Source organism: Nonomuraea sp. NPDC050733, assembly GCF_040654215.1.
Classification (GTDB): Bacteria; Actinomycetota; Actinomycetes; order Streptosporangiales; family Streptosporangiaceae; genus Nonomuraea.
The window spans coordinates 1-57,671 of record NZ_JBFAHO010000042.1 but is presented as its reverse complement, the minus strand read 5'-3'; the positions used below and the strand labels follow the sequence as shown (position 1 = coordinate 57,671).

The window sequence follows — 57,671 nt, the reverse complement described above, 5'->3', positions numbered from 1 at the left end:
GGTTTCCCGTCGCGGGTGGACTACAGCCTCACGCCGCTCGGTGAACGCGCCGCCGCGCGGCTGCTCGCCCTCATCGAGCAACTGGAGGCGGACATGCCCGAGGTGCTGGAGGCGCAGGCCGCCTATGACAGCCGGCGTTCCGGGTGACGGACAATGGGCTCGTCACCCGGCCTGCCGGAAAATGCGGGGGGATAATGGCTAACTGTGGACGGCGGAAAATCTTCGGAATGTAAGCGGCCTGAACAAGGCCGTTGTCGACGAGCGGCGCGGCCCTTTGTTTTCCGAACTCCGAGGTATCATGAGCTGCATCGGAGTCGTCCCGTACGGGCGCGTCGTCGGCGTGTGCGCCGGCGCATCAGGCCGCTCACCGCGAGGGCGGGCGGCCTTGCGCCGCCGGTCACAGGAAGAGCTGGACCGTCGCGTTGTCACCGGCCACCAGGACGATGGCCACGACGACGGCGATCAGGCTGACGACGAGAAACGTGCGGCGCGGCGGTCGTACGCGAAACTCTCCGTCGATCCTGATCCTGAGGTGGCGAGAGGACTTCGGCATGACGCCCTCCTTCGGGTGGGTAATGGTCCGGCGGGGTCCGCTGGTTGTGGTCCGATGGACCCCGCCGGGCTGTGATAACGAGCGTATCCCCACTAATGCACGCCGCCAACGATTTCCAGCTCCAACACGTCAATAAGGATTAGTGGCGGGTGTTTCGCCTTCCTCGGTAAAGGCGCGGCGACGCAAAAATCATCAGGATGATGCCGCCCGGTGGATTGAAATGGCGAGCGGCTGAGCACCGGCGTCCGTGACCCGGATCTCGCGGCGAAGCGGCCGCGGCGGAGGACGGGCCGGTCGGTGCGCGTCCCCGTTCGGGCCGAGGCACCCCGGCGACCAGGGCCCGGGTGTTCGCCCGGTCATCGTCAGGCAGTGGTGGCCGAGGGGCGTCCAGGTCGGCCGACGGGAAGCCGACGGGAAGCCGACGGGCTTCCGGGCGAATATGCCTGACGGTCAGCGCCGCATTTCTCGCCGTACAGACGCATTTGCCGGGATTTGTCTAAGGATAAAAGCGGAATTATTCGGAAATGTCGGTGTCGGCGGTGAGGGCGCGCGCCACCGCGAGGCTGTCCTCGTAGATGTGGTACCGCGTGATCAGCCCGTCCTCGACCGTGAGGTGGAGCGCGAAGGCCGAGGTGTAGGCCCGCCCGTTCGCCCGCACGGTCTGCCTGATGTGCCCCAGCACGACCGCGTCGGGCCCGTCCACCAGGATGCGCGTGACCGAGGTGCCGTTCAGCTCGGGCACGTGGTACTCCGCCAACATCCGGAAATGTCCGGCCACGTCACTCCGGCCGGTGCGCCGCCGGATCCACGGCACGGCGGGGTGCCCCTCCTCCGGCCAGTCGAGCTGCCAGTCGATCTCCTCGGCGAACAGCTCGGCGGCCCCGTCGTGGTCCCCCTTGGCCATGCGGCCGAGCAGCTCTTCGACGATCTTCCTGGTCATGGCATGTCCCTTGTCCCTAGAACGTGGTGCCAGGCCAGTCTCACCGAGACCGTGAGGCGCGTCGATTACCTCTCAGGTAAGTGCCGCCCCTGCCGGCGCAGGTGATCAGAATTGGACGTTGGTCATCGTGTACCACGTCGGAGCGAATGCCAGGAGGGTCAGTACGCCGAGGACGGCGAGCGACTTGAGTACGCGTGAAGTGGTCATGATCGCGGGCGCGATGGGCCTCAGCTTCCATCGCCCGACCGCGATGAACGCCACGACGCCGCCCAGCAGGAGATTCGCGGGCACCAGCTCGTATTCGCTGCGCGTGACATGAAAACCAGCCGCGAGGATCATCGTCACCGCCAGTCCAACGGCGGCGAGCGGCGTCAGCTTCGCTTTGACCCCTGTCATCGCCGGCAGGATCAGGCCGATGCCGCCGAGCACCTCACAGACCCCGATGAAGACGATCAGGGGCTGCGACACCGCGGCGTACCAGGCCACGGCCCGGGGCGCTGCCGCATACAGAGCTCCGTCGTACAGCAGCACCTTGCCGAAACCGCTGCCGGCGAAGAAGAAGCCGAACAGAGCTTGAAGCGACCAAAGTGCGCCGTTGAGCGTGAACCATGTTCCGCGCCCCCTGGGCCGCTGCTCGATGTCCTTGACGCTGAGCAGGCTCTCACTGGCGGTCCGGTTCATGTCCTGTCACTGCCTTTCATATCGGGTTGGTCGGGGAACTCGCTGTCGTGCCACCTGCGCGACCCATCGATGCGCGAGGCGGGAGATTCGAATACATCGGCGGTTCGATCGGGTTGCCCGCCGAACCGCGGGCGCTGCCGGCTGCCCTGCCGGTTCACCTGGGTGACCCCGGCCATCGGCTCGCGCCTGCTTGATCACGGCGCGAGGGCGGCCCCTCGCCTGCCTCAGATGGAGGTGCTCTCCCACACGAATCCGTCGGGGTCGGTGAAGGACGTGGCATCGCCGCAGATGACGATCCGGTGCGAGCCGGTGCCCTCCTGGGGGACGCCGGCGTCCTTGGCGAGGGCGCGGCGCGGGTAGAGCGCCAGCGTGACGGCCGACGACGGGGTGTCGAACTGTACGTACTTGCCGCCGAAGCTCTTGGCCACGGCGAGGCCGCGCTCCACGTAGAAGCGCTTGCTGGCCTTGACGTCGGCCACACCGAGGAGGAGTGCGGCCTGGTCGATGTGCCGGGTGGCGGGGCCGGTGTCCTTCTTGGCCGAGGTCGCGATCTTGCAGATCGTCCCGTCCGGGGTGCGTACGACGGCGCCGTAGCCCCAGAAGCTCTTCGTGGCCGGCTTCAGCGTGGTGGCGCCGGCGTCGAGGCAGGCGGCGACGAGGGCGTCGACGTTGCCGGGCTGGGAGGCCACGAGGGACAGCGCGAACCCGCGGAAGCCGGACGTCGGCGCGTCCGAGGCGCGCACGTCCACGTACGGGCTCAGCCCGGCGGCGTCGTAGAAGCCGGCCGCGGCGGCCGCGTCGGGGACTTCCAGGGTGACGGAGGCGAGGGAGGTCATGGGAGGGCTCCTTTGGATGCGATGGGCTGGTCGTCTTGAGGGCGCCCGCCGGGCGGCGGACCTGACAGGGGGCAGGTGCTCAGTTGTCCTGCAGGAGGCCGAGGACGTTGCCGTCGGGGTCGGTGACGGTGGCCACCTGGCGGCCGCCGCCGACCTCGTGCGCGGCCTCGGTCACGGTGGCGCCGGCGGCCACCAACTCGGACAGCCGCGCCTCGATGTCCGGCACGTGCCAGTAGGTCACCGGCGCGGTCATGCCCTGCGGCCCGCCGCCCGGTACCAGCCCGATGTGCTGGCCCCCGACCTCGAACCCGACGTAGTAGACCGAGTCGGTCTGCGGTGGGACGCCGAGCAGCGCCTCGTACACGGCCTTGGCCTTGGCCAGGTCGGACACGGGGTGCAGGACGGTCTTGATCCCGTGGGCGGGGGAGCCGGTCATGGTCACTCCTGTGGTTGTGGGTCACATCGACCCGCTGTGTTCGTATGCACAGCTTTCCTCCCGGCCTGGCCGGTCCACATCCGTGGCGACCACGGAACCCGACCACGGACCCCGACCACGGATCAACGGCACGGATCGCGCACGGTGGCCATTGCGGATGGGAGGGAGGGGATGCGGCACACTGGGGCAGTGGTGACAGGAGCGGAGATCTCACCTCGGGAAGCCGAGGTGCTGGAACTGGTAGGGGCCCATCTCAGCAACGCCGAGATCGCGGCACGGCTGTGCCTCTCGGTGCGTACCGTGGAGAGTCACGTCTCCTCGCTGCTGCGCAAGCTGGAGGTGCCGGATCGGCGGGCGCTCGCCCAGCGCGCGCCCGAGCCGGCCGGCGCCGGCCCGTCGCATCCGGCACCGGTGCTGCCGGCCCCGCTGACCTCGTTCGTCGGCCGGGGGAGCGAGCGGGCCGAGCTGACCGAGAAGATCAAGGCACACCGTCAGGTGACCGCGGTCGGTCCCGGCGGAGTGGGCAAGACCCGGCTGGCGTTGGCGGTGGCCGCGGAGGCCGCCGACGAGTACGTCGACGGGGTGTGGTTCGTCGTCCTGGTTCCAGTCACCGATCCGGACCTGGTCGCCACCGCGGTCGCCGGGGCGCTCGGCCTCGGTGAGCAGCCCGGCCGTGGCATGACCGAGTCCGTGGTCGCGGCGCTGGCCGACCGTCATGCGCTGCTGGTGCTGGACAACTGCGAGCACGTGGTGGACGGGGTGGCGCTGTTTCTCGAGCGGCTGCTGGCGACGTGCCCTCGGGTGACGGTGCTGGCGACCAGCCGGGCACGGCTGATGGTGCCCTTCGAACGGGTGTATCCGGTACCGCCGCTGTCGCTGCCCGTCGATGGTGATTCGGACGCGGTGGCGCTCTTCATGGAGCGGGCGGCGGCGGTGGGCCGGTCGCTGGATCCCGCACTGCGCGACCAGATCGCCGCGATCTGTGAGCGGCTGGATGGGATGGCGCTGGCGATCGAGCTGGCCGCCGTCCGGTGCTCCACGCTCGGGGTGGACGGTATCACCGCTGCCCTGTCCCACCCGCTGCGGATGCTGACCGGTGGCTCTCGTGCGGATGAGCGGCACCGTTCGGTGCGAGGGGCGCTGGACTGGAGCCACGCCTTGCTGGAGCCGACCGACCAGGAGCTGCTGCGCCGGGTGTCGGTGTTCGTGGCGCCGTTCACCGCCATGGCGGCGGCGGAGGTGGCCGGGGGCGAGGAAGGCATTGCCGCCGAGGGACTGGCCCGGCTGGCCGAACAGAGCCTGCTGGTGGTGACGGCGTCCCCGGGCGGGACGGAGTACCGGGCGTTGGAGACCATCCGCCAGTACGGGGTGGAGCGGCTGACCGAGGCCGGTGAGCTGGTCGACACTCGATCCCGCCACATTCGCTGGTGCCTGGCCAGGGCCGCGGAGCTGGCGGTGGCCCGGGAGGACTGGCGGGCCGGGTTCGACGCGGTGGCGGACGATCTGCGTGCGGCCCTGGCGTGGGCCGCCGACCGGCCGGAGCACCGCACGGACGCGCACGATCTTGCCCGCCACCTGGCGGAGCTGACCTTCACCCGTCACCTGATCGGCGAGTCCCAGGGGCGCTATGAGCAGGCCGCCGCGCTCGCCGACGACGACGACGCCTGCGCGTCGATGCTCCGACATGCCGCGGCCGTGGCCGGCTGCCGGATGCACGGTGATGACATGTACCGCCTGCTCCGCGCGGCCGCGGACGCCGCCCGCCGGTCCGGCGACACCGCCGGCGCCGCCTGTGACCTGGCGACCGCCGCCGCCAACGCCTACCGGTTCTCCGGCAAGTTCGCAGGGAAGCTTCCGCAGGAAGAGGCGATCGGGCTCATCACCCAGGCGCGGGAGCTGGCCGGCGACGACCCGGCTGCCCAGGCAGCGGTGGCCCTGGCTGAGGCTGGGCGGGCGCTCACCGAGATCGGCGCCGCGCAGGGCCTGGACGGCGACGCGGTGCGGGTGACGATCGCACGCGCCGAACGAGCGGTCGAACTCGCTCACCGCACGGGTGACCCGCTCGCCGAGTCCGCCGCGCTCGATACGCTCACCTGCGCCCAGAGCTGGGCTGGTGACACGTTCGCCGCCGCCGGCACGGCCCGGCGCCGGGTCACGCTCCTCTCCTCCACACCCGATACCCCGGCCGGTACCCACGAGCTGATCGAGGCGCTCGGCGAGGCCACCGAGGCCAGCCTCGGCACGGGCGACCTGCCGGGTGCCCGCCGGGGGGCACGACAACTCGCGGATCATCCATTGCTGGCGGAGGTCGGCCATCGTGCCACGTGCTGGCTACTGGTGGCCGACGCGTTGGCGGGCAACGTCGAGGAGACACTCACCGGCAGTGTCCGGTTCCTCGACGCGTGGCAGCGGTCCGGCAGCCCTGCCAGATCTGTCCTCGGTCCGCCGGCGGCTGCGGTGGCGGCGATCCACGGTCTCCGCGGCGACCAGGATGCCTGGCGCGAATGGAGCACCGTCCTGAATCAGCTCGACCCCTCACCGGGAAATGCCAACGGCTACGGGGCGATCTTCGACGCGATGCTTCTGCTCCATCGTGGGCGGGCATCGGAGGCGTTGGAGCGGCTGGCGCCTGAGCCCGGCGAGGTGTGGCAATGGGTCACGTGGATCTGGCTGCACTGGTATGTGGCGCTGCGCGCCGAAGCTACCGTGCTCGCCGGGAGCCCCGATGCCGGCGACCGTGTGGCCAAGGCTCGGACCGTCGTGGCCGGCAACCCGGTCGCCGGTGCCTTGGTGGAGCGGGCCCAAGCGCTGCTCGACAATGATCAGGAGCGGTTGCTCGCCACGGCAGCCGCGTTCGACACCGCCGGCTGCCGCTATCAGTCGGCGCGGACCCTGGTGCTCGCCGGCGGTGAGCACGCCGCCCGCGGCGCGGCCGCGCTGGCCGATCTCGGCTTCGCCCCGATGACCCTGCCCCGACACCCCTGACGACCGTTCCCCCGCCTACTTCCGGGGCGTCTTCAGCCCCGACGACCGCACTCTCACCGGGGCCTGGGTCTGCCCGGGCGGGGGCGGCTACGACTCCAACGCCGAGCGCGTCGAATAGCGCGCCGGCTCCGCGACCGCCGCGCGTGCCCCGGCCAGGCGAGACCGGTGGTTGTGCCGGCGCGGTGCTGTCAGCGGAGCTGGATGCCGATGACGCAGGTGTCGTCGTCCGTGTCGGACCTGCTGTACGTGAGCAGGTGGTCGAGCCGCTGCTCCAGCGACGACACCTCCGCCTTGGCGACCGTGAGGAGCTGCCGCTGGGAGTGCTCCAGGCTGCGGTCCTTCCGCTCGATGAGCCCGTCGGTGTACATGAGCAGCACGTCGTCCTTGAGGAGCTGGACGCTGCCCTCGTCGTACCTGGCCTCGGACAGCGCCCCCAGCAGGACGCCGTCGATCATCGGCAGCTCCGACGACTCGCCGTCGCGCAGCATGATCGGCGGGAAGTGCCCGGCCCTGGCCCAGCGCAGCACCCGCGTCTCCGGGTCGAACAGCGCGCAGACGGCCGTCGCCGTCACCTGCTCGGTCAGGTGGTGGGCGACGAGGTTGAGCCAGGTGAGGAGCTGCGCCGGCCCGGCGCCGGTGGTGGCCAGGCCGCGCAGCGCGTTGCGCAGGACGACCATGCCGGTGGCCGCCTCGATGCCGTGGCCGGCCACGTCGCCGAGCGACAGCAGCACCTGCTTGGACGGCAGCACCACGCAGTCGTACCAGTCGCCGCCGACCAGCGCCTCCTCCTCGGCGGGCCGGTAACGGACGGCGATCCGGAGGTCGAACGCTTCGATCGGGCCGTGCGTGGGCGGCATGATCGCCTGCTGGAGCTGGAGAGCCAGGCGGTTGTGCTCGGCCGCCTGCTGCTCGCTGTGCGCGAGCTGGTCACGCGTCGCGGCGAGCGCCACCTCCGTCCAGTGCTGTGCGGAGATGTCCTGGTACGCGCCCCGCACGCAGAGCAGCCGCCCGTGGGCGTCCAGCACCGGCTCGGCGACCACCCGGATGTGCCGTGACACCCCGTCGGAGCGCTGGAGCCGGAAGGCGGTGGAAGCGGGCCGCTGGTGGTGCAGCAACCCGCGCAGGAAGCGGCCGAGGGCGACCCCGTCGTCCGGGTGGGCGTGCCGCGGGAGCTGCTGGAGCGGGATGGGCGTCGCGTTGGCCGGCAGGCCGAGCAGGGAGAAGAGCTGGCCGTTCCAGGTGATCTCGCCGGTGACGACGTTCTCCTCGAAGCCGCCCATGCGGCCGAGCCGCTGCGCGTGCTGGAGCAGCCCCGCCACCCGCGCCGCCTCGTCCAGCACGCGCCACACCAGCAGCACGCAGTCGCCGTGGCGGCTGACGCTGACGTTGGCGACGGCGGTCAGCGGCACCTGGTCGATGATGGCGGTCAACGGCATCCGCTCGGCCCGGAACGCCTCGCCGGTGGCGTGGACGCGCTCGACCTTCTCGAACAGGCCGCCCTCGCCCGCCGCCATCGGGTACGCCTCCAGCAACAGCGCGCCGTTGACCGCGGCCCGGGGGCGGCCCGCGAAGTCGACGAAGTTCGAGTTGGTGTGCTGGATGAGGAAGTCGACGAGTCGTCCGTCGGCGTCGAGGTGGGGCCGCAGGACGAGGGCGGGGTCGTGCAGGCCGTCGGCCAGGTCGATCAGCTCCGACTGGGGCGGGCGCGGGGCCGCCTGCAGGGCCGGGTGCCCCTCCAGGGTGTGGGCGATCAGCTCGGCCAGCGCCTCCACCTGCCGCCGGACCGCCTGCGGCTGCGGCTGGAGGCGATGCGTCCAGGCGATCTCCAGCACGCCGAGGATGCGTCCTCCGGTGCCCGCGGGGACGGCGACCCGGCCGCCGCTCTCCGAGGGCTGGTGGCCGATCGACGGCAGCCCGAACTCCGACAGGTCGGCGAACCACACGGTGCCCCGCTCCACCAGCGCCTGCCTGGCGGGCGTCGCGACGCCGGGCGGCACGTACCGCCACCGCTGCGCCTCACCGGCCGCGAACCCCGCCGCGCCGGCCAGGGTGAGCGAGCCGTCCGTGCCGGCCGCCCACACCGCGACGGCCGTGGCGCCGAGCGGCGACAGCGCGTGCTGGAGCAGCGACTCGCTGACCGACTGGGTGTCGTCCGCGGCGAGCACCCCGCTCTCCGCGGTGCGCAGCCGTACGGCGATCGACGCCTGGTCGCCGGGGTCGCCGCCACCCGGGCCGGGCGCCGTGCCCTCGCGGCCGGTGGCCGCGCTGACGAACTGGCTGGCCGCCTCGGTCAGCCGGTCCTGCGCGGCCTGGTTGACGATGTCGGCGGCCAGTTCGAGCTGCGTGAGCCGGGCCCGCTCGGCGAGGGCGGTGAGCTGCCTGGCGGCCTCGGCCGGGTTGCAGCCCAGCCGCTCCACCAGGATGCCCTTGGCCAGCTCGATCAGGGCCCGGCCGTCCGCCGCAGCGTGCGCCTCGCGCACCTCACGGCGCAGCCGCTCGACGGTGGCGGCCAGCCGCCCGAGGCGGGTGCCTTCATCGGCGGGCTGCTGGGGGTCGTGCACGTCCTGCTCCTCGACGCTGGTCATGGCTGCTGTGGGCCCGGGCGGGCGGGATGGAGCCGCGAGCGGCTACCCCTCCAGCCGGCGCTGGATCCGGGCCAGCAGGTCGTCGGCGTCGACCGGCTTGGTGACGTAGTCGCTCGCCCCCGCGGCCAGGCTCTTCTCCTGGTCGCCGGGCATCGCCTTGGCCGTCACCGCGATGATGGGCAGGTCGGCGTACTGCGGCATCTTCCGGATGGCGGCCGTGGCCGCGTAGCCGTCCATCTCCGGCATCATCACGTCCATCAGCACGATGTCGATCTCCGGGTGGGCGGTGAGGGTCTCGATGCCCTTGCGGCCGTTCTCGGCGTGCAGCACCTGGAGGCCGTGGACCTCCAGGATGCCGGTCAGCGCGTACAGGTTGCGGGCGTCGTCGTCCACGACCAGCACGGTACGGCCGGCGAGCGTCCCGTCGACCGCCTGCGTCACCGGCCGCTGCACCTCCTCGGGCCTGACCAGCGGCAGCACGTCGTGCGGCCCCTCGGCAGAGAGGTGCAGCGCGATGCGCTCACGCAGCTCGTCCAGGCTGGAGAGCAGTTCGAGCGGCTGGGTGCCGGTGCGGGCCTGCAGGTTGGACTCCTGCCCGGGGTCCAGCCGCCAGTTGTTGTACGCCAGGACGGGCACGCCGCGCAGCGCCGAGTCGCCGTCCATGTCCTCCAGGAAGCGCAGCGCCGCGCCGTCGGCCATGTCCAGCTCCAGCACGATGCAGTGGTACGCCTGGGCCGCGAGGGCGGTGGCGGCCTCCTGCACCCCGACGGCGCTGATGACCTCGACGGGCCCACGCTGGTCGCCCCGGTCGCGGTTGTTGGCCAGGTCGGCCACCGCGCTCTCGGCCACCAGCGACAGCAGCCCGCGGTCGCGCCCCTCGATCACCAGCAGCCGGCGCTGCTGCTGCGGCTGGGGCGGCGACACCGCCGGCGTGACGGTCACCGAGCCGGACTCCAGCGCCTCGCGGGCGTCGCGCTCCCGGGCGGAGGAGCCCGCGGCCGGCTCGTCGAAGTCGGGGCGCGCCACCGGCAGGTAGAGGGTGAACACGCTGCCCTTGCCCGGGGCGCTCCGGGCGGTGATCGCGCCGCCGAGCAGGTAGGCGATCTCGCGGCTGATCGACAGGCCGAGCCCGGTGCCGCCGTACTTGCGGCTGGTGGTGCCGTCGGCCTGCTGGAACGCCCCGAAGATGGCCTCCAGGTGCTGCTCGGCGATGCCGATGCCGGTGTCCTTGATCCGGAAGGCGATGGCCGAGCCGTGCATGCGGACCGAGGCCGGGACCTCGGTGGTCGAGGCCGGCTCGATGTGCAGCTCGACGCTGCCCGCCTCGGTGAACTTCACCGCGTTGGACAGCAGGTTGCGCAGGACCTGGCGGAGCCTGGAGTCGTCGGTCAGCACGTCGACCGGGACGCCGGCGGCCGTGGTGACGACGAAGTCGAGGCTCTTCTGCGTGGTCATCGGGCGGAACGTGGCCTCGATGTCGTCGAGGAGCTGCCGCAGCGGCACCCGCTCGGGCGCGATGTCCATCTTGCCCGCCTCGACCTTGGACAGGTCGAGGATGTCGTTGATGAGCTGCAGCAGGTCGGAGCCGGCCGAGTGGATGATGCTCGCGTACTCGACCTGCTTCGGGGTGAGGTTGCGCGTGTGGTTCTGCGCCAGGAGCTGGGCCAGGATGAGCAGGCTGTTGAGCGGGGTGCGCAGCTCGTGGCTCATGTTGGCCAGGAACTCGCTCTTGTACTTCGAGGCCAGCGCGAGCTGCTGGGCACGGGTCTCCAGCTCCTGCCGGGCCTGCTCGATCTCCAGGTTCTTGGTCTCGATGTCGCGGTTCTGGGTGGCCAGCAGGGCCGCCTTCTCCTCCAGCTCGGCGTTGGAGCGCTGGAGCTCCTCCTGCTGGTTCTGCAGCTCCTCCGAGCGGGCCTGGAGCTCCGCGGTGAGCCGCTGCGACTCGACGAGCAGCTCGTCGGTGCGGGCGTTGGCGATGATGGTGTTGACGTTGACGCCGATGGCCTCCATCAGCTGGTCCAGGAACGCCCGGTGGACCGCCGTGAACGCGTAGACCGAGCCCAGCTCGATGACGCCGAGCACCTGCTCCTCGACCACGATCGGCAGCACGACGACCGAGGTGGGCGTGGTCTCGCCGAGCGCGGAGGAGACCTTGACGTAGTCGGCCGGCACGCCGTCCATCGCGATCGTGCGCCGGGTGCGGGCGGCCTGCCCGATCAGCGACTCGCCCAGCCTGAAGCGGGTGGGCCGGTCGGTCCGGGCCGGGTAGCCGTAGGCGTTGATGAGCTTCAGCTCGGTGCCGGCCGGCGACTCCTCGGCCAGGAAGAAGGCGCCGTACTGGGCGGACACGAGCGGGGCCAGCTCGCTCATGACCAGCTCGGCCACGGCGCCGAGGTCGCGGTGGCCCTGCATGAGGCTGGAGATGCGGGCCAGGTTGGACTTGAGCCAGTCCTGCTCCTGGTTGGCCCGGGTGGTCTCGCGCAGCGAGCCCACCATCGAGTTGATGTTGTCCTTCAGGTCGGCCAGCTCGCCCTCGGCGTCCACCGTGATGGAGCGGGTCAGGTCGCCGGAGGTGACGGCGCTGGTGACCTCGGCGATGGCGCGCACCTGGCGGGTGAGGTTGCCGGCCAGCTCGTTGACGTTCTCGGTGAGCCGCTTCCACGTACCGGAGACGCCCTCGACCTCGGCCTGGCCGCCCAGCCGGCCCTCGCTGCCCACCTCGCGGGCGACGCGGGTGACCTCGGCGGCGAACGAGGAGAGCTGGTCGACCATCGTGTTGATGGTGGTCTTGAGCTCCAGGATCTCGCCGCGGGCGTCGACGTCGATCTTCCTGGTCAGGTCGCCCCTGGCGACGGCCGTGGTGACCTGGGCGATGGAGCGCACCTGGTTGGTCAGGTTGTCGGCCATCGAGTTGACGTTGTCGGTGAGGTCCTTCCACGTGCCGGCCACGTTGGGGACTCGGGCCTGGCCGCCGAGCTGGCCCTCGGTGCCGACCTCGCGGGCGACGCGGGTGACCTCGTCGGCGAACGCGGACAGCGTGTCGACCATCGTGTTGATCGTCTGGGCGAGCGCGGCGACCTCGCCGCGGGCGTCGACCGTGATCTTCTGCGAGAGGTCGCCCTTGGCGACCGCGGTGGCCACCTGGGCGATGGACCGCACCTGACCGGTCAGGTTGGAGGCCATGAAGTTGACGTTGTCGGTGAGGTCCTTCCAGGTGCCCGACACGCCGCGCACGGTGGCCTGGCCGCCGAGCTGGCCCTCGGTGCCGACCTCGCGGGCGACGCGGGTGACCTCGTCGGCGAAGGCGGAGAGCTGGTCGACCATCGTGTTGATGGTCTCCTTCAGCTCCAGGATCTCGCCCCGGGCGTCCACCCGGATCTTCTGCGACAGGTCGCCCTTGGCGACCGCGGTGGTGACCTCGGCGATGGAGCGCACCTGGGCGGTGAGGTTGTCGGCCATGACGTTGACGGACTCCGTCAGCGCCTTCCATGTGCCGGACACGCCCTTGACGTCGGCCTGGCCGCCCAGCCGTCCGTCGGTGCCGACCTCGCGGGCGACGCGGGTGACCTCGTCGGCGAACGAGGAGAGCTGGTCCACCATGGTGTTCAGCGTGTTCTTCAGCTCCAGGATCTCGCCCCGGGCCGACACGGTGATCTTCTGGGACAGGTCGCCGCGGGCGACGGCGGTGGCCACCTGCGAGATGTTGCGGACCTGGGCGGTGAGGTTGCCGGCCATGTAGTTCACCGAGTCGGTGAGGTCGCGCCACGTGCCCGCGACGCCCTTCACGTCGGCCTGGCCGCCGAGCTGGCCCTCGGTGCCGACCTCGCGGGCGACGCGGGTGACCTCGTCGGCGAACGAGGAGAGCTGGTCGACCATCGTGTTGACGGTGTTCTTCAGCTCCAGGATCTCGCCCCGGGCGTCCACGGTGATCTTCTGCGACAGGTCGCCCTTGGCGACCGCGGTGGTGACCTCGGCGATGGAGCGCACCTGGCTGGTGAGGTTGCCGGCCATGGCGTTGACCGACTCCGTCAGGTCCTTCCAGGTGCCCGACACTCCGGGCACCTCGGCCTGGCCGCCGAGCCGTCCGTCGGTGCCCACCTCGCGGGCCACCCGGGTCACCTCGGAGGTGAACAGCGAGAGCTGGTCGACCATGCCGTTGAAGACCAGGGCGATCTCGCCCAGCAGCCCGCCGGCGTCGTCGGGCAGCCTGGTGCCGAAGTCGCCGTCACGGACGGCGGTCAGCCCGGCGAGGAGCTGCCGGAGCTCAGGCTCCTGCGCCCTGCTCACACCTCGGCCGGGGCGCGCCTGCTGGCGGGAGCCGCTGGCCGTCGTCTCGCCCATGTTCACCCTCGTTCCGCTGTCCGGCATGCGAGTGCACGTCCGATCATCATTATCGCTATATGGGGCATAACGGGCGGCCGATCCGGGCCGCGCAGAGAATGTACCGGCAAGTAAGCCGTCTCTGTCACGCGGGAGAGGACCGTACGGGTGCGCAGCTCAGCCGTCATGCCGGGCACCGCCCGTGCGGGCGCCCGGTGGCGGTCCCGCTTCTCACGGGCCGGGCCCCGCGCGGCCACTCCCGGAAAGGTCCGGAAAGCAGGCATGGTGCGGCAGGCCCCGCATTTTCTGCGTGAATTGGGGAGGAATCGACTCGCCGGAATCACCTCTCCGGTCGTACCGCTGCCCGCCAGGACGCCGGTGCCGTGAAGCACCACAGAAATGATGCCCCATCGGCCCGCCGCGGATGGCCCTGTTACGGGGCCTTGCCGTTCTCCTGCGTTCCACTGACCGTCCGGCCGGGCGTCCGGGGACCGGAGGGCGTCACCAGCTCGCGGGCAGGCCCGGGACCGTGGCGGGCAGGGCGTGGCCCGGCGGGTGGATGACGTACACGATGCCGCCGCTGCTGGAGCTGCGCTGCCAGACGTTCTCGAAGTCCGCCCGCGGGTACACCCGGCGCACCGCGTCGTTGCCGGACGACGCCGGGTCGTTGGCGATCACGTCACCGGTGGAGGTGAAGCCGACGACCACCATGATGTGCCCGTTGGTCCCGTACCCCGCGCCCGGCAGCTCGCCCTTCTTGAACGACTGCGACGTGATCACCGGGACGCCCGCGGAGATGAACCGTTCCAGCTCCGTGAGCGACCGCAGCCGCGTCACGAACCCGTCCATGCCGTACCGCCCCGCGTGGGCGGTGTTGAACGGCCAGTTGCCCGCCCCCTGGTAGGCGTGGTCGTAGCTGTGGCGCGCGGCGTAGTCCACCTCGGGGGCGGGGTCCGAGGGGTCCACCCAGGCGGTGTCCGCGGCGCTCGGCCACCGGCCCCAGTAGCCGAGGACCATCGTGGTCGAGGTGGGGCTGCACCACGCCTGGCCGCCGCCGTCCCACTCGGGGTAGTGGCCCTCGTGGACGTTCTGCGAGCGGCGCGGCACCGGCAGCTCGACACCCCACGCGCCGCCGGCCGGGCTGGCGGGCACGGTCTTGCGCTCGGGAACGTACGAGGCCATCGCGCCGAGCGTGCGCACCCGCGGCGTGATGCCGGAGCCGGGCGTCCGGTAGAGGGTGAGGCGGAGCTGGTAGGCGCTGATCTGGCGGCCGGCCGCGGCGACCAGCGTGTCGACGGAGACGGTGGCGTCGGCGTCACCCTGGCCGGGCACCGAGGTGCGGCGGATGGCGTCCTCTCCGTACGCCCAGCGGCCGAGCACGTACCACTTGGTCAGCCCCGCAGCGTTGCGGGCGCGCGCCTCGACCTGCATCCAGCTCCCGGCCGGGATGTCGGCGGTCCAGGAGGCGATCAGCTCGGTGGCGGGGAAGCCGATCTGCTCCTCGGGGCCGGTCCAGCGGGCGTACTCCCACGTCCTGGTGCCGAGCGCGTCGGTGTAGGAGGTGGTGCCGGCGGCGGAGGCGAAGGACAGGCCGTCGCCGTCGCCGGCGGTCCCCTCGGGGGAGCCGGTGGAGAAGTCGGACCGCCGGTAGACGACGTCCGAGGAGCCGGTCGCCGGTTTGGCCCGGACCGCTCCAGCGGCGGGACCGGTCAGGGTCGTGACCACTAAGACGGTGGAGACGAACATGGATAAACCGCGCATGTAGCCACCTTGCTCGGACGCCGCTCGACGTGGCAGACAGTAGACAGATCAGGCCTGCGACCGCATCGGGAGATCTACGTATGGCCAGCAAGAGGACCGTGTTTCTCCCGCTTCGTGAACGCGCTGTGAGCGGTCGGTGACCGTCCTCGGGGAGCGTGAAGGGATCTGCCGGGATCGGTGGAGTAAGCGGTGTAAGCGACAGAAAGGGACCACCGCATGACCGCTCCACCCGAGGTGGGCGATCACCTGACGCAGGCGGACGACGACGCCGCCGCCATCGCCGCGTCGGTGCGAGAGCCGGAACGGTTCGCGAACCTCTACGACCGGTACTTCGAGGAGATCTACCGCTACCTCTCGGTACGGCTCGGACCCGAGACCGCCGACGACGTGGCCGCCGAGACGTTCCTGATCGCCTTCCGCAAGCGGCACACCTTCGACCCGGCGCGCGGCGCCGTGCGGCCCTGGTTGTACGGCATCGCGACCAACCTCGTCGCGCTGCACCGCCGCGGGCTGTCCCGCATGCTCGCGGCCTTCCGCCGCGCGCCGCTCGCCGACGAGGTCGAGTCCGGGTTGGAGGAGCGGGTGACCACCCGTGTGGACGCTGCGGGCGCGCGGGGGCCGCTCGCGGCGGCGTTGGTGGGTCTCTCCCGGGGCGACCGCGACGTGCTGCTGCTCGTCGCGCTGGCGGGCCTGACCTACGAGGAGGTGGCCGAGTCGCTGCGCATTCCGTACGGCACGGTCGCCTCCCGGCTCAACCGGGCGCGCAGGAAAGTGCGGGCCGTCCTCGGCGACGTCAACCCCATGAACGGAGACTCAGATGGATGACCTGTCCGCGGTACGGGAGCGGTGCGCCGTGCCGGGACCCTCGGCGGAGACGAAGGCACGCGGCCGGGCCCGGCTGTGGGCCCTGATCGAGGGGGAGCACGCCGGATCCGTCCTGACGGAGCACGTCGAGCGCTCCAGGCGGTCACGGCCGACGCGCGCCGCCCTGTGGCCCGCGCTCGGGACGGGCCTGGCCGGCGCGGCGGCGGCCGTCACGCTGGTGCTCTCCTCGGCCGCCCCGCCGCCGGCCGCACCGCCGACGAGGCCGAGTGCCCAGCAGATCCTGCTGGCCGCCGCCACCTCGGCCGCCCGGCAGCCCGCCGACGGCGACTGGTGGGGCAACAAGATCGTCCGTGGTGTCCGGATACGTGAGCCGGGCGGCCGCTACGACCTCCAGGTCACCGGGGCCGAGGAGACCTGGATCCCCCTGGCGAAGCAGGACACGCACTGGCTCGTGCAGCGCTACCTGGGGGCCCGGCCGGCCACGCCGCGGGACGAGGAGGCGTGGCGGGCCGGTGGCTCGCCCACGGCCTGGACGTACGAGAAGACGACGACCGGCGCCGCGACCATGGTGGGCGCGGACCCCGACCGGCTGGAGGCGGCGCCCGGCCCGGCCGAATCCACCGAGTCGGCGGACATCGACTGGCGGATCATGTTCGCCGGCAAGCCGCTGACCAGGATGGGCGACTTCCCGACGGATCCGTCACGGCTGCGCGCGGCACTCGAGCCCAAGCCCCGTCCCACCGCCGCGCTGCTGGGGGACCTCGTCAGCCTCATCCTCCACGTGCCCGTCTCCCCGGAGACCCGGGCCGCCGCCTACGAGCTGATGGCCTCCCTGCCCGGCGTCACCGCGCAGGGAGAGGTCGCCGACCAGCTCGGCCGTACCGGACAGGCGGTCGCCTACACCGGGCCGGACTCCCCGTTCTCGAACCATGAGGTGCGGAAGCGGCTGATCGTGGACTCCACGACCGGCGCCCCCCTGGCGGTGGAGACGATCTCCCCCGAGACGGGGGAGATCGTCAGGTTCACCGCGGTCGAGTCGAGCGTCTGGACCGACCAGAGACCCGACCTGCCCAACCCCCACCCCCTCGACGACGAGAACTGAGGACCGATATGCGTAAGCCTTTCGTGATCACCGTCGCCGCGCTGGCCCTGGCGGCCACGGCGAGCCCCGCCCTCGCCGCCACGGCCACCTCGGCCACCTCGGCCACCTCGGCCTCCGTCCATGTCTCCGTCCAGGGCCAGCCGCAGGGCAGGTACTGGTATGTCAAGAGCGTCTACACCGCGACGCATGCCCGCCAGGTGGGCGTCAAGGAGAAGTACTGGGTCGTGCAGGAGCGGGTCACCGAGCATTGGGCGGACCACAGCGGCGCTATGTGGTCGTCCTCCAGTGATCAGGCGCGGCCGAAGAGCGCCGCCGACCTGGCCGCGTGGAAGCGGGACGGCTCGCCCCAGAAGTGGACATACCGGACCGAGGGCATGCTGGTGAAGCTCACCGCGACCCCGCACAGGACCCCGGTCAAGCCGATGAGGGGCAGTGACTGGCTGATCGGCGAGCGGAAGCTGTCGTTCCAGGAGATCCAGAGCCTGCCGACTACGCCCGAGGGGCTGAGGGACTGGCTCGTCAAGGCGTCCGCCGTGGGAGAGGATCCCGTGCTGCCCGAGAACTTCGACAGCTGGGTGAAGAGGGCGTACGAGAGCCTCCTCTACCGGCTGCCGGCGCCCAAGCCGGTCCGCACCGCCGCGTACCAGGCGCTGTCGGGCTTGCCGGGCGTCCGGTCCGCCAAGCTGAGTGGGGACACGGTGAAGCTGACGTACGGCTACACGAGCGAGGAAACCGAGGCGAGGTTCGGGGTCGTGGTGGACACCGGCTCCATGGCGGTGGTCGAGACGTCGGTCGACACCCTCCGTGACGGCAAGCCGTTCAAGGCCAAGACGTCCGTCACGAAGTACGAGTCGAGCTGGACCGACACGCTCGGGGTGGCCACCTCCTGATTCGGGTGGTGGCGGGCGCGGTCCTCTTCCCCGTGCTCGCCACGCCCTTCCCGGTATCACGGGGAATGTGTTGGATCACTACGCTTCCGCTGGTGACCTCTGACAGCCCGCAGGCTCCTCCTGGCGCCGCCGAACGGGCGCGCGGAATCGCCTGGGGGGCGCTCGCGCTGTTCCTGGCCGCCTTCGCGATCTTCGAGAGCCAGAAGTACGGCCTGCCGACCACCCTGGCCATGCTGGTGTTCCTGGCGCTGCCCGACCTGGCCCGCCTCGTCGGGGTTCGTCCGCCGGGTCTGCTGTACGGCGCCGTCCACAGGGTGTGGATCCCGCTGGCGATCGTCGTCGGCTACAGCGTGGGACCGCTCGTCTGGCCGCCGCTCTTCACGGCCGGGCTCGGCTGGCTCACCCGGCTCGCCGTCGAGCGCGCTCTCGGCCGCCGCCCTGGAGGCTAGACCGGGGGCTCGGCCGGCGTCCCGTCGAGGAGCTCGGCGAGGAGGGCCGCGTCGATCGCGCCCGAGGGCGTGCGGGCGCCCTCCAGCAGCCGTACCAGGAGAAAAGGGATGGCACGCGGGCCCGGCGGGCGGCCATCATGGCCCGCATGGCGATCCGCACCGCCGGCCCCGGCGACCTGCCCGACCTGCTCTGCCTGGCCGTCGCCTTCTACGCGGAGGACGGCTTCACCACCTCACGCGACGACCTGCGCGCCAACCTCGCCCACCTGGTCGCCTCGCCCGCCGCACGCGTCGCGGTGAGCGAGGCGGAGGGCCGCGTCGTCGCGTTCGCGATCACCACGACCTCCTTCGGGCTGGAGTCGGGACTGATCGCCGAGCTGGAGGACCTGTACGTCGTCCCCGAGGCGCGCCGGCGGGGCGAGGCGGAGCGGCTCATCGACGACAGCCTGCGCTGGGCGGCCGGACAAGGATGCGCGGCGGTCGAGATCGTCGTCGCGCCCAACGGCATGGACGTGAGCCACCTGTTCGCCTACTACGGCAAGCGCGGCTTCCGCGACGAGGGCCGACGCCTCCTCACGCACCCCGTGTGAACGCCGGTCAGGGGACCTTGCTGAGGAAGGCGCGGGTGCGGGGCTTGCGAACCCGACCTCGTACGTGACGAAGAGCGCGGCTCAGGACCGGGCGGTGAGCGCGGTGAGCGCGGCGGCGGCGAAGAAGGCGGCGCCCCCCACGACGACATGGGTGTGCAGGCCGGTCACGAGATCGCCGCGCGCCACCAGCGTCCCGGCCAGGGCCACCCCGATCGCGCTCCCGGTCTGGCGGGCGACGTTGAGCACCCCGGACGCCGCCCCTCCGAGCTCGGCCGGCGCCGCCTCCATGATCGCCGTGGTCGCCGCCGGCATGGTGAGTCCGGTCCCGAAGCCGGTCAGCACCATCGGCGCCACCAGCGCCGGGTAATCCGTGCCCCGGCCGGCGAGCAGCCAGCCGAGCAGGCCGATCCCGCCGATGACCAGCCCGCATGCCATCGGCGGGTACGGACCGGTGCGGGCGGCGATCCGGCCGCTCAGTGGCGAGGAGATCATCGGCGCGGCCGCCATCGGGAGCATGACCAGGCCGGTCATCAGGGGGTCGAGGTCCCGTACCCGCTGGAAGTACAGCGGCACGAGGAACAGCAGCCCGTAGAAGCCGAGGTTGAGCAGCACGCCGATGACCGCCGGCCCGGAGAACCGCCGGTCGCCGAACAGGCGCAGCGGGAGCATCGGGGCGCGGGCCCGGCGTTCGAGCAGGAGGAAGGCCGGCAGCGCGAGTGCGAACAGGGCGAAGCCGCCCAGCACCGCCGGTGCGCCCCAGCCGCGCGCCCCGGCCTCGATCAGTGCCCAGGTCAGCCCGCCGAGCCCCAGCGCGCCCGCCACCTGGGCGGGTATGTCCAGCCCGGTCCGGCTGCCGGACGGCGCGGGCGCCGGGACGTACCTCAGGGTCAGCAGGAAGCCCAGCAGGCCGAAGGGCACGTTGGCGTAGAAAACCCACCGCCAGCCGACGGTGAAGACCAGCACGCCGCCGATCACCGGACCGGCGGCGGCGGCGATCCCGGCGACCATGCCCCACACGCCGAACGCGCGCGCCCGTGACTCGCGGTCCGGGTAGGCGTTGCGCAGCAGCGCGAGCGAGGCGGGCACCATCAGGGCGGCACCGGCTCCCTGCACCAGCCTGGCCCCGACCAGCGCACCGGCGGAGGGCGCCAGCCCGCAGCCGATCGAGGCGGCGGTGAACACCACCAGCCCGGTCAGGAACACCGGCTTCCCGCCGAACCGGTCGCCGAGCCCGCCGCAGAACAGCAGCAGCCCGGCGAACGCGAGCGTGTAGCCGTCGACCACCCACTGCAGGGCGGTCAGCCCGCCGCGCAGGCCGGCGCCGATGGCCGGGAGTGCGACGGTGACCACGGTGACGTCCAGGATGACCAGGAAGTATCCGAGGCAGATCGCGACCAGCGGCAGCCGGCCGGCTCTCGTGGTGGACACGATCTCGTTCCGGGTGGGGACCGTCATGACCCCAGTCTTGCGCCGAATTACTACGGCGATCGCCGAAATGTCGTCGTTCTAGACTGGGACACGTGTGGAACGCCGCAACGGAGACCGACATCGCCCACGTGGCGGCGGCCATCGGCGATCCGTCGAGGACCAGGGTGCTGCTCGCGCTCGCCGACGGTGGGGTGCTGCCGGCCAGCGCCCTGGCGGCCGAGGCCGGGGTGAGCATGTCCACGATCAGCGGCCACCTGACCAGGCTGCGTGAGGCGAAGCTGCTCACGGTCGAGCACGACGGCCGGCACCGCTACTACCGGCTCGCCAGCACGGACGTGGCCCGGGCGCTGGAGGAGCTGGCCAGGATCGCGCGGCCGCTGCCGGTCCGGTCGCTGCGCGAGGGCGTGCGGGCGCAGGCCCTGCTGCAGGCCCGGCTGTGTTACGACCACCTCGCCGGACGGCTCGGCGTCGCCCTGCTCGCGGCGCTGGTGGACGACGGTGTCGTGGCCCATGCCGGCGGCGGGTACCGGATCACCCAGGCGGGCCTCGGCAAGCTGGAAGCCTTCGGGGTCGACGTCGCGGAGTTCTCCCGGCGGCGGCCGGCCATCCGGTACTGCGTCGACTGGGGCGAGAACCGCCACCACCTCGCCGGTGCGCTCGGCGCGGCCATGGCCGACCGGCTGTTCGCGCTGGAGTGGCTGTGCCGGGGACGGGACCGGCGGGTCGTCCAGGTCACCGACGCGGGTCGCGCCGGCCTGCACGAGGCCTTCGGCGTCCCGCTCGACTGGGACTGCCCGCCCGCGGAGGCGGCTCAACCGGGCGGCTGACCGCTGGAGGTCCTCAGCGCCGCGCCCATGTCGAGCAGGCCGGCGTCGACGACGGCGCGGCCGAAGGGGCGGGCCAGCTCGGCCAGCCGCTCGCAGCCGTCCTCGCCGAGGACGCCGTAGGCGGGCAGGGCGAGGGCGTCGGTGCGGTCCTCGATGTGCTGACGCAGAGCCTGGCCCTCGGCGCTGAGCCCGTCCTCGGTGAGGAGGCCGCGCTCGCGCAGGCGTCGCTCCGCGGCGGCCCACTCGTCCTCCGGCCAGGCGCGGCTGACCCGGAGGACGGCGGAGGGCACCTCGCCGCTCGCGCCGTGCAGCACCAGGGCCTCCAGCCCGCTCACGCCCTCGCTGAGCAGCAGCGCGACGTGGCCGTCGCCACGGAACTCGCGCAGCAGCGTCTGGGCGTGCCACAGCGTACGGATCGGCTCGTCCGGCCAGGGCAGGGCGGCGTGGGCGGCGAACAGCGGGCGGCCCTCCAGGTGGTCGCAGGCCGCGACGGCCGCCCGCCGCGCGAGGCCGGCCGCCTCGTCCAGGCCGGGCAGCTCGTGGATGCCGGCCCGGCGCAGGGCCTCGGCGGCGGCGTCGGCCCGGGCGGTCAGCATGTCCTCGGGGGTGACCACGTCCCAGGCGGCCGGCAGCGCCTGCCGGACGATGGCGGGGCGGAAGTTGTAGAAGGTCGCGATGACCTGCTCGGCCGGGGCGCGCCCGAGTGCCGCGCTCCGGGAGGCGAAGTACCCGGCCCTGCCCTTGAGCCCGAGCTCGGCGTAGCGGCGCGCCGCCTCGGGGATGAAGTAGACCATGCCGTGGACCGGCTCCAGCCGCCGCCACGCCTGCCGTGCAGCCTTCATGCGTTCCGTCCTTATAGAATGAGATTCGCAAACCGACCAGTCGGTGCACCGAACCTAGTTCGGCGGTCGGCCCGGGTCAATGGCCGGTGGCTCTTGCGGCAATTTGGGCACAAAGCCTCAAAACGGTTCATAACTCACAAATACGGAGTCATGTCATGTCGATACCCAGCCGTGAAGTCCACCTGGTCGCCCGCCCCTCCGGCGAGCCCAAGCCGGCCGACTTCGCCCTCGTCGAGGCGACGCTCCCTGATCCGGGCGAGGGGCAGATCCTCGTGCGCAACGACTGGATGTCCGTCGACCCCTACATGCGCGGCCGGATGAACGACGTCAAGTCGTACGTCCCGCCGTTCCGGCTCGGCGAGGCCATGGACGGCGGCGCGGTCGGCACCGTCATCGTTTCCAACGCCGAGAGCGTGCCGGTCGGCGCGACCGTGCTGCACTCCGGCGGCTGGCGGGAGCACGCGGTCCTCGACGCCACCCAGGCGCGGGTCGTGGACACCGAGATCGCGCCGCCGCAGACCTACCTCGGCGTGCTCGGCATGGTGGGGCTGACCGCCTACGCCGGGCTCAAGGAGGTCGCGCCGGTCAAGGAGGGCGACGTCGTGTTCGTCTCGGGCGCGGCCGGAGCCGTCGGGCTCATCGCCGGCCGGGTGGCCCGGCACCTGGGCGCGGCCAGGGTGATCGGCTCCGCCGGCGGCCCGACCAAGACCAGGCGCCTGGTGGAGGAGTTCGGCTACGACGCCGCGATCGACTACCGGGCCGGGGACCTGCCCGGCCAGCTCGCGGACGCCGCGCCCGACGGCATCGACGTCTACTTCGACAACGTCGGCGGCGACCATCTCCAGGCCGCCCTCGGCGCGCTCAACACCTTCGGCAGGGTCGCGCTCTGCGGCGCCATCTCCCAGTACAACGCCACCGAGCCCGTCCCCGGCCCCAGCAACCTCTCCCTGGCCGTCGGCAAGCGGCTGACCCTGCGCGGCTTCCTCGTCCGCGACCACCAGCACCTGGCCGCCGAGTACGTCCCGCTCGCCGCCGCCTGGCTCCGCGACGGAACCCTGCGCAGCGAGGAGACGGTCGTCGACGGCCTCGACAACGCCGTCGACGCCTTCCTCGGCCTCCTCCGCGGAGCCAACACCGGCAAGATGCTCATCCGTCTCGGCTCCTGAAGGCGTCGTCAGGACGTGTGGCAGACCGTGCCGTTCAGGGTGAAGACCGGCGGCAGGAGGTTGGGGCCGGTGTACCCGGCGACGAAGCCCACGCTCACGCTGCCCCCGCCCGCCGCCAGCTTGCCGTTGGTGTCCAGGCTGGTGGCCTTGACGGTGCGGCCGTTCTGCTCCCAGTTCGCGTTCCAGCCGCCGTTCATCCGCTGCCACCCGGTCGGCCAGTCGAACGTGAGCGTCCAGCCGTCGATCGCGGCCGGCCCGGTGTTGGTGATGTCCACGGCCGCGACGTAGCCGCTGCCCCAGTCGCCGTTGGCGCCGAACTTCACCGTGCACGTGCTCGTGGCCGGGCTGCCGGTGGTGAACGTGAGCGGCGGCGAGGCCCAGCTCACGTTGCCGGCCGTGTCCCGGGCCAGCACGTTGACCGTGTACCGGGTGCCGGGGGTGAGGTTCGTGACGGTGAACGACGTGCCGGTGCTCTCGCCGAGCTGCTCGTCGGTCGCGCCGTTCTGCTGGTGGACCTCGTACTTGGCGACGGGGTGCGCGCCCGCCGCCGACGCGGTCCACGAGAGGGTGGCGGCGCGGTCGGTGACGCCGGAGGCGGCGGGCCGGCCGGGAGCTCCGGGCGCCCCGGTGACCTGGCCCGCCGGGTGCAGCACGAGCGTGGTCAGCGAGTACGGCGGCAGTGTCCGGCTCTTCGCGCTGCCCGTCCGGTCCGTGGTGACGGCGGTGCCGCCGTTGACGTACGAGTACACGGTCGGCGCGTCGGCGGCCGGGGTGTAGCCGGTGTAGTCGACGGTGACCGTGCGGGCGTTGTCGGGGTCCTTGTTGACCAGCAGCACCGCGAGGTCGCCGTCGGCGCGGCGCGCGGCGTGCGCGGTCACCAGCGGCTCGTCGGTGCCCGCCCGGACGAACTGGTCGCCGGGCCGGACGAAGGCGTTCATCATGGCCAGGCCGTGGTACGGCGCGAAGGGCGTGTTCAGCGGCGGCTCGCAGGTCGTGCCGTCGGCCAGGCATGTGCCGCTGGACAGCAGGCCGAAGTCGCCGTAGTCGGTCTGGCCCGCCACCGTCGAGACCGTGCCGATGCCGTTGTGGACGTTCCACCACTGGACCGTGAAGACGCCGCTCTCCAGCAGCCCGCTGTAGGCGTCGGCGAGGAACAGCGCGCCCGGCTGGGTGTTCTGGCCCACCCCCACGTTCATCTCGGTCAGGCTGATGCCGATGCGCCCGGCGCCGGCCGGGGCGTACCGGGTGATCTGCTCGCGCGTCGCGTGCACCAGGTCGGCGATCTGCTCCGGCCTGGCCAGCGCCTCGGCGGCCGTGCTCCCGCCCGGGTACCAGTGCACGTCCACGAAGTCGATCTTCGACCCGGCGACGGACAGCACGGTCTGGTTCCACGTGGCCGGATCGCCGCCGGCGACGATGCCGTCCGGCCAGTTCCCCGGCGCGGTGAGCACCGCGCCGACCTTGATGCCGGGGTCGACGGCCTTCATCGCGTCGGCGAAGGCGACGACGCCGTTCGCGTACGCCGTGGGGCTCTTGTCCGCGTGGTTGTCCGCCTCCCAGTCGGCGCCGTAGTGGCCGTTGCCGTAGTTCTCGTTGCCGACGGTCCAGTACGTGGCCCCGTACTTCTTGGTCACGTTGGCGTACCGGACCCAGTCGGCCGCCTCCTCGGGGGTCCCGGTGCCGTAGTTGGCGATGATCATCGGCTGTGCGCCCATCCGCCGTACGGACGCCATGAAGGTGTCGAAGTCGGTCCCCGGGGCGACGTAGCCGCCGGGCGCGGTGTGGTCCTTCCAGTGGTAGATGTCGCCGTAGGAGCCGCCGGGGTAGCGGACCATCCGCACCCCCGCGCCCTTGAGCAGGTCCGACACCGCCGTGGTGCCCAGTTCCTTGTCCCAGATGGCGTCGTTCACCCCGAGCCCGGTGCCGGGCATGGCCGCGAGCCCCGCGCGGGCGTTCACGGTGACGCTCACCGGCGCGGCTGACGCGCTCGTGGCCGCGCTCGCCCCGGCCGCGTCCGGCCCGGCGAGGGCGAGGGCGCCCAGGAGCACCGTCGAGGCGGCGGCGGCGCAGAGACGGCGAGTCCTCATGGGGGGTCCAATCGACGCACGATGATCGAAGTCGCCTCATGCTGGGTTCGCCCGGCCCGCCTGTAAAGGACCGCCCCCGGCAGGGCGTGGGCCCCGTACCGCATGACGCCGGTAGAGGCGCGGAAGCCCGCACCGCGGCCGTGAAAGTTTCAGCGGCGCGCCGAGGTGGCGGACGCGCGCCCGGCCGCCGCGTTGACGCCCCCGCCGCACCTCCCTAGCGTGCGGGCCACCCGAAGCCTGAGGAGGCCGCGCGGCGATGAGGACGACGACGAAGGTCATGGCGATGCTCGTCACCCTCGCGGTGGCGGTCTGCGGCTGGCTCGCCTCCGCGCTCCCCACGTCGGCGGCGGCGCTGACCGAGGTGACCGGCTTCGGGGCGAATCCGACGAACCTCCGCATGTACGAGTACGTCCCGGCGAGCGTCACCGCGCGCCCGGCCGTCCTCGTGGTCGCCCACTACTGCGGCGGCTCGGGCCCGGCGATGCACTCCGGCACCGAGTTCGCGTCGCTGGCCGACCGGTACGGCTTCATCGTGGTGTACCCGTCGGTGACGCGCAGCAGCCTGTGCTTCGACGTCTCGACACCGGGCGCCCTGACCCACAACGGCAACAGCGACCCGGCGGGCATCGTCTCCATGGTCCAGTGGGAGATCCAGCACCGGAACGCCGACGCGGGCCGCGTGTACGCCACGGGCCTGTCGTCGGGCGCGATGATGACGAACGTCCTGCTCGGCGACTACCCGGACGTGTTCAAGGCCGGGGCGGCGTTCGCCGGCGTGCCGTTCGGCTGCTTCGCCACCACCGACGGCTCGATGTGGAACAGCACCTGTTCGAGCGGCAACCTCATCAAGACCCCGCAGCAGTGGGGCGACCTGGTCCGCGCCGCCTATCCCGGCTACACCGGGCCGCGCCCGCGCATGCAGGTCTGGTACGGCACGAACGACACCACGCTGAGCTACGCCAACTTCGGCGAGCAGCTCAAGCAGTGGACGAACGTGCTCGGCGCCGGCCAGACCCCCGCGCTCACCGACCACCCGCGGCCCGCCTGGACCCGCACCCGCTACGGCGGCACCGGCGTCACGGCCCCGGTCGAGGGGATCAGCGTCGAGGGCGGCACCCACAACATCCTGGTCTCGGGGATGGCCGCGATGGCCCTCGACTTCATGGGCCTCACCACGGGCGGGCCGACCCCCACGCCGACCCCCACGCCCACAGTCACTCCCGCGCCGGGCGCGTGCCGCGTGACCGTCACCACCAACGCCTGGAACACCGGCCTGACCGAGACGCTCACCGTCACCAACACCGGCACCGCGCCCGTCAACGGCTGGTCCCTGACCTTCACCCTCCCGGCCGGCCAGGCCATCACCAGCGGCTGGAACGCCACCTACAACCCCACCACCGGCCAGGTGAAAGCCGCCAACCTGTCCTACAACGCGACCCTGGCGCCCGGCGCCTCGACCAGCATCGGCTTCCAGGCCACCCACACGGGCGACACCGCGAAGCCCACGGCGTTCACCCTCAACGCCGCTCCTTGCACGGTCACCTGACGGGCGCGCATGTCCGGCGTCCGTCAGCTCGCAAGCCGCATGAAAGCGGTATGGCGGACATTGCGGTCAGCTACGAGAGAGAGGAACTCTCCATGAAGATCGCACGCCCCCTGGTGGCCCTGTCCGGTCTCGCCGCAGCACTCATCGCGTTCACCCCCGCCGCCCAGGCCGCCACGGCCACCCCCTGGGGCCCCTCCTACGCGCCGGGCCACGCGGCCAAGGCCCTCGGCGCCCTGACCGCCTCCGGAGAGGACCACGCCGACATCCCGGCGGCCGACACCGTCAAGATCACCGGAAAGCTCACCGACTCCACCCGCGCCACCTCCACCTGCGGCTGGGCCGTCTTCCGCATCACGCACCGGGACTCCTCGAACAACCTGCCGTTCAAGCACCACAGCGTCCGCGACTGCTCGTACGGCACCCCGAAGCGGTTCTCCTTCAGCCACCACGACGTCTACCAGGTCGAGCTGAAGGTCTGCGCGCAGCCCAGCAGTGCCACCCGGCCCTCGGACACCTGCCTGTACGCGGGCACCTGGAAGGTCCTGTACCTGTCGAAGTAGGACCGGGTCAGGCCGTCAGGGAGTGGACGGCGCGGACCTCCGTCACGGTGAACTCGTCCACGATGTGCCGGTTCTGCACCAGGAACCCGACCAGGCCCGCCACCGCCTCCACGCCCCGCTCGGCCCGGGCCTGGCCCGTCAGCAGGAAGATCAGCGGAGTGGACGGCTGGTCGATCGCGAAGTGGCGGTCGTGGCGGTGCACGTCGTGCAGGGCCCTGATCGGGATCGGCCGGGGGGAGGTGAACCACACCGCGACCTCCCACACCGGCAGCGCCGGATCGGCCTCGACCGCCTCCTGATAACACGTCACACAGCCCTGCCCCGCGTGCCGACCGTGGAGGCAGGTCCAGTGCTCGACGTCCGCCGGAGGCTGGGGGCGGGCGCCGAGGATGGCCGTCTCGGTCACGCGGCGCCGTGCCCGGGGCGTTGGGGATGAGGTGAAGTATTCGCTGATGATGCATCCTCGCGCGTCGTTGGCCGTACGGCCACCATACGCCCGGACGGGAGATTCGAGCGGATCTCGGCAGGATGATGACAGGTGTCCGGCCGGAGCCGTCACCCGCCGTGGGGCCGTTCTCTGTTCCCGCCGGCGCGGCGGGCCGTCAGGCGGCCCGGGTCCGGCCAGTGCACGCCGTACGCCCAGCCCGCGGCCTCGAACCAGCGGATCAGCCGCGCGCTCGGGTCGAGCTGCCCCTTGAGCACCCCATGACGCGCGCAGGTGGGCTCCACGTGGTGCCAGTTGTGCCAGCCCTCGCCGAGTGTCAGCAACGCCACCCACCACACGTTCGAGGAGCGGTCCCGGGTCCGGAACGGCCGGTCGCCGAAGGTGTGCGCGACCGAGTTCACCGACCACGTGACGTGGTGCACCACGGCGTAGCGGACCAGCCCGCCCCAGAAGAACGCGGTCCACGCGCCCGCCCACGACATCGACCACAGCCCGCCCGCCACGGCCGGCAGCGCGAACGACAACGCCACGACCGCCGGGTAGGCGGCGTCGAAGCGCCGCACGTCCGGATCGGCCAGCAGGTCCGGCACCCAGTGCCGGGGGCTGGAGCGCCGGCGCGCGGTCCAGAACCAGCCGACGTGGGCGTGCGCCATGCCGCGCAGCAGGGCCAGGCCGTCGTCGCCGTAGCGCCACGGCGAGTGCGGGTCGCCCTCGCGGTCGGCGTACTTGTGGTGACGCCGGTGCTCGGCCGTCCACAGGGTGACCGGGCCCTCGACCGCCATGCCGCCGGCCAGCATGAGCGCGACACGCAGCGGCCGGCGGCACCTGAACGCCCGGTGGGTGAAGAGCCGGTGGTAGCCGACGGCGATCCCGAAGATGCTGACCAGGTACATCACGACCGCGATGACCACGTCCTGCGGGCCGATGCCCCATCCCCAGACGGCGGGCACGGCGAGGCCCAGCAGCAGCACGGGAAGCACCACGAGGACGACCAGGTAGACGGTCCGGCGGCCGGTGGTGACCGTCACCGTCTCCGCCGTGCCCGAGCCCGGCTGCGGGATGGCCGACGAGGTCACGCTACCTCCCATGATCGCGAAGACGGATGCGGCTCCTCATTGAACGGCCGCCTCCCCGGCTCCCGGCAATGGCCTCGGAGTGACGTTCTCATCACTTAGAGGAGTCAAAACACTGCACACCGTAGCCATGAGCCGGTGGGCCGTCCCTGTCTAGATTGTGGCTACAGAACGTGATGATCTCTGTTCGCTCCGGCTTCAGACGGAAGGGTCCACGCATGGGTGCTGTCGGTCAGACGACCACGGGCGGCTATCTGGAGAGGTACGACGAGGCGCTGGCCCGCGACCCGACGTCCGCGTTCGGCCTGGTCCGCGAGTGGATGCGCACGGACTGGCGCGCCCTGTTCGCCGAGCTCCGCGAGCGGCGGCCGATCCTCGTCACGCCCGCCTTCACGGTCGTGACCCGCTTCGCCGACGTCATCGAGGTGCTCTCCCGCGAGTCGGTCTTCTCGGTGCGCGCCTTCGGCCCGCGCCTCGACGCCGCGCTGGGCGGCCCCTTCATGCTGGGCCGGGACGCCACGGCGATGAACTGGCGCGACAAGGGCCTGATGCGGGTCATGCTCGACCCGCGCGACGTGGACGGCGTGCGCGAGCTGGCCGGGCGCCTGGCCGACGAGGCGCTGGACGCCGCCTGGCCGGACGGCCGCGTCGAGGCGGTCCACTCGCTGTTCCGCCATGTCGCGCTCGGCGTCTGCGCGCAGTACTTCGGCTTCCCCGGCCCCGACGCGCAGACCCTGTCCCGGTGGACCCGGGCCATCGTCACCGACGGCTTCGCCAACTTCCTCGGCGACCCGGACGTCCAGTCCGCCTCGGTCCAGGCGGGCGCGGAGATGACGGCGTACCTGCGCGGCCGGCTCGCCGAGCTCAGGGCCGCGCGACGGGCGGGACACGACCTGCCCGACACCGTCTTCGGCCGGCTCGCCGGCACCACCCTGCCCGCCGGGATCGGCCTGAACGACGAGCGCGTCGTGGTCAACATGGCCGGCCTGCCGCTGGGGTTCGTGGAGAGCGCGCCCGGGGCCATGGCCGAGGCGGTCGAGCAGCTCCTGCTGCGCCCGCCGGTGCTGGCGCAGGCCGTCGAGGCGGCCCGCGACCCCGACCCCGCCCGCTTCGACGGGTACGTCTGGGAGGCGCTGCGGTTCAACCCGTTCTTCAAGCTGCTTCCCCGGCTGTGCGAGCGCGACCACGTCCTGGCCGCGGGCACCCCGCGCGCCACGCCGATCCCCGCGGGCACGTTCGTGCTGGCCGCGCCGGCCTCGGCCATGTTCGACGCGGACGTGGTGGCGGAGCCCGGCGAGTTCCGCCTCGACCGGCCCGGCCACCAGCAGCTGTTCTTCGGCCACGGCCACCACGCCTGCCTCGGCGTCCATCCCGCCAGGGTCGTCGTCTGCGAGGTCGTGCGCCGCCTGCTGCTGCGCCCCGGTGTGCGTCTGCTGCCACCGCCGGAAGGCCGGGTCGCCCGCTCCCACGGGATCTTCCCCGACCGCTTCGTCCTGGGGCTCGGCCCCGAAGGGCAGGAATGATGACGACGGCACGGACCATCGCCACCGACGGGGCCGTCAACCGGCTCAGGTTCCTGGCGCTGACCAACGGCCGGCCGTTCTGGGACCTCGTCCAGGCCGTCCAGCCCCTGCGGCGGCGCCTCAACGCCTCGCTGATCGACCACGCGATCCGCGAGATGCCCCCACGGCCCGAGCCGCTGAGCACCATGGCGGGCTACACGTCCTGGGCCTCGCTGACCGACCGCACCTACAGCGGCAGGCACCTGCCCCCGGCCGCCGCGTCCGACGACGGCCGGCCCAGCCCCGAGCGGGCCGCCGAGCTGTTCACCCGCGGCGAGACCATGATCCCCTGCCCGCGCTCCACGGTGCTGTTCGCCTACTTCGCCCAGTGGTTCACCGACGGCTTCCTGCGCGGTGACGTCAACATCCCGCGCGACCCCCGTAGGAACAGCTCCAACCACCACATCGACCTGAACCAGCTGTACGGCCTCCGCGAGGACGCGACGGCGGCGCTGCGCGCGTTCGACGGCGGGCTGCTCAAGAGCCGGATCGTCGACGGCGGGGAGTTCCCGCCCCAGCTGTGCGAGAACGGCAAGATCAAGCCGGAGTTCGCCCCGCTGAGCGTCATCCGCTTCGACGAGCTGACCGACGCCCAGCGCGACACCCTGTTCGCGACGGGCAGCGACCGCGGCAACATCCAGCTCGGCTTCACCATGCTCACGGTGCTGTTCCTGCGCGAGCACAACAGGGTGGCGCGCCTGCTCGCCGAGAGTCACCCGCGCTGGGACGACGAGCGGCTGTTCCAGACGGCCCGCAACGTCCTCATCGTGCTGCTGATCAAGCTGGTGGTCGAGGAGTACATCAACCACATCACGCCCTACCACTTCCGCTTCACCCTCGACCCGCGGCTGTCGTCCCTGCTGGCCCACGCGCCCTGGCACCGCGAGAACTGGGCCTCGGTGGAGTTCAACCTCGTCTACCGCTGGCACAGCCTGATCCCCTCCCGGCTCTGCGTGGGCGGCCACGAGCTGCCGATGGAGCAGACCCTGCTCGGCGGCGCGCTGATCCCCGAGCACGGCCTCGGCCGGCTCTTCGAGGACGCCTCCCGCCAGCGCGCCGGCCGCCTCGGGCTGTTCAACACCGACCCCCTGCTGAGGGAGGTCGACGCGGCCAGCATCGCCGACTCGCGGACCCTCGCGCTGGCCTCCTACAACCGCTACCGCGAGCACTGCCGCTTCCCCCCGGTGCGCCGGTTCGAGCAGGTCTCCGGCGACGAGCGGGTCAGCGGCGCGCTGCGTGAGCTCTACCGGAGTGTGGACGACCTCGACCTGTACGTCGGCCTGTTCGCCGAGGAGCCCGGCGCCCCCGGCGCCATCCTGCCGCCGCTGCTCACCAAGATCATCGCTATCGACGCCTTCTCCCAGGCGCTGACGAACCCCCTGCTGGCCCCCCGGGTGTTCAACGCCGCGACCTTCTCGCCGACCGGCCTGCGGGTCATCGCCACCACGAGATCGCTGTCGGACGTGCTGCACCGCAACGTCCCGGAGGACCCCCGGCCCCGCTTCGTCAGCATGTCGTGGGGCGCGGATCGGTGAGCGGCGAGACCGGCCCGGAGCCGGAGCCGCTGCGCGCCGCGGCCCGCGAGCTGGCCGACATCGGCGTCGTGATCCGGGACGCGGCGGTCCACGCCACGGCCGCGCTCACCGACGGAGCCGCCCTCCGCGCGCTGCCGCGCGCGCCCTCGGCCGGCTGCCGGGCCCACGGCGCGCTGCTGCGCGCGATCACCAACGGCCGCGGCCTCGGCTACGCGCCCGCCGGCGGCAGGCTGGGCGCCCTGGCCGCCTCGCTCGGCACCCTGGCGGGCGCGGAGAGCCTGGCCGTACGCGTGCTGGCCACCTCGCTGCGGCTGCGGATCGCCGCCGTCGCCGCCGACCACCCCGAGCTGACCGGCGACCCCATGCTGGACCGGCTCATCGAGGCCGCCGCCGCCGACCGCGACCTTGAGGCCGTCCGCGCGCTGCGCGCGCTGCTCAGGGACCGCGGCGCGGTGCGCGTGCTGAGCCAGCTCGCCCCGGTCTTCGGCGAGGTCCTCGCCCTGCGGGCGCTGCTGGACGAGAACCCGCTCAATGACGCGACCGCCTGGCTGATCGCCACCGGAACGGGCTTCGCCACGGCCGACCCGATCACCGGCATGAGCAACCGGGCCGTCGCCGCCCTCGACACGGGGGAGGGGGCCGCGCGCCGGATCGAGCTGCCCGAGGCCGAGTCCGCGCGACTGGCCGCGAAGGGATCCCTCCTCGGCTTCCTGCGCAACATCAGCGCGGTCGGCACGACGGGCCGGATGCTCATCCAGAGCGTCGAGGGCCCCGACGGGATGGTGCGCCACGTCGTCCAGGCGCCCGGCATGCGGGCGGGCCGGCCCGACCACGACTCGCCCCAGGACCTGCTCGGCGCCTTCAGCAGCGCCGTGCTGGCCCACAGTCCCTACAGCCGGGCCGTGGCCCTGGCCGTCGCCGACTACGGCCTGCCCCAGGGCGCCGAGCTGGCCCTCATCGGGCACAGCGCGGGCGGCGCCGCCGTCATGAACCTCGCGCAGGACGCGGGATTCTGCGCCCGCTACACCGTCACCCACGCCGTCGCGGTCGGCTCTCCCGTCGACTTCAAGCGGCCCGCCGACCCGCGCACCTGGGTCGCCAGCGTCACCAACCAGCACGACATCGTCCCCACCCTCGACGGGCAGGGCGCGGGCGGCTGCTTCGACCTGCACCCCGACTGGTACGTGGTGGACTACGCCGACCCCACGCACCTGTTCCCGCTCTGCCACAGCGTCGAGCGTTACATCGCCAACCTCGCCGACGACCTCCCCGAGGCCCGCGAACGGATCGACGGGCGCCTCGCGCCCTACCGGGGCGCGGTGGTGCGCACGCAGGCGTACCAACTGTTCGACCGGGCTCCCCGGCCCGAGGGATTCCCGTTCCTCGCCGTGCCCACCCACCCGGTGCCGGGCCCGGAGGGGCCCGTGGAGCTGCCGATCAGGTGCCAGGACGGCAGCGCCCTCACGGCGTACTTCGCCGCGGACGCGGGCGCGGCGGCGGCGCTGCTGAAGGGCACCGGGCTGGGCCCGGCCGTGCGGGTGGCCGGACGCGCCGTCGTCGCCCTGCACGCCGCCTGGAACCGTCGTACGAGCGTGGGCGCCTACCGCGAGCTGCACCTCGGCGTCGTCGTGCCCGGCCCGTGGCGGTCGTCGGCGGCGCCGCCGATGCTCGTCTGGCCGGATCTGGCGCGTGGCGCCGACCGGCGGCGCTCGGGTGGCTTCCTGGCCGGCTCCGTGGTGGACGCCGCCGCCGTCTCCGCGCTGGCGCCGCGGTTGTGGGGTGGGGAGCCGTACCTGGCGCCGCTGGAGTTCGAGCTGACCGCGAGGTCCGTGCGCGTCGCCGTCGGCGCCCCCGGGGACCGGCTGCTCACCCTTGGCGGGCGCCTCGGCCCCGGACTCCCCGTGGGCGACCGCGACCTGGTCGGCTACGCGCGGGCGGCGGGCACGACGCTGCGCTCGTCCGTGCGCGCCCGCGGCGCGGCCCGTCTGCATCCCGTTCCACGGCTGCGGCTGGCCGTCGAGCCGCGCTCGGCCGATCCGCTGGCCCGCCGGTTACGCGAGCTGGGCCTCGACGGCGCGCGCCCGCTGCTGTGCCTGTCGGCCACCACCCGCCGGACGCTCCGGGACGCCGCCGTCCCGGTGCCGGCCCCCTGACCGGAGGACCGATGCCCGCCGATCCCACGATGCCCGCCGAACGCCCTGCGCCCCAGGATCTGGTCCCCCGAGGGCCCCTGGTCATCGCCGCCCACGCCGTGGTCCTGGAGTCCGACGCCCGCGCGCTCGCCGAATGCGCCGAGCGCCTGCGCGCGATGGAGGCCGGGCTGAAGGCCGCCGGCGTCGCGCCGCCCTGGCTGTGCCAGGCCGTCGAGGCCCACGTCGCCGCCTGCGCGACGGCAGCCGCCGACCTCGCCACGGCGGCCGCCCACCTGCGCCGCTACGCCGGGACGGCGCGCCGCTGACGCAGACGGCGTACCACGGCCCGGACGAGGGCGCCCACCGCGAACCCGTAGACCGCCACCACCCTGGCGTGGATGGCCGCGGTGGCGGCCGTCTTCTTCCCGCCGGCGATGCGGGCCTATCGTAGGAACGCCGTCTGACCGTTCACGGGCTGACCGGCCGGCCGCCGAGCGCGACCAGCCGGTCCAGCGCCTCCCGCCTCGGCATCTCCGCGCCCCGGCGGTAGGCCGACCGGTACGCGTCCTCGCCCAGCCGCTCGACGAGGCCGGCGACCACCACGCGCAACTCCGGGTCGCCCTCGTCGAACCAGCCGCGGATGACCGCGCTCATCCCCAGCGCCGTGGCGGCCCCGGCCGGGTCGTCCTCCAGCGCCAGCAGCCAGCCCAGCAGCTCCGCGGCCCAGGACAGGCCGTTCGCGTGGCCGTGGGCGAACATCACGCGGATGAGGCCGGGCAGCAGCTCACGCGCCGGCCCCGCCGCTCCCTCGGCGAGCCGGTTGCACATCCTGAAGCCGGCGACCGCGTCGCTCGGCAGTCCCTCGAACGACGGCAGCCGCTTGGCCAGCTCCTCCATCCGGTCCAGGGCCCCGTCCGCCCGCTCTACGTCCTTCGACAGGCGGTACGCGGTGGCCAGGGAGGACAGCATGTTCGCCTCGATGCGCCGGTGGCCGCGCTCCTTGGCCTGGCGCAGGGCGGCGTGGATGTCCCGCAGCGCGCCGTCCAGGTCGCCGCTGTTCATCCGCTCCCGCGCGAGCCTGGTCCTCGTCCAGTAGAGGTGCAGCTCCGTGTCCAGTTCGGAGCTGATCGCGACCGCCCGCTGCGCGGCGGCGACGGACTCGTCGTGCTCGGCCCGCAGCGAGTGGTCGCGGCTGATGCGGAGCAGGGTCATCACCAGTCCCCACCGGTCGCCGGCCTCCTCGAAGCCGCGTAAGGCCTCCTGCCTGATCCGGGTGCCGGTCGTCAGATCGCCCTCCTCCACCCGGATGTGGTCCTGCGTCCACAGCACACTGGCCCGTACCCAGGGGTCCGGGGAGCTCAGCGCCTCCTTGAGCTGGAGTTCCACCAGCTCGGAGCTGCCCGCGACGGACGCCAGCTGCGCCATCCGCAGCATCGGCAGCGCGGGGTGGAACGCCATCGTGGCCGTAGCGTCGGTGTCCGCGACGTTCTCAGCGGCGACGACCGGGCCGGCGGCGCTCTGCACCACGCTGAAGGCGGCACGAACCTGGGCGGGCAGCGCGTCGCCGAGCCTGAGCACCTCGGCCACGGACGTCGAGTACTGGGTGGTCATCCCTCTGAGTCCCCAGTACCAGAACAGGGACCTGACGAACTCGGCCGCCCTGGGCGCGTCCCCGGCCTCCAGGGCCGTCCGCAGCCCGAAGGCCATGTTGTCGTACTCGGCGTCGAAGACGGCGATCGCGCGGAGCTGGTCCCTGGTGCGCAGCAGCGGCTCGTGCTCCTCGGCCAGCGCCAGGAAGTGGTCGGCGAACCGGGTGGTCACGTCGTCACCCGATGCGGCCAGCCGGGAGGCGGCGTAGGCCCTGATCGTCTCCAGCATGTGGTAGCGGTCGCCGGCCTGCTGGACGATGGACTTCTCCACCAGGGAGCCGACCACGTACAGCACGTCCTCCGCCGGCAGCGACTCGTCCGGGCAGACCGCCTCCAGCGCCGTCAGGCTCGCACCGCCCGGGAACGCCGACAGCCTGCGCGCCAGCACCCGCTCGGGCTCGTCCAGCAGGTCCCAGCTCCACTCGACCAGGGCCAGCAGCGTGCGCTGGCGCGGCAGCGCGGTCCTGCTGCCCGAGGTCAGCAACCGGAACCGGTCGTCCAGCCGGCGGGCGATCTGCTGCACGCCCATCGAGCGCAGCTTCGCCGCCGCCAGCTCCAGGGCCAGTGGCATCCCGTCGAGCCGGCGGCAGATCTCCACCACGGCGTCCACCGTGGACGCGTCGAGTGCGAACCCCGGCCGCACGCTCGCGGCCCGGTCGACGAACAGACGCACCCCCGCCGCCCCGGCCGCCTCCTCCAGCTCCGGCTCCCCGGAGGGCACATCCAGTGGGCCCAGGTGGCACAGCGACTCACCGGTGATCGCCAGCGGCTCCCTGCTGGTGGCCAGGATTCTCAGCTGCGGCAACCGCTCCAGCAGCTGATCGGCCAGCGCCGCCACGTCCTCGACCAGGTGCTCGCAGTTGTCCAGCAGCAGTACGGCGTCGCCGACGTCGAGCCGCTCGACCATCCGGTCCGCCGGATCGGCCTGCTGCGGCTGCCCGCTGCCGTACAGACCGCCGAGCGCGCCGAGCACCGCGTCGGCGAGCTGGTCCGGCTGTCCCACGCCGGCCAGGGGCACGAACCACACCCGGCCGCGCCCGCAGGCCCGGTCACGGGACGCCGCCTCCAGCGACAGCCTCGTCTTGCCGGCCCCTCCGGGCCCGACGATCGTGACCAGCCGGGAGGCGGCCATCAGCTCGGCGAGCCGGTCGAGCTCGTCCTCCCTGCCGACGAAGCTGGTGAGCTGCGCCGGCAGCCGGCTCGCCGCCGCCTCGGGCGGCACCACCGGCCGGTCCAGCTCGCCGCGCAGCAATGCCAGATGGACCTCCTGCAGCTCGGGCGACGGATCGACGCCGAGCTCCTCGCCCAGCCTGCCGCGGATCTCCTCGTACACCGCCAGGGCGTCCGACTGGCGTCCCGCCGCTGACAGGGCCCGCATCCGCAGCTCGGCCGTACGCTCGCGCAGAGGGTGCGCGGCGGCCACCGCACGGAGATCCGCCGGCACCTCGGCGTGCCTGCCCAGCCGCACCTCCGCGTCGCAGCGGTCCTCCAGGGCCGCGACCCGCAGCTCGTCCAGCCGCGTGGCGGCGTTGCGGGCGAACGGGGCCTCCAGCACGTCCGCCAGCGCCGTGCCCCGCCACAGGTCCAGGGCGGCGCCGGACAAGGCGGCGGCCTCCTGGAGCCGGCCCGCCGCCAGCTCCCTCCGGCCCTGCCCGGCCAGCTCCTCGAACCGGTGCGCGTCCACGTCCTCGGCCCGTACGGGCAGCCGGTAGCCTCCCGCCACCAGCTCCACCGTCCCCGTCCCCACCAGGGCCCGGCGCAGCCGGGACACCAGCCCCTGCAACGCCGCCGACGCCCCGGCAGGCGCCTCGGCACCCCACAGATCGTCGATGAGCGAGTCGGCGGACACGGGACGACCCGCCTCCAGAGCCAGCCGGGCCAGCAACATACGCAACCGGGCACCGGCGATCTCGACAGGCTTCGCGTCGTCGCCGTGGACCTGAACCGGGCCGAGCAAGACAATCCGCACGCTGACAGCCTGCCACGACGGCCGGGGTTGCATCCCGTACCCAGGTACAGGGTTACCGTCGAGCACAGGCACGTTCACGGCATCTGGAGGGCACCATGGAATGGGCGCCGGCGGAATGCACTCTGCCGACCGAGGAACGCCCGCTGCGCGTGGCGGAGTTCGACGAGCTGTTCGCGACGGCCCTGCGGGGGCTGGAGCGGATGGGACCGACGCACCTGCGGCTCACACTGGACGGCGGACCCCAGGTGGAGGAGACCGCGCGCGACCTGACCGCCAGGGAGACGAGCTGCTGCTCCTTCTTCACCTTCTCCCTCACCCCTGGCTCCCTCACCGCTGACGGCATGGTCCTGGACGTGAAGGTGTCCTCCGCCCACGTCGGCGTGCTCGACGGCCTCCAGGCTCGCGCGTCGCGGAGCGCCCCGCGGGTCTCGCCGTGAACGGCGGGTGGTTGCGCACCGGTGAGGTCGCCAGGGCCGCAGGGGTCAACGCGCAGACGTTGTGTTACTACCATCGGCGTGGCCTGCTACGAGAGCCGCGCCGGACGAACGGCGGCCATCGGCTGTATCCGCCGGAGACCGTGGTCGCGCTCCGTGCGATCAAGGCGGCCCAGAAGCTCGGCTGAGCCCGCGCTGCCCGCTGCCGTTCGCCGAGCGGGATCGGCTCCGCGGCGGCGACCCCCTACAGTCGGACCCGTGACGGTCACGCGCTCCCTCCTGCTGTTCGTGCTCGCGGCGCTCGCCGAGATCGGCGGGGCCTGGCTGATCTGGCAGGGAGTCAGAGAGCAGCGCGGGCTGCTGTGGATCGGGGCCGGGGTGATCACTCTCGGCCTGTACGGGTTCGTCGCCACGTTGCAGCCGGACGCCCACTTCGGCCGCATCCTCGCCGCCTACGGAGGCGTGTTCGTGGCGGGCTCCCTGCTCTGGGGCGTGGTGGTGGACAAGTTCCACCCGGACCGCTGGGACGTCCTCGGCTCGGCCATCTGCCTCATCGGCGTCCTGGTGATCATGTACGCCCCCCGCGGCTGAGCCATGGTACGCAGTCTCGGATCCGCGCCGGGGCCTATCGAACGGGCACCTGGAGGTCGGCGAAGCCGGCGATCTTGACCTTCAGTGTGCCGGCCGTCTCGGGCAGTGCGAACAGGCTCCAGAATTCGCGTTGCCGGCCGGGGCTGAACTTCCCGGTGCTCAGGCGTACGCCGGACAGGTCCGTGCAGGCGCAGTAGGAGTCCACGCTGTCGCCGTCGGCCACCTGGAGACGAGCGGGCAGATACCGGCGGCGGCCTTCCACGTCGGTCAGCGTGACGTTGAAGGCGGCCTGGTACTTGAACGACATCCAGTCCCGCGCCTGGTGGAGCTCGTTGAACCAGGCCTCCTCCGTACCCTGGTTCGTGATCCGGTACGTCAGCAGCCCGAGGCCGCCCGGCAGCTTCCGCAGGCCGGTGATCTCCATGGAGATCGGCTGGCCGTCCGCCTTGCCGGTACCCGTCAGGCCCGTAGCGCCGGGAGCGGGGGTCGTGGCCGGCGCGGCGGTCGTGGCCGGCTGGGGCTTGGCGAACGTCACGGTGACGCGGCGGTTGCGGCGTCTGCCCTCATCGGTGTCGTTGCTGTAGAGCGGACGGCGCGAACCGTACCCCTTGGCCTGAAAATCCACGCCCTGCCTGGTGACCACCCCGGACAGCGCCTGACGCACGGCCTGGGCACGGCGGGTGGACAAGGGGTCGTTGATGGCGTCGTTGCCGGAGGAGTCCGCGTGCCCTTCCACCTGCACGGTGGCGCCCGACGAGGCGTCGATGAGCTTCGCGGTGCGCGCCAGGATCACTTTCGCCCTGGGCGTGAGCGTGGCCTTGTCGACCGCGAACAGCACGTCGGAGGAGAGATTGACGTGGAGATCCGTGCCGTCGTCGGCCGTCTCCTCCGACCTGTCGAGCGACTCGGACGGGGCGACCAGGCGGCGGGTGACGGTGGTGACGGGCTCGGCGTCCGGATCGGGGATCGTCATCCCGGGCGGCGTGACCGGCGGGTCGTCGCTGATCGGGACGTCCACCATCGGCGGCCCCAGGGGTGTGACGACCGTGGCGGCGGAGGGGTTGCCCGAGGGGGCGGGCATGACCGCGTACAGGCTGATGGACTGTCCCGGGTCGATGAAGTAGCCGAGGTGGTCACGGTTCTGGTCGCTGCACAGACACGGGAAGTCGGCCGGTTGGTACGGCAGGATCCAGGTGCGCGCCCGCGCGTCGAGCACTCCGATGCCGGAGGCCCATCGGATCTCGCCGAGCGGGCGGGTGTTGTCACCCAACTCGCCCGTCCACGGCAGCCGCTCCTCGCCGCCGGTGTTGGTCAGCCTGACCTGGGCGATCAGGTGCTTGCCCTTGACCCGGTTCAGCCCGACGACCTCGACCTTGAGATTCTCGGTCATCGTGCTGGACGTCTGCGCCAGCGCCGGGCGGGTGTCCTGAGTCGTGCTGCTCGCGCCGGTCGAGGGCGGCACGGCGGTGGAGGGCAGCGTTGTCACCGGTGGAGCGGACGCGCGTGGCGCGGAGTCCTCGGGGGACAGGGCACAGGCCGAGGCCGCGAACAGAGCGATCAGGGGGATGGCGATCCGGGAACCCATTGGGGAGATACTGCCGCATTCATATCAAGAGGGCGAAATTGTCGGTGGCAGGCGGTCGTTCCGCGCATGTTTCGGATCTTGCGCACGAGGTTGGCCGCTGATCAACAAGTGGAGTGGATCAATCCACCCACGGGGATGGTTTCCGCCAATGCGTTGTAACGCTGGACGGCGGCCGTCGTCTCCTCGACGTAGATCTCGACATCTGTCTCCATCAAGAGGTCCAGCGTCTCGGGACACGTGTGCAGGAGCAGTCGCATGCCACGGGAGAGGACGATCGCCTGGCTGCCGGTGTCGAGGAGCTCTCGGACGTCGGCAGGCTGGATGCCAGGAGTGTGCCGTGTGCCGGTCTCGTTCCAGTCCCAGGGCCGTCCACCACCGGGATAGAGCTTGAAGTCCTTACCTTCGCCGAGGCCCTCGATCACCGTCCGGCCCCAGGAGATCTGTGTGATCAGCGGTGATCGAAGCTCCATATGGCGAAGACTACAAGCCAGGCCGTATGCGAGCCGGTCAAGGTGCGGCGTTCCACGGCTCGACTGGCATGAGGGCAAGAGCGTGGTGAGCAAGTCTCCTGATCGCTTCCCAGTGAGGATGAGAGCGCAGGGCATCCTCCGTCCATGCCGAGGGGGCCTGCTCGGTGAGGTCGGTCAGCATCTGGTCGATTTCGATGAGTGCGCTGTCGAGATCCTTGGAGATCCACCCGACGTCACGAGCTGGCCACGCGGCGGGGTAGACGGCATCGAAGTCGAGCGCCAGCTCGTCGATGCACATAGTCCCTATCCACTCAAGCTGCTCGCCTGAGGGCAGAGCCAGATGTTGCACGGTCCTACGAAGGAATGACCAAACGCCCTCGGCTTCTTCCCGCGAACTCGGAGCGCTGTACATCCTGCCACTCTAGATCGACGATTGAAGGGCCCCATTCGTGAAGCGCAAACTCGATCGGAGGCTGGTCTTGGAGATGATGTCGCGGCAAGCCATAATCGCCGCGTGTCGCCCTTCAAGGTGCTTGCCGCCTTCGCAGTCGTACAGTTCCTCGTGTTGGGCACCGCCTTTGAAGTGCTCGCCTTGGCCCGCGCCGATGGTGAGAATCCCTTCGAGGTGGGACCGTACAAGATGGCCGCGTACGTCGCCCTTGCGCTGAGCTTCACGTTCACGGGCATCCTTGTCGCGTGGTCGATCAAGCGGCGCGGGAGGGGCCAGGGCAGCTTCCATGGCTGAGGGTTTCTTCCTGTTGCTGAACTGGGCTCTCCCGGCAGTCGCACTGTTCTTCATCATTTATTGGTCGGTCCGGCTGGCGATCAGACATGAGAAGCGCAGACAGTCGAGTGCAAGGGACTTGGATCGGGCGCGGCACGCACGTGTGACAGCGGAGCGGGCGGCCCAGCGCCGTGAGTGGACGGAACGGGAGGCTCGACGGGAAGAACAGCCCGATTGGTAGCGTCGCTCTGGGGGACGGGTGATTGAAGCCCAGATGCCCCCTGAGCGAGCTACCGACGGGCAGGCGACCACTCACTCACCCCGCATCGGCGCTCCCGTTGCCGCTTGAGGCGGACACCAGCTCGGCGATGTAGTCGGAGACCGCGGCGACGGTCGGTTGCCGCCACAGCAGGGTCGTCGGCAGCGAGCATCGGAACCGCTTCTCCAGCCGCCGCCGCACGACCACCGTCAGCACCGAGTCCAGCCCCTGCTCGATCAGCGGACGGTGCGGCGACAGGTCCGTGGGGGCCAGCCGCATCTCCTTGGCGATCTGCGCGCCGACCTCCTCCAGCAGGAACGCGCGCAACTCCTCCGGCCCCAGGCCGGCGATGGACTCGGCGGGCCGCACGCCGTCGGCGCCGTTCTCCGCGGGGGCCGGTACGTCGATCACCGGGTACCGCAGCCCCGACAGCCAGCCGACGACGGCGCCGGCGCCGTCGGTCACCCGTACCTGGACCGTGTCGGTGCGCTCGGGGTCGAGCCACACCTCGATGTCGACCATGTCCGGTGGCTCTCCGACCGTGACCAGCCGATCGACGTGCGTCACCATGCGAAGCAGCGGGTCACCGGGGAACGCGCTCGGCGCCACCGACATCGCCGCGTCCAGGACGGGCGCCCACGTGGCGGCCGGCCCGCACCGTACCCGGGCGCGCAGCGCGCCGTGGCCGCGCAGCAGCTCCTCGACCGTCCAGTCGAACCCGGTTCCGGGTACGCCCACGGCGGCGAGCCGCTGCATGACCAGGCCCGGATCCGCCGGTGGGATGAGCTGCGCCGGCTGAGCGGGCGCCTCTCCCGGCGAGGCGGGCACCGTGGCGGTGGCGATCATCTGCCAGGCGGCGTCCGGTTCGCCCGCGGCACGGGCCGCCAGCCGCAGCCCGGTTCCCTGCCGTACGACCTGGACCTCGCGGCGCTCGGCGGTCAGCAGTGGCGCCGACATCGTCACCTCGCCGAGCACCTGACCGCCGGAGGCGGCGAAGAAGGTCGCCGCGAGCACCGCGGCCGGCACGATCTCCACGCCCTCGATGGCATGGCTGCCGGGATAGGGCCGGGTCTGGTCGTCCACGCCGGTCCGCCAGAGCCGTACGTCGGTGCCCGCGAGATCGATGCCGTCGCCGAGCAGCGTGTGCGTGTCCGGATCGTGGCCGCGACCGGCCATGTCGGGGGCCGACGGCGTACGCCAGTGCCTGCGGTGCTGCCAGGGGTACGCGGGGAGCACGACCGGCCCGCCGGCCGGCTGCAGCCGACGCCAGTCCACATCGAGGCCGGCGCAGTGCGCTTCGGCCACACTGGCCAGCAGGGTGGCCCGCGTGGGACGGTTCCGCCGCAACGACCCGCCGACGAAGACGTCGTGATCGCCCGCGCTCAGCGTGTCCAGCATCGAGTGGGTGACCACCGGGTGGGGGGACAGCTCGATGAACGCGCGGTATCCGTCGTCGGCGGCCGCCGCGACCGCGTCGGTCAGGCGCACCGGCCGGCGCAGGTTGGCCGCCCAGTACGCGCCGTCGAAGCCAGGGGCCTCCCGTGGATCGTCCAGCGCCGTCGAGTAGACGCGGATGCAGGGGGCGCCGACGGTGAGGTCGGCCGCGGCGGCGGTCAGGTCGGCCAGGAGCGGATCCATCTGCGGCCCGTGGAACGCCACGTCCGAGGTGACCCGGCGGGCCGGGATCCCTTCCTCGATCCAGCCGGCCAGCACCTCGGCCACGGCGTCCGGGTCGCCGGAGACGACCGTCGAGCCGGGCGACGACGCGATCGCGGCGACCACGTCGGTACGGTCCCCCAGCAGCCGCATCGCCTGGGCGAACGGCACCTGCACCATGGCCATCGCGCCGCGACCGGCGACGCGCCGCAGCAGCCGGGACCTGCGGCAGATCAACCGGGCGCCGTCCAGGCGGCTCAGCGCCCCGGCCGTCACGGCCGCGGCGATCTCGCCGACCGAATGACCGATGACCGCGTGCGGACGCACCCCGTACTGACGCCACAGCTCGACGAGGCCGAGCTGCATCGCGAAGATCATGGTCTGGACGCGGTCCACCTCGGTCAGCTCGTCCTCGCTGAGCACCTGCCGGGGCGAGAAGCCGATCTCGGCGGCGAACACCGGCTCCAGCTCGTCGATCACCGCGGCGAACGCCGGCTCGGTCGCCAGCAGCTCGCGGCCCATGCCGGCCCACTGTGAGCCGTGTCCGGAGAAGACGAACACCGGGCCGGGACCGGGATCGACGAGCACCTGCCCGGTGGTCACCGCCCGGTGCGCGGCGCCGGTGGACAGGGCGCGCAGCCGGTCGGCCAGCGCGGCCGGGCTCTCCGCCGCCACCACCGCCCGGTGCGACAGATGGGCTCGGCGCAGCGCGAGCGTGTGCCCGACGTCGGCCGCCGGCAGGTCGCCGACGACACCGGCGAGGTTGCCGGCGGCCTGCAGCAACGCCGCCCGCGACGCGGCGGACACCGGATACAGCCCGCCCGCGGTCCCCTCGGCGGGTGGCCCTGCCGGCGGCGCCTGCTCGAGGACGACGTGGGCGATGGTGCCGCCGTAGCCGAAGGCGGAGACCGCGGCCCGGCGCGGATGCGCGGAGCCGGGCCACGGCGTCGGCTTGTCGACCACGCGCAGCCCGGCGCCCGCCCAGTCGACGGCCGGAGTGGGCGTGTCGAGCCGGCTCGGCGGGAGCTCGCCGCGTTCGAGCGCCAGGACGGCCTTGACCAGGCCGGCGATGCCGGCGGCACCCTCAAGGTGACCGATGTTGGACTTGGCCGAACCGATCAGGCACGGCTGCTCCGCGGGCCTGCCCTTCCCGTACACGGCGCCCAGCGCGCCGGCTTCCAGGGGGTCGCCGACCGCGGTGCCGGTGCCGTGCGCCTCGACGTAACCGACCGTCTCCGGCTCGACGCGCGCCTGCCGCAGCGCGCGGCGCATGACGTGCTCCTGCGCCTGGCCGCACGGCGCCATGATGCCCGCGGTGCGGCCGTCCTGGCTGACCGCGCTGCCACGGATGGTCGCGAGGACCCGGTCCCCGTCCCGTACGGCGTCGGCCAGGCGCTTGAGCACCACGACCGCCGCGCCCTCGCCCCGCCCGTACCCGTCGGCGGCGGCGTCGAACGACTTGCTCCGCCCGTCCGGTGCCAGCGTGCCCGCGGCGTCCAGGGTCAGCGTCTCGCCGGGGGACAGGATGAGGTTGACCCCGCCGGCCAGCGCCACGTCGGTCTCGCCGGCCCGCAGGGCCTGCGCGGCCAGATGGACGGCGACCAGCGACGCCGAGCACGCCGTGTCCACCGCCAGGCTCGGGCCGCGCAGGTCCAGCGCATACGACACGCGGTTGGCCACCGCGCAGGTGGCGGCGCCGATCCCGGTCCACGCCTCGATGTCGGGCAGGTCCTCCAGCAGCCGATGCCCGTAGTCGCCGGTGCAGACGCCCACGTACACGCCCGCGTCCGTGCCGGCCAGTCTGTCCGGCGACACCCCGGCGTGCTCCAGCGCCTCCCACGCGGTCTCCATCACGAGGCGCTGCTGCGGGTCCATCAACTCCGCCTCGCGCGGCGAGAGCCCGAAGAACTCCGCGTCGAAGTCGGCCGCCCCCTCCAGGAAACTGCCGTGCGCGAGGGTCCGCCGTACCGCCGCCGCGTACGACGGGCCGCGGTCGGCGTAGTCGCGCCAGCGGTCGGCGGGCGCCGGCCCGCTGGCGTCCCTGCCCTCGCACAGCAGGTTCCAGAACTCGTCCGCCGAACGGACGCCGCCAGGCAGACGGCAGCCGATCCCGATCAGCGCGATCATTTCGGCCGGTCGATCCATCACACATCGCCTCCCCGTATCCGCGCCCACACGGGCGACTCGAGAATCTCCACGACGGCGCCCGAGACGGTCACGCACGCCTGCTCAACCGGGCCCGTCGGAGGCGTACTCCGCGGGGATGTCGAGGATCCGCAGGACGGCGCAGGCCATGGTGGTTCCGGCGCCCCACCCGACGAGCAGCACGTAGTCGCCGGGGGCCAGCGCCCCGCCGGCCAGCAGGTGGTCGAGGGCGACGAACTGGTCGCTGACCCCGAGGTGCCCGACCCCGGCGCCGTAGTCCCAGGTGGTGTCGGCCAGGGTCAGCCCGAACCAGCTCGCCCGCTCCTCCACGCTGTCCCAGCGCCCGTGCGGGAAGGCCACGCGCGCCACCTCGTCGAGGGTGATCCCCGCCTCCTTGAGGGTCCGCTCCACCAGCTCCATCAGCGTCGTCTGGATTCCCAGCATGACGTCGGCGCCGTCGCGGGCCAGCAGCCGCTCGCGGAACGCCCGATTGCGGGCGGCGAAGTCGAGCGGCCGGCCCACGGTGGCGTCGGGCGGGAACAGCGGCACGCCGCCGTCGTTGACCGACTCGGCCTCCGGCAGCACGGTCACGTTGACCGACCGCAACTGCGCGAAGCCCGGGTCCGTGGTGACCAGCAGCGCGCAGCCGGCGTCGCCCACCACGTTGCCCTCGATCATGCGCCACCGGTCGACCAGCGGGGTGCCGTGGTTGTCGGCGCCGACCAGCAGCGCGGTGCCGCCCGGCCGCAGGTACCCGGCGGCGAGCCGCAGCGCGCTGAACAGTCCGCAGCAGCCGTGCCGCAGCTCGGCGGCCAGGACATCGCCGCCGATCAGGTGCTGTTGCAGGTAGTACTGCGGCTGCCAGCCCTCCGGCCCCTGGTGCCAGACGTCGGCGTACAGCATGAGATCCAGGTCGCGCGGTGACATCCCGCCGGAGCGCTCGAACGCGTGCCGGGCCGCGCGCAGCGCGAGCTCCGGAGCCGGTACGTCACCGGCCACCGCCGCACCGCGAAGGCCGAAGTGCTCCATCTCGCCGGCCGGACAGCGACCTTCGGCGACAGCCGTCTCGACGCTGACCACCGGCGGCAGATGGACGCCGATGCTGCGCAGGTAGATGTCAGATGTAAGCATCCGTCCTCATCGCGGTCGCCGGCGCTGGGTCGTGGAGCTGGGCATGCAGATACGCCATCAACACCTCTGGGGAAGGAACGAGCCTGCTGGGGGAGCTGTCGTATTGCCAATCACAGACCGGCGAGATACTTACGGCGGTCTCGCAACCCGAGTGTTTACAGATGTGTCCGTGCGGTCAGCGCCGATGCTAATCGCATGATCCATATACGGCTAGTGGTGTCATTCTTCGGCTCGACCATGCATAATCTTCGAGCGCCGATGATCAACAGCGCACCGTGACGACTCCTGTTCTGTGCGCAGGCGGATTGACGGACGAGCGACGGTCCGAAGGCCCATCCGTCGGAGACCGGCCGCCTGCTGCGGCTGAGTATCCGCTTCTGACAGAAAGGGTTATGACCCCCTGGAAATTCAAGAAGCCGCGGCTCCGCCAGGGAGTACGCTGACGCCCGGCACCACGGTCACAGCTCGCCGCGCCGCCACAGGGCGAGCTCATCCTCCAAGGCGCGTGCATCCAGCGGCGGTACCCGGGCGTGCTCGGCCCAGGCCACCAGCAGCCGTACGAACTCCTCGCTGGTCTCGTCCGCCACCTGCCCGTTCACGCGGAACCACGTGATCAGAGGCGCCGCGTGCGGCGCCGCGGCGCCGCACGCCTCGCACAGGACGATCCCGGTGCGACCCCGCACCGGCCGGCCGACGGCGTTGGCCAGGTCGTGCGGCACGCGCACCAGCAGCAGCCCCTTGCTCGCGCAGCGGGGGCAGGTCGGCGGCTCGTCGCTGATGACGACGTCGACGCGCCGCTGCGCGGTCACAGACTGATCGCCTCCGGCCCGAACAGCGCCTTGATGTCGGCCGCGAACGACGTCTCGGCGTTGACCGGGAACTCCGGGACGGCGAGCACTGTGGTCTTACCGCTCGGCCGACGCAGGTTGATCCGCAACGGCACGCTGCCCTCGTGCATCTTCAGCACGTTGCGCAGCTCCTCGACCAGCCTGTCGTTGAGGCGGTCCTCGCGGATCTGGATGGTCACCGGGTGCCCGGAGTCGCTGGTCACGCTGGAGATGTCGATCGTGGTCAGGTCCTGGGCGAAGATGCTGATCGCGCCGTCGCGGTTGTTGATCTGCCCGCCGACCGACGCGACCAGGTCCTCACGCAGGTACGGCACGTACAGCTCGTACGTCTTCGGGAAGAACAGGCACTCCACCGCGGCGTCCATGTCCTCGACCGTGATGATCGCCCACATGTTGCCGGCCTTGTTGACCCGCTTGTCGACCTTGGTGATCAGGCCGCACACCCGGACGTCGCCGCGGTCGTCCCGGCCGCTCTCCAGCAGGTCGGCGATCGTGGTGTCGCGGTTGCGCGCGAGCAGCCGCTCGGTGCCGGCCAGCGGATGGTCGGACACGTACAGGCCGAGCATCTCCCGTTCGAAGTCGAGCTGCGTCTTCTTGTCCCACGCCAGGTCCGGGATGGCGATGGTGAAGCTCTCGCCGTCGCCGGTGTCGGTCAGGCCGCCGAACAGCGAGTCCTGGCCGTGAGCCTCGTTCTTCTTGATGTCGATGACCGAGTCGACGGCCTGCTCGTGGATCATGAGCAGGCCCTTGCGCGGGTGGCCGAGCGAGTCGAACGCGCCCGCCTTGATGAGGGACTCGATGACCCGCTTGTTGCACACCACCAGCGGCACCTTGTCGAGGAAGTCGTTGAAGTCGGCGTAGGCGCCCTTCTCCTTGCGACCCTTGACGATGCCCTCGACGACGTTCTCGCCGACGTTGCGGACGGCGCCGAGCCCGAAGCGGACCTTGTCGTCGCCGACCGCGACGAAGTCGAGCTGGGAGTCGTTGACGTCGGGCGGCAGCACCTGGATGCCCATCTTGCGGCACTCGGCCAGGTAGACGGCGGCCTTGTCCTTGTCGTCGCCGACGCTGGTCAGCAGGGCGGCCATGTACTCGGCCGGGTAGTTGGCCTTCAGGTAGGCGGTCCAGTAGGCGACCAGTCCGTATCCGGCGGTGTGGGACTTGTTGAAGGCGTAGCCGGAGAACGGCAGCATGACGTCCCACAGGGCCTGGATCGCCTCGTCGGAGTAGCCGTTGCCGCGCATGCCGGCCTGGAAGTTGACGAACTCCTTGGCCAGGATCTCGGGCTTCTTCTTGCCCATGGCGCGGCGCAGCAGGTCGGCGCCGCCGAGGGTGTAGCCGGCCAGCTCCCGGGCGACGGCCATGATCTGCTCTTGGTAGACCAGCAGGTGGAAGGTCGGGCCGAGGATGGGGTCGAGCGCGTCCTTCAGCTCGGGGTGGATGGGCTCGATGTCCTGGCGGCCGTTCTTGCGGTGCGCGTAGTTGGTGTGCGCGTTGGCCGCCATCGGGCCCGGCCGGTACAGGGCGAGCACGGCGGCGATGTCCTCGAACCGGCTCGGCTCCATCAGCTTGAGGAGCTGCCGCATGGGGCCGCCGTCGAGCTGGAACACGCCCAGGGTGTCGCCGCGGGCCAGCAGCTTGTACGTGGTCTCGTCGTCCAGGGGGAGCGTGAGAGTGTCGAGCTTGACGCCCCGGTTCTGCTCGATGATCTTGATGGCGTGGTCGATGATGCCCAGGTTCCGCAGACCCAGGAAGTCCATCTTGACCAGGCCCATTTCCTCGCATGAGGGATAGTCGAACCCGGTGATGACCACGCCGTCCTTGTCCCGCTTGTGCATCGGGATCAGGTCCAGCAGGGGATGGGAGGAGAGGATCACCGCGGCGGCGTGGACGCCGGTCCCCCGGATCAGGCCCTCGATGCCGAGGCCGGTGTCGATCACCTTCTTGACGTCCGGGTCGTTCTCGTACAGCGCCCGGATCTCCACGCCTTCCACGTAGCGGGGGTGATCCTTGTCGAACAGCTTCGCCAGCGGGACGCCCTTGCCCATGACATCCGGCGGCATCGCCTTGGTGATCTTGTCGCCCACCACGAACGGGTACCCGAGGATGCGCGAGGCGTCCTTGACGGCGGCCTTGGCCTTGATCGTGCCGAAGGTGTTGACCTGGGCGGTGTACTCGCTGCCGTACTTCTCGGTGACGTAGGCCACCATGCGGTCGCGCTGGCGGTCGTCGAAGTCGAGGTCGACGTCCGGCGGGTTGATCCGCTCGGGGTTCAGGAACCGCTCGAACAGCAGGCCGTGCTCCAGCGGGTCGAGCTCGGTGATGCGGGTGGCGTAGGCGACGATCGAGCCGGTGGCGGATCCTCGGCCGGGTCCGACCGCGATGCCGTTGTCCCGGGCGTACCGGCAGATGTCGGCCACGACGAGGAAGTAGGAGGAGAAGCCCATGGGGCCGATGACCTTCATCTCGGTCTCGTAGCGCTCCAGCACCTCGGCCGGCACCGGCGTGCCGTAGCGCATCTCCAGGCCGCGCTCGACCTCCTTGCGCAGCCACGACTCCTGAGTCTCGCCCTCCGGCACGTCCGGGTAGTCCGGCATCCGGTTCACCTCGGCGAACACGTCGCTGTAGTCGCCGACCATCTCGGCGATCAGCAGCGTGTTGTCACACGCCTGAGGCAGCTCGGAGAACAGCTCCCGCATCTCCGCCGCGCTCTTGAGGTAGTAGCCCGAGCCGTTGAACCGGAACCGGTTCGGGTCGTCCTTGTTCTTGCCGACGCCCACGCAGAGCAGGCTGTCGTGCGCGTCGGCCTGGTCCTCGGTCACGTAGTGGGAGTCGTTGGTGACCAGCAGCGGGATGTCGAGATCCTTGGCCAGGCGCAGCAGGTCGGCCCGTACCTCACGCTCGATGCTGATCCCGTGGTCCATCAGCTCCAGGAAGTAGCTGTCCTTGCCGAACATGTCCTGGTAGGCCGAGGCGACCTTGACGGCCTCGTCGTACTGGCCGAGCCGCAGCCGGGTCTGCACCGCCCCGGACGGGCAGCCGGTGGTGGCGATGATCCCCGAGGAGTACTGGGAGATCAGGTCCATGTCCATGCGCGGCTTGCCGTAGTAGCCCTCGAAGGAGGCGAGCGACGACAGCCGGAACAGGTTGCGCAGCCCGTCGGCGTCCTTGGCCCACATGGTCATATGGGTGAAGCGGCCACCGCCGGAGACGTCCTTGCCTCCCTCGCCGTCCGCCACCCCGGTCTCGGCGCGGGCGCCCCAGAACACCTGCTTCTTGTGGAAGCGGTTGTCCGGAGCCACATAGGCTTCGATCCCGATGATGGGCTTGACGCCGCTGCCCTTGGCGACCTTCTGGAACTCGTAGGCGCCGAACATGTTGCCGTGGTCGGACATCGCGATCGCCGGCATCCCGAGCCGCTCGGCCTCGGCGAACAGCGGCCGGATCTTGGCCGCTCCGTCGAGCATGCTGTACTCGGTGTGTACGTGAAGATGCACGAACGAATCGCTCACCTGTTCCCCTTACCTTGCGCCCAGGCCGACTGCACGCATGAGCCTATTCCGTCCTCAGGGGCGGATGGGGCCAGGCGAGCCGGATGGGCGGGCGCGTACGGTGACCGAGGCGAATTCGAGGTTCTGGACCGGGTTCGGCGGCTCGGCCACGATGAGGGCATGACGAAGAGCGGATCAGCGCAGCCGCCGAGGGCGGGCGGAGGAGCAGGCCTGCGCCTGGACTGGACGGCGGTGAGCGCTATGGCGGGTGCGATTGCCGCCGTGGTCGCGCTGGTCGCCTACCTGATGCCGCCGACCCCGCCTCCGCAGCCCCCGTCCGACCCGGCAGCCCTCACCCCGACCGCGCCGTCACCGTCACCCTCACCGTCATCGTCATCGTCATCGTCATCGTCATCGTCACCGGATCCGGATCCGGTCACCACCCGGCCCGCACCGCCGACCCCGAGTCCATCGCCTGAGTCCAGAACGCCCCGGCCACCAAGGTCAAGCTCCACGCGAGCGGTTCCGGTCTCCTCCACACCGCTGTCAGAGGTCCGTCCCGGCGGCTGTGACGAGGCGGCGGCGGCGCTGACCGCATACCGCCGCAACGCCGGGACCGTCCGCAGCAGCCAGGCGGCCGCGGCTCAGCAGACGTACAGCGACCTGATGGGCGCGGTCCTCGACGCGCAAGGAGTGGTGGGGGCGAAGATCAGTCGGTTGGCCCGCGAATTCCAGGAGCTGAGCTTCCGCTTGACCGGCATGACCGGCGGCGATCCGAACCAGGTGATCGCGGACATCAACACAGACGTCGCGGAGCTCAACAGGTTGTGCGGAAGCACCTGACCTGACGACGGCGGTCAGGGACGCCGCAGCTTCACGGCGAGGAAGCACGGGGCTTGATGGAGTTTGTCGTATGCGCTCGCGTCGATCTCTTCGAGGTCGGACGTCGGGCGCGGCTCGACGAGTTGTTCCAGTACGAATCCCGCGGCCAGCAACTCGCCGAGGAACGTCTCCAAGGGCATGCGCTGGTAGTGGATCGACATCGTGCCGTTCGCCACGGGCAGCTCGCTCCACTCGTGGCTGTAGTAGGAGCCGCCGAAGCGCCGCCAGTCGGCGGTGGGGTGGGTGGTGGAGACCAGGAGCCATCCGCCGGGTCGCAGAACGCGGCGTAGCTCGGCGAGCAGTTGTGCGCGGTTCCTGATGTGATGGATGACAAGGGCGCACACGATCCCGTCGAATGACGCGTCGGTGGCGAAGTCCAGCGGTTGTTCCAGGTCGTGGACATGCAGTTCTGCCTCGTCGTTCACGCGCGCTCGCGCATGGCGCACCAGCGTGGCGCTGCCGTCGACTCCGACCACCTGGGCGCCGCGTGCCAGCAGTTCGGACGCATAGTGTCCGGCCGCGCAGCCCACATCGAGGATTCTGGCTCCGCTGACGTCACCGGCGAGCCGGAGCATCGCAGGCCTGTCGGTGTAGGCGTTGTACGGGCTCGTGTCAGCATTCTCGGCGAAGAAGTCGCCGAGCTCGTCATGGTAAGCGGTCGCCTTGTTCACCTGGACATCATGGCGATGACCGAGGAGCTGGACCACTGACACCTGACGAAAGTCGGGGTGGGGGCCTGCCGATCGTTCGCTGTGCGGCGTTCCCACCGGCTTTTAGCGTTCGTTTCTCAGCGGACGAAGAGCTCGGGGAATCTCGATGAAGATACGGAAGATCGCGGCGATTGCCGTTCTCGCCGGTGTGTCACTGACGACAGGGGTGACGGCGGCGAGTGCCTCGATGAATGCGCCGAGGAGCGGCGAGCTGAGTGCGAGCGCGGTCGATGCCTACGTACGTGACTATGTCGAGCGGACCCGGCTGCCCGGCGCCCTGGTCGCGGTCACCAAGAAGAATCAGGTCGTCCATGTCGCGGGTTACGGCCGCACGGCCGGCGGTGAGGTGATCACGAAGGACACGCCGATGCCGCTCGCCTCGGTATCCAAGTCGTTCACGGCATTGGCGGTGCTGCACCTCGCCGACCAGCACAAGATCAGTCTGGACGCCCCGGTTCGGAAGTACCTGCCGGAATTCACCATGGCCGACGACCGCGCCGTGAAGATCACGGTGCGGCAGTTGCTCCAGCAGACCTCGGGGATGAGCGATCAGACCTTCCCCGAGCTGACGCTGCCCGCGCCGGACACCCTCAAGGACGCCGTCGCGATGCTGCGGACCGCCCCGCTCGCCACAGACCCCGGCAGCAAAATGATCTACCACAACCCCAACTATGCCGTCGCGGCCCGGCTGGTCGAGGTGGTGGCCGGAGTGCCGTTCGCCGACTACATGGCCGCCACCGTGTTCCGTCCGCTCGGCATGACGTCGACCACGACCGTTGACACCACCAGAGACCTTCCCGGCGAGGGCGCCGGCTACATTCGCGCCTACGGCCGCCTCATCGAGCGCTCCCATCCGAAATGGTTCCTCAACGGCTCTTTCGGCGTTGTCAGCACCGCCGACGATCTGGCCAAATGGCTGATCACGCAGAACGGCGCCGGCGGTGTCTTCCCCGAGAAGACCGTGAAGACCGCCCAGACCGCGTCCGGAGTGGGCGGCAGCACCTACGGCATGGGATGGGAGACCGGCAGGACCGCCGGTGGAGCGGCCCAACTCCGGCACACCGGCTGGCTGCTCACCCACAACTCCGCGCAGACCCTCCTGCCCGCCACCGGATATGGCATCGCCGTCGTCACCAACACCGGAATGATCTCCGGTGACGACGCGCTCCTCATGGCCGACGGCCTGATCGACATCATCGAGGGCCGCCCCGACGCTGGAGCCGCGCCCTTCACCACGGCCGCGGATCCCTGGCTGGGCGGCCTGACCCTGCTCAACCTCGGACTCGGCTTCCTGGGGGCCTACCGTGCTCGCAGCTGGGCCCGCCGCCGAGCAGGCCGCCCCGTGTGGCGCCTCGTCGTACGGATGATCCCCTACGCGCTGCCCATCGCGTTCTTCTTCGGCCTGGCCGACCTGATCGGCCTCCTGATGAACAGGATGGGCACGCTGGACCAGATCACTTACGTCTGGCTCGCGCTCTACCTCTGGGCCGCCACAGCCGCGCTGGCCTCCGCCGCCGTCATCGTCTCCCGTACCGTCCACACCTTCCGCGCGCGTCGTGCGGATGTACGAGCCGGCGTCCAAGCGTGAACTCAACAGATCCTCAACGGCCCCTCATCCATCCTTCCTTCATCGACGGACGCGAAGGAGCGAGAGATGACGCGGAGCTGGATGATCGCCGGTGTCGGCGTTGCACTGCGGCGCCCAGACGACCATGATCGTCGTGTCATGTCCGACCACGCTCGGGAGCGGCAATGATGGGGATCAGGCTGGTTGTTCTCGGTCTGTTGACGGTGCCCGTGCTCGGCCTGGCGGCCTGTTCGGGTGGGGGCGAGGAGAACGCCTCCACCGGATCGCAACGCCCGTCGCCTGCGTTGCCCTCTTTCAAGGGAAAGACGCTCGACGCCGTCAGCGGCGAGGTGGGGCGCTCCTGGCCCGCCTACACCACCGCGTACCGGGCCCTGCCGGACGGTCATCTGTTCGACGGCGAGTCCTACTCCGGTACCTGGATCGTCTGCACGCAGGTCGAGGACTCTCAGGCGAAGAAGGTGGAATTCGGTTTCCTGCCCCCGCAGGTGCCCTGCCCGCCCGACGGCCGCGTCACCAACTGGCCCGTCGTGCCGAACTACGTCGGCAAGACCGGCAATGAGGCGAGACAGGCCGCCTTGCAGCTCGGCTTCCCGGGCGTCAGCAGCCAACCCCTCGTGACCGAGGGATACGACGACAGTTCGCACCTCGAACGCACCGTCTGCACTCAGGACCCGCCAGCCGGCCAGAGCATGCGCGAGCACTACGGCACGACGCTGAGCCTGCGCGTCGGCGACAGCAAGGGGTCGTGCACCCCGTAGCCGCCCCTTTCGCGCACACTGCCCCGGGATGATCAGATTGCACCCTGGCCATCTACGGACCTCCCTCGCCCAGACCCGTGCGGCGATCATCCCGGAGTCGGAGTCCCCGCCGGAGGCAAGTTCTCAAGGGATGATGAGTGCTGTGCCCGACCTGTCGTGGGATGACGTGAGAGCTCTCTTCGACCCTGAGGTCAACGGAGCGTTGCCCGACGTGGTTGTAGAAGGGACGACCGCTGAGGACTGGCAGGCGCTGCTGGATCTCGTTCAGGCACAAGGTTGGCAGTACGCCTACTCGGTGGGTGGCGAGCCGATGGGGCTTTCTTCGGCTGCTGACATGGTGGCGGCTGCCTACGCCGGCGGCATGTCTGAGCTGAGGGTCACGCCTGAGCTGAGAGTCTGGCCGATCCCCGAAGTGCTGATGATCTTCCGGATGTATCAGACTGAGTCCATTGACTTCGACGTCGATCTCAGAGAGCTGCAGGGGCAGGAGCGGTTGGACGTCCTGGTGGATGTCTTCCGCGTGATCGGACGGCGTCTCGGGAAGTCCGTATTGATGAGTGCGGAGGGATCCCCTGGTCATCCAGATCTCGGGTTCGATGTCGAGGCCGACCGGGTGCTGCTGATGGTCGATCCGTTTGATTCGGGCGTGTAGCGACTGTTGGAGGGCTTGGGGTCGGGATGTTGTGGTGTGGGGGGCTGCACCCGCTGGCGGAAGGCCAGGGCGAAGGCCGGCCTCGACTGGCTGCGGCTGCACGATCCCCGCCATGCCTGCGCCTCGTACCTCCTGGCCTGTGGCGCCTTCCCGCGAACGGTCATGAAGAACTCGGCCACAGCCAGATCGCCCTGACCATGAACACGTACGCCCACGTGCTTCCCGACATCGAACAGGCGGCCGTCGACGCGGTCGTGAAGCGGCTCTTCGCATGAGCCTCGGAACCACGAAGGGCCGGACTCCCAGAGAATGGGTTCCGGCCCTCCTGGCTGTAAAAGCTGGCTGTACGACCTCGCAAAGCAAGATCGAGGAGAGGCGTTCGAGCTGGTAGGGCGCCCGGGGCTCGAACCCGGAGCCTACGGATTAAAAGTGGAAGGTCCATCTTCGGGCCGCTGCGGGTATGACCTTGGGTTTCGTGCCGTAATCCTGGTCGACTGCTGGTCACAATCCGCACATGTTCCGGATCTTGCTTACCTGGACGACCGCCTTCAGCGCGCACCCGACCTGATGGAACTGCCCATACGTCCTCGTCCTTGACGGGCACCCCCTGGGCGCGGAAATGTTCGGGACCCGGAGCGGGGGCATCCCCATCAATCCTCGTCGTCGGAGTCGTCGGCGTCAGGATCGCGCAAGGCCAGGGATGATTCCCTGCTCACCATGGCCATTCGATCTTGGTCTTGCCAGATAACGATGTATCTCGCAACCCTTCGACGGGCGAGGCGTTCAGGCTGGAGCTGTGGATCTTTCAGGACTTCGTCAATCCGGCCAGGGTGCACGGTGGGCGATTACGGTATGCATAGTGGTCTATGGCAGGATTTTCCCATGGTATCCGTTAAGCAGATTCAAGTCGCCTTCGATTGCGCTTCACCTGAGCGTGTCGGTCGCTTCTGGTGCGAGGTGTTGGGGTATGTCGCGCCGGCGCCGCCTGAGGGGTTCGCCAGTTGGGACGACTTCAATCGCACGCTGCCGCCCGAGCAGCGGGACTCATGGTTCGCATGCAGCGACCCCTCGGGTGTCGGTCCGCGGCTGTACTTCCAGCGCGTTCCCGAAGGCAAGGTCGTCAAGAATCGGCTGCACCTTGACGTGCGGGTCGGCACCGGACTCGTCGGTGCAGAGCGCCTGGCAACCCTCGAGGCCGAATGCGCACGATTGATCCCTCTCGGCGCGAAACGCGTGCGGCTCCTGCCCGCCGATGAAGAAAACGAGTCGTGCCTCGTGATGCAGGACATCGAGGGCAACGAGTTCTGCCTGAGCTGACGGTCACGTCCACGGACGTGGTGTATGAATCGATCTTCGCGTGATCCTGTTTTTGCAGGTCAAGCGGTAAGTGTCTGCGGGAGCGGATTCTGCGTCGGTGTGTCGCTGGCGACGAGCCGGACGCGGGCTTTGGCCAGGATGTCCAAGCCCATGTAGCGGCGGGCTTCGTCCCACTCGTCCGTCTGTTCGGCCAGCACAGCACCGACCAGCCGGATGATCGAGGCCCGGTCAGGGAAGATGCCCACCACGTCGGTGCGGCGGCGGATCTCCTTGTTCAACCGCTGCGGGTTGTTCGACCAGATCTGAGGCCAGATCTCGCGGGGGAAGACGGCGAAGGCGATCAGGTCTATGGTGCGCACCAGGGTGGCCACGAACGGCTGCGCGGACTTGTTCACGCAGGTCAGAAGGTTGCGCAGGTAGTGGCTGCGACACCTCTGCCAGGACGCGCCCGTCAGAGTGGCGCCGATGGCGGCCACGAGACCGGCGTGGCAGTCGGAGATGACCAGCTGCACGCCGGACAGGCCGCGGGCGACCAGGCCGCGCAGGAAGGCCAGCCAGCCCGCACCGTCCTCAGCGCTGGTGACCTCCAGGCCGAGGATCTCGCGCCGCCCGTCGGCGTTGACGGCGGTCGCGACGAGGACGTGCACGTTGATGAT

Annotated in this window: 47 protein-coding genes (1 of these 47 running past the window's edge); 24 read left to right on the top strand and 23 right to left on the bottom strand. The window is 71.2% G+C overall.

All coding sequences use genetic code 11. The features are described from left to right. Positions 1-147, top strand: partial view of a helix-turn-helix domain-containing protein gene (locus AB0H64_RS37980; protein WP_357634720.1) — the end only. 267 nt of this gene lie to the left of the window's left edge; the window shows 147 of its 414 coding nt (coding positions 268-414); its start codon lies beyond the left edge, outside the window; it ends in the stop codon at positions 145-147. Between the two features lie 250 nt (positions 148-397). On the opposite strand, the gene AB0H64_RS37975 is transcribed toward AB0H64_RS37980, so the two are convergent. From AB0H64_RS37975 to AB0H64_RS37955, 5 genes are all read right to left on the bottom strand, one after another. After that, positions 398-553, bottom strand: a complete 156-nt coding sequence (locus AB0H64_RS37975; RefSeq protein ID WP_357634718.1) for a hypothetical protein — start codon at positions 551-553, stop codon at positions 398-400. A gap of 514 nt (positions 554-1,067) precedes the next feature. Further along, a complete protein-coding gene (locus AB0H64_RS37970; RefSeq protein WP_357634715.1) occupies positions 1,068-1,493 on the bottom strand; it encodes a nuclear transport factor 2 family protein in 426 nt (141 codons plus the stop codon). A 105-nt stretch (positions 1,494-1,598) separates the two neighbouring features. Beyond that, complete coding sequence (locus AB0H64_RS37965) at positions 1,599-2,174, bottom strand: DoxX family protein (protein ID WP_357634714.1); 576 nt, start codon at positions 2,172-2,174, stop codon at positions 1,599-1,601. A gap of 224 nt (positions 2,175-2,398) precedes the next feature. Further along, complete coding sequence (locus AB0H64_RS37960) at positions 2,399-3,010, bottom strand: glyoxalase (RefSeq protein ID WP_357634711.1); 612 nt, start codon at positions 3,008-3,010, stop codon at positions 2,399-2,401. Positions 3,011-3,089: 79 nt separating this feature from the next. Next, the gene (locus AB0H64_RS37955) at positions 3,090-3,446 is read right to left on the bottom strand and encodes a VOC family protein (RefSeq protein ID WP_357634709.1); all 357 of its coding nucleotides are present in this window, start codon (positions 3,444-3,446) and stop codon (positions 3,090-3,092) included. 171 nt (positions 3,447-3,617) lie between these two features. Between AB0H64_RS37955 and AB0H64_RS37950 the strand changes: the two genes are divergently transcribed. Continuing rightward, a complete protein-coding gene (locus AB0H64_RS37950; RefSeq protein ID WP_357634707.1) occupies positions 3,618-6,431 on the top strand; it encodes a LuxR C-terminal-related transcriptional regulator in 2,814 nt (937 codons plus the stop codon). Positions 6,432-6,619: 188 nt separating this feature from the next. Here AB0H64_RS37950 and AB0H64_RS37945 read toward each other — a convergent pair whose 3' ends face one another. The 3 genes from AB0H64_RS37945 to AB0H64_RS37935 form a co-directional block, all read right to left on the bottom strand. After that, positions 6,620-9,016: a SpoIIE family protein phosphatase gene (locus AB0H64_RS37945; protein WP_357634706.1), complete on the bottom strand. Its 2,397-nt coding sequence runs from the start codon at positions 9,014-9,016 to the stop codon at positions 6,620-6,622. 42 nt (positions 9,017-9,058) lie between these two features. Continuing rightward, positions 9,059-13,357 carry a HAMP domain-containing protein gene (locus AB0H64_RS37940; RefSeq protein WP_357634704.1) on the bottom strand — a complete coding sequence of 1,433 codons (4,299 nt, stop codon included), beginning with the start codon at positions 13,355-13,357 and terminating at the stop codon, positions 9,059-9,061. 480 nt (positions 13,358-13,837) lie between these two features. Further along, positions 13,838-15,097 carry a C39 family peptidase gene (locus AB0H64_RS37935; RefSeq protein ID WP_357634702.1) on the bottom strand — a complete coding sequence of 420 codons (1,260 nt, stop codon included), beginning with the start codon at positions 15,095-15,097 and terminating at the stop codon, positions 13,838-13,840. A gap of 216 nt (positions 15,098-15,313) precedes the next feature. Here AB0H64_RS37935 and AB0H64_RS37930 point away from each other — a divergent pair, with 216 nt between their 5' ends. The 5 genes from AB0H64_RS37930 to AB0H64_RS37910 all read left to right on the top strand — a co-directional run bounded on the left by AB0H64_RS37930 (position 15,314) and on the right by AB0H64_RS37910 (position 18,953). Continuing rightward, a complete protein-coding gene (locus tag AB0H64_RS37930) occupies positions 15,314-15,922 on the top strand; it encodes an RNA polymerase sigma factor (RefSeq protein WP_357634701.1) in 609 nt (202 codons plus the stop codon). Next, a complete protein-coding gene (locus tag AB0H64_RS37925; protein WP_357634698.1) occupies positions 15,915-17,024 on the top strand; it encodes a CU044_5270 family protein in 1,110 nt (369 codons plus the stop codon). Before AB0H64_RS37930 ends, AB0H64_RS37925 begins: the two co-directional genes overlap by 8 nt. A gap of 8 nt (positions 17,025-17,032) precedes the next feature. Then, complete coding sequence (locus tag AB0H64_RS37920) at positions 17,033-17,914, top strand: hypothetical protein (protein WP_357634696.1); 882 nt, start codon at positions 17,033-17,035, stop codon at positions 17,912-17,914. 92 nt (positions 17,915-18,006) lie between these two features. After that, a complete protein-coding gene (locus tag AB0H64_RS37915) occupies positions 18,007-18,363 on the top strand; it encodes a hypothetical protein (RefSeq protein ID WP_357634693.1) in 357 nt (118 codons plus the stop codon). A gap of 146 nt (positions 18,364-18,509) precedes the next feature. After that, positions 18,510-18,953, top strand: a complete 444-nt coding sequence (locus AB0H64_RS37910) for a GNAT family N-acetyltransferase (protein ID WP_357634691.1) — start codon at positions 18,510-18,512, stop codon at positions 18,951-18,953. Between the two features lie 81 nt (positions 18,954-19,034). Here AB0H64_RS37910 and AB0H64_RS37905 read toward each other — a convergent pair whose 3' ends face one another. Further along, positions 19,035-20,408, bottom strand: coding sequence for an MFS transporter (locus tag AB0H64_RS37905; protein ID WP_357634688.1), 1,374 nt, complete (start codon positions 20,406-20,408; stop codon positions 19,035-19,037). 65 nt (positions 20,409-20,473) lie between these two features. Between AB0H64_RS37905 and AB0H64_RS37900 the strand changes: the two genes are divergently transcribed. After that, on the top strand, positions 20,474-21,208 hold the full coding sequence (locus tag AB0H64_RS37900) for a helix-turn-helix transcriptional regulator (RefSeq protein ID WP_357634686.1): 735 nt from the start codon (positions 20,474-20,476) through the stop codon (positions 21,206-21,208). Here AB0H64_RS37900 and AB0H64_RS37895 read toward each other — a convergent pair. Continuing rightward, positions 21,193-22,050, bottom strand: coding sequence for a hypothetical protein (locus AB0H64_RS37895; protein WP_357634683.1), 858 nt, complete (start codon positions 22,048-22,050; stop codon positions 21,193-21,195). The two genes, AB0H64_RS37900 and AB0H64_RS37895, sit on opposite strands and share 16 nt — an antisense overlap. A gap of 155 nt (positions 22,051-22,205) precedes the next feature. On the opposite strand from AB0H64_RS37895, the gene AB0H64_RS37890 reads away from it, so the two are divergent. Further along, positions 22,206-23,216 (top strand): NADP-dependent oxidoreductase, encoded by a 1,011-nt coding sequence (locus tag AB0H64_RS37890; RefSeq protein WP_357634681.1) that lies wholly within the window; start codon positions 22,206-22,208, stop codon positions 23,214-23,216. A gap of 8 nt (positions 23,217-23,224) precedes the next feature. Here AB0H64_RS37890 and AB0H64_RS37885 read toward each other — a convergent pair whose 3' ends face one another. Continuing rightward, a complete protein-coding gene (locus tag AB0H64_RS37885) occupies positions 23,225-25,303 on the bottom strand; it encodes a cellulose binding domain-containing protein (RefSeq protein ID WP_357634679.1) in 2,079 nt (692 codons plus the stop codon). A 256-nt stretch (positions 25,304-25,559) separates the two neighbouring features. On the opposite strand from AB0H64_RS37885, the gene AB0H64_RS37880 reads away from it, so the two are divergent. Both AB0H64_RS37880 and AB0H64_RS37875 read left to right on the top strand, forming a co-directional pair. Further along, on the top strand, positions 25,560-26,849 hold the full coding sequence (locus AB0H64_RS37880; RefSeq protein WP_357634677.1) for a PHB depolymerase family esterase: 1,290 nt from the start codon (positions 25,560-25,562) through the stop codon (positions 26,847-26,849). Between the two features lie 92 nt (positions 26,850-26,941). Then, complete coding sequence (locus tag AB0H64_RS37875; RefSeq protein ID WP_357634675.1) at positions 26,942-27,409, top strand: hypothetical protein; 468 nt, start codon at positions 26,942-26,944, stop codon at positions 27,407-27,409. Between the two features lie 7 nt (positions 27,410-27,416). On the opposite strand, the gene AB0H64_RS37870 is transcribed toward AB0H64_RS37875, so the two are convergent. Together AB0H64_RS37870 and AB0H64_RS37865 are read right to left on the bottom strand one after the other, a co-directional pair. After that, positions 27,417-27,815, bottom strand: coding sequence for a hypothetical protein (locus tag AB0H64_RS37870; protein ID WP_357634672.1), 399 nt, complete (start codon positions 27,813-27,815; stop codon positions 27,417-27,419). A 149-nt stretch (positions 27,816-27,964) separates the two neighbouring features. Then, a complete protein-coding gene (locus AB0H64_RS37865; protein ID WP_357634669.1) occupies positions 27,965-28,930 on the bottom strand; it encodes an acyl-CoA desaturase in 966 nt (321 codons plus the stop codon). A 215-nt stretch (positions 28,931-29,145) separates the two neighbouring features. On the opposite strand from AB0H64_RS37865, the gene AB0H64_RS37860 reads away from it, so the two are divergent. Genes AB0H64_RS37860 through AB0H64_RS37845 form a run of 4 tightly spaced genes read left to right on the top strand, consistent with a single transcriptional unit; the run spans position 29,146 to position 34,482 of the window. Next, a complete protein-coding gene (locus tag AB0H64_RS37860; RefSeq protein ID WP_357634666.1) occupies positions 29,146-30,450 on the top strand; it encodes a cytochrome P450 in 1,305 nt (434 codons plus the stop codon). Next, positions 30,447-32,024 carry a peroxidase family protein gene (locus AB0H64_RS37855; RefSeq protein ID WP_357634663.1) on the top strand — a complete coding sequence of 526 codons (1,578 nt, stop codon included), beginning with the start codon at positions 30,447-30,449 and terminating at the stop codon, positions 32,022-32,024. The genes AB0H64_RS37860 and AB0H64_RS37855 overlap by 4 nt, the downstream gene beginning before the upstream one ends. After that, the gene (locus tag AB0H64_RS37850; protein WP_357634661.1) at positions 32,021-34,177 is read left to right on the top strand and encodes a hypothetical protein; all 2,157 of its coding nucleotides are present in this window, start codon (positions 32,021-32,023) and stop codon (positions 34,175-34,177) included. Before AB0H64_RS37855 ends, AB0H64_RS37850 begins: the two co-directional genes overlap by 4 nt. An 11-nt stretch (positions 34,178-34,188) precedes the next feature. Next, positions 34,189-34,482 (top strand): hypothetical protein, encoded by a 294-nt coding sequence (locus tag AB0H64_RS37845; RefSeq protein ID WP_357634659.1) that lies wholly within the window; start codon positions 34,189-34,191, stop codon positions 34,480-34,482. Between the two features lie 142 nt (positions 34,483-34,624). Here the strand turns inward: AB0H64_RS37845 and AB0H64_RS37840 are convergent, their stop codons facing one another. Further along, on the bottom strand, positions 34,625-37,774 hold the full coding sequence (locus AB0H64_RS37840) for a BTAD domain-containing putative transcriptional regulator (RefSeq protein ID WP_357634656.1): 3,150 nt from the start codon (positions 37,772-37,774) through the stop codon (positions 34,625-34,627). 95 nt (positions 37,775-37,869) lie between these two features. On the opposite strand from AB0H64_RS37840, the gene AB0H64_RS37835 reads away from it, so the two are divergent. From AB0H64_RS37835 to AB0H64_RS37825, 3 genes are all read left to right on the top strand, one after another. After that, on the top strand, positions 37,870-38,211 hold the full coding sequence (locus AB0H64_RS37835; RefSeq protein WP_357634653.1) for a hypothetical protein: 342 nt from the start codon (positions 37,870-37,872) through the stop codon (positions 38,209-38,211). After that, complete coding sequence (locus AB0H64_RS37830) at positions 38,208-38,396, top strand: MerR family transcriptional regulator (protein WP_357634650.1); 189 nt, start codon at positions 38,208-38,210, stop codon at positions 38,394-38,396. Before AB0H64_RS37835 ends, AB0H64_RS37830 begins: the two co-directional genes overlap by 4 nt. Before the next feature lie 70 nt (positions 38,397-38,466). Beyond that, on the top strand, positions 38,467-38,799 hold the full coding sequence (locus tag AB0H64_RS37825; RefSeq protein WP_357634648.1) for a YnfA family protein: 333 nt from the start codon (positions 38,467-38,469) through the stop codon (positions 38,797-38,799). A 34-nt stretch (positions 38,800-38,833) separates the two neighbouring features. Here AB0H64_RS37825 and AB0H64_RS37820 read toward each other — a convergent pair whose 3' ends face one another. The 3 genes from AB0H64_RS37820 to AB0H64_RS37810 form a co-directional block, all read right to left on the bottom strand. After that, positions 38,834-40,384: an OmpA family protein gene (locus AB0H64_RS37820; protein WP_357634645.1), complete on the bottom strand. Its 1,551-nt coding sequence runs from the start codon at positions 40,382-40,384 to the stop codon at positions 38,834-38,836. 101 nt (positions 40,385-40,485) lie between these two features. After that, complete coding sequence (locus AB0H64_RS37815) at positions 40,486-40,854, bottom strand: Mth938-like domain-containing protein (RefSeq protein WP_357634643.1); 369 nt, start codon at positions 40,852-40,854, stop codon at positions 40,486-40,488. A gap of 37 nt (positions 40,855-40,891) precedes the next feature. Then, positions 40,892-41,152 (bottom strand): hypothetical protein, encoded by a 261-nt coding sequence (locus AB0H64_RS37810; protein ID WP_357634640.1) that lies wholly within the window; start codon positions 41,150-41,152, stop codon positions 40,892-40,894. A 216-nt stretch (positions 41,153-41,368) separates the two neighbouring features. On the opposite strand from AB0H64_RS37810, the gene AB0H64_RS37805 reads away from it, so the two are divergent. Continuing rightward, entirely contained in the window at positions 41,369-41,599 is a 231-nt protein-coding gene (locus AB0H64_RS37805) for a hypothetical protein (protein ID WP_357634638.1), read from the top strand. 295 nt (positions 41,600-41,894) lie between these two features. Here the strand turns inward: AB0H64_RS37805 and AB0H64_RS37800 are convergent, their stop codons facing one another. The 4 genes from AB0H64_RS37800 to dnaE form a co-directional block, all read right to left on the bottom strand. Next, positions 41,895-45,638: an acyltransferase domain-containing protein gene (locus AB0H64_RS37800; protein ID WP_357634759.1), complete on the bottom strand. Its 3,744-nt coding sequence runs from the start codon at positions 45,636-45,638 to the stop codon at positions 41,895-41,897. An 84-nt stretch (positions 45,639-45,722) separates the two neighbouring features. Further along, complete coding sequence (locus AB0H64_RS37795) at positions 45,723-46,769, bottom strand: ketoacyl-ACP synthase III family protein (protein WP_357634635.1); 1,047 nt, start codon at positions 46,767-46,769, stop codon at positions 45,723-45,725. Positions 46,770-47,227: 458 nt separating this feature from the next. Next, positions 47,228-47,578 carry a DUF6300 family protein gene (locus AB0H64_RS37790; RefSeq protein ID WP_357634632.1) on the bottom strand — a complete coding sequence of 117 codons (351 nt, stop codon included), beginning with the start codon at positions 47,576-47,578 and terminating at the stop codon, positions 47,228-47,230. Next, entirely contained in the window at positions 47,575-51,129 is a 3,555-nt protein-coding gene (gene dnaE, locus AB0H64_RS37785; protein WP_357634629.1) for a DNA polymerase III subunit alpha, read from the bottom strand. The genes AB0H64_RS37790 and dnaE overlap by 4 nt, the downstream gene beginning before the upstream one ends. 645 nt (positions 51,130-51,774) lie before the next feature. On the opposite strand from dnaE, the gene AB0H64_RS37780 reads away from it, so the two are divergent. Next, complete coding sequence (locus tag AB0H64_RS37780) at positions 51,775-51,951, top strand: hypothetical protein (RefSeq protein WP_357634626.1); 177 nt, start codon at positions 51,775-51,777, stop codon at positions 51,949-51,951. Between the two features lie 14 nt (positions 51,952-51,965). Here the strand turns inward: AB0H64_RS37780 and AB0H64_RS37775 are convergent, their stop codons facing one another. Continuing rightward, positions 51,966-52,661, bottom strand: coding sequence for a class I SAM-dependent methyltransferase (locus AB0H64_RS37775; protein ID WP_357634623.1), 696 nt, complete (start codon positions 52,659-52,661; stop codon positions 51,966-51,968). A 145-nt stretch (positions 52,662-52,806) separates the two neighbouring features. Here AB0H64_RS37775 and AB0H64_RS37770 point away from each other — a divergent pair, with 145 nt between their 5' ends. From AB0H64_RS37770 to AB0H64_RS37755, 4 genes are all read left to right on the top strand, one after another. Further along, entirely contained in the window at positions 52,807-54,288 is a 1,482-nt protein-coding gene (locus tag AB0H64_RS37770) for a serine hydrolase domain-containing protein (RefSeq protein ID WP_357634620.1), read from the top strand. 164 nt (positions 54,289-54,452) lie between these two features. After that, on the top strand, positions 54,453-55,046 hold the full coding sequence (locus AB0H64_RS37765) for a PASTA domain-containing protein (RefSeq protein WP_357634617.1): 594 nt from the start codon (positions 54,453-54,455) through the stop codon (positions 55,044-55,046). Between the two features lie 142 nt (positions 55,047-55,188). Further along, on the top strand, positions 55,189-55,698 hold the full coding sequence (locus tag AB0H64_RS37760; protein WP_357634615.1) for a hypothetical protein: 510 nt from the start codon (positions 55,189-55,191) through the stop codon (positions 55,696-55,698). A gap of 882 nt (positions 55,699-56,580) precedes the next feature. Further along, positions 56,581-57,015 carry a VOC family protein gene (locus tag AB0H64_RS37755; protein WP_138667703.1) on the top strand — a complete coding sequence of 145 codons (435 nt, stop codon included), beginning with the start codon at positions 56,581-56,583 and terminating at the stop codon, positions 57,013-57,015. Between the two features lie 59 nt (positions 57,016-57,074). Here AB0H64_RS37755 and AB0H64_RS37750 read toward each other — a convergent pair. After that, positions 57,075-57,671, bottom strand: a 597-nt coding sequence (locus AB0H64_RS37750) for a transposase (protein WP_357634611.1), incomplete at its 5' end; no start/stop codon positions are given.

Bases quoted from the DNA above. Each gene is read 5' to 3' on its own strand.
- AB0H64_RS37975 (WP_357634718.1), bottom strand. From the start codon at position 553: ATGCCGAAGTCCTCTCGCCACCTCAGGATCAGGATCGACGGAGAGTTT.
- AB0H64_RS37970 (WP_357634715.1), bottom strand. From the start codon at position 1,493: ATGACCAGGAAGATCGTCGAAGAGCTGCTCGGCCGCATGGCCAAGGGG.
- AB0H64_RS37965 (WP_357634714.1), bottom strand. From the start codon at position 2,174: ATGAACCGGACCGCCAGTGAGAGCCTGCTCAGCGTCAAGGACATCGAG.
- AB0H64_RS37960 (WP_357634711.1), bottom strand. From the start codon at position 3,010: ATGACCTCCCTCGCCTCCGTCACCCTGGAAGTCCCCGACGCGGCCGCC.
- AB0H64_RS37955 (WP_357634709.1), bottom strand. From the start codon at position 3,446: ATGACCGGCTCCCCCGCCCACGGGATCAAGACCGTCCTGCACCCCGTG.
- AB0H64_RS37950 (WP_357634707.1), top strand. From the start codon at position 3,618: ATGCGGCACACTGGGGCAGTGGTGACAGGAGCGGAGATCTCACCTCGG.
- AB0H64_RS37945 (WP_357634706.1), bottom strand. From the start codon at position 9,016: ATGACCAGCGTCGAGGAGCAGGACGTGCACGACCCCCAGCAGCCCGCC.
- AB0H64_RS37940 (WP_357634704.1), bottom strand. From the start codon at position 13,357: ATGGGCGAGACGACGGCCAGCGGCTCCCGCCAGCAGGCGCGCCCCGGC.
- AB0H64_RS37935 (WP_357634702.1), bottom strand. From the start codon at position 15,097: ATGCGCGGTTTATCCATGTTCGTCTCCACCGTCTTAGTGGTCACGACC.
- AB0H64_RS37930 (WP_357634701.1), top strand. From the start codon at position 15,314: ATGACCGCTCCACCCGAGGTGGGCGATCACCTGACGCAGGCGGACGAC.
- AB0H64_RS37925 (WP_357634698.1), top strand. From the start codon at position 15,915: ATGGATGACCTGTCCGCGGTACGGGAGCGGTGCGCCGTGCCGGGACCC.
- AB0H64_RS37920 (WP_357634696.1), top strand. From the start codon at position 17,033: ATGCGTAAGCCTTTCGTGATCACCGTCGCCGCGCTGGCCCTGGCGGCC.
- AB0H64_RS37910 (WP_357634691.1), top strand. From the start codon at position 18,510: ATGGCGATCCGCACCGCCGGCCCCGGCGACCTGCCCGACCTGCTCTGC.
- AB0H64_RS37905 (WP_357634688.1), bottom strand. From the start codon at position 20,408: ATGACGGTCCCCACCCGGAACGAGATCGTGTCCACCACGAGAGCCGGC.
- AB0H64_RS37895 (WP_357634683.1), bottom strand. From the start codon at position 22,050: ATGAAGGCTGCACGGCAGGCGTGGCGGCGGCTGGAGCCGGTCCACGGC.
- AB0H64_RS37890 (WP_357634681.1), top strand. From the start codon at position 22,206: ATGTCGATACCCAGCCGTGAAGTCCACCTGGTCGCCCGCCCCTCCGGC.
- AB0H64_RS37885 (WP_357634679.1), bottom strand. From the start codon at position 25,303: ATGAGGACTCGCCGTCTCTGCGCCGCCGCCGCCTCGACGGTGCTCCTG.
- AB0H64_RS37880 (WP_357634677.1), top strand. From the start codon at position 25,560: ATGAGGACGACGACGAAGGTCATGGCGATGCTCGTCACCCTCGCGGTG.
- AB0H64_RS37875 (WP_357634675.1), top strand. From the start codon at position 26,942: ATGAAGATCGCACGCCCCCTGGTGGCCCTGTCCGGTCTCGCCGCAGCA.
- AB0H64_RS37860 (WP_357634666.1), top strand. From the start codon at position 29,146: ATGGGTGCTGTCGGTCAGACGACCACGGGCGGCTATCTGGAGAGGTAC.
- AB0H64_RS37855 (WP_357634663.1), top strand. From the start codon at position 30,447: ATGATGACGACGGCACGGACCATCGCCACCGACGGGGCCGTCAACCGG.
- AB0H64_RS37845 (WP_357634659.1), top strand. From the start codon at position 34,189: ATGCCCGCCGATCCCACGATGCCCGCCGAACGCCCTGCGCCCCAGGAT.
- AB0H64_RS37835 (WP_357634653.1), top strand. From the start codon at position 37,870: ATGGAATGGGCGCCGGCGGAATGCACTCTGCCGACCGAGGAACGCCCG.
- AB0H64_RS37820 (WP_357634645.1), bottom strand. From the start codon at position 40,384: ATGGGTTCCCGGATCGCCATCCCCCTGATCGCTCTGTTCGCGGCCTCG.
- AB0H64_RS37815 (WP_357634643.1), bottom strand. From the start codon at position 40,854: ATGGAGCTTCGATCACCGCTGATCACACAGATCTCCTGGGGCCGGACG.
- AB0H64_RS37810 (WP_357634640.1), bottom strand. From the start codon at position 41,152: ATGTGCATCGACGAGCTGGCGCTCGACTTCGATGCCGTCTACCCCGCC.
- AB0H64_RS37800 (WP_357634759.1), bottom strand. From the start codon at position 45,638: ATGGATCGACCGGCCGAAATGATCGCGCTGATCGGGATCGGCTGCCGT.
- AB0H64_RS37795 (WP_357634635.1), bottom strand. From the start codon at position 46,769: ATGCTTACATCTGACATCTACCTGCGCAGCATCGGCGTCCATCTGCCG.
- AB0H64_RS37780 (WP_357634626.1), top strand. From the start codon at position 51,775: ATGGGCGCGGTCCTCGACGCGCAAGGAGTGGTGGGGGCGAAGATCAGT.
- AB0H64_RS37770 (WP_357634620.1), top strand. From the start codon at position 52,807: ATGAAGATACGGAAGATCGCGGCGATTGCCGTTCTCGCCGGTGTGTCA.
- AB0H64_RS37765 (WP_357634617.1), top strand. From the start codon at position 54,453: ATGATGGGGATCAGGCTGGTTGTTCTCGGTCTGTTGACGGTGCCCGTG.
- AB0H64_RS37755 (WP_138667703.1), top strand. From the start codon at position 56,581: ATGGTATCCGTTAAGCAGATTCAAGTCGCCTTCGATTGCGCTTCACCT.